34 protein-coding genes and 1 riboswitch are annotated in these 57,671 nt (G+C 38.2%); of the genes, 24 read left to right on the forward strand and 10 right to left on the reverse strand.

The genetic code is table 11. The annotated features are described in order from the left end of the window. Positions 1 to 27: 27 nt before the first annotated feature. Complete coding sequence (locus B0A80_RS03070) at positions 28 to 1,173, reverse strand: YncE family protein (protein ID WP_089076377.1); 1,146 nt, start codon at positions 1,171 to 1,173, stop codon at positions 28 to 30. After that, on the reverse strand, positions 1,170 to 3,218 hold the full coding sequence (locus B0A80_RS03075; protein ID WP_089076378.1) for a TonB-dependent receptor: 2,049 nt from the start codon (positions 3,216 to 3,218) through the stop codon (positions 1,170 to 1,172). The genes B0A80_RS03070 and B0A80_RS03075 overlap by 4 nt, the downstream gene beginning before the upstream one ends. 115 nt (positions 3,219 to 3,333) lie before the next feature. After that, positions 3,334 to 3,534: riboswitch (cobalamin riboswitch) on the reverse strand. A 442-nt stretch (positions 3,535 to 3,976) separates the two neighbouring features. On the opposite strand from B0A80_RS03075, the gene B0A80_RS03080 reads away from it, so the two are divergent. Continuing rightward, the gene (locus B0A80_RS03080; RefSeq protein ID WP_017498004.1) at positions 3,977 to 4,960 is read left to right on the forward strand and encodes a beta-ketoacyl-ACP synthase III; all 984 of its coding nucleotides are present in this window, start codon (positions 3,977 to 3,979) and stop codon (positions 4,958 to 4,960) included. A 218-nt stretch (positions 4,961 to 5,178) separates the two neighbouring features. On the opposite strand, the gene B0A80_RS03085 is transcribed toward B0A80_RS03080, so the two are convergent. Continuing rightward, positions 5,179 to 6,546: an amidohydrolase gene (locus B0A80_RS03085; protein ID WP_089076379.1), complete on the reverse strand. Its 1,368-nt coding sequence runs from the start codon at positions 6,544 to 6,546 to the stop codon at positions 5,179 to 5,181. 96 nt (positions 6,547 to 6,642) lie between these two features. Beyond that, on the reverse strand, positions 6,643 to 7,299 hold the full coding sequence (locus B0A80_RS03090; RefSeq protein WP_089076380.1) for a helix-turn-helix domain-containing protein: 657 nt from the start codon (positions 7,297 to 7,299) through the stop codon (positions 6,643 to 6,645). A 628-nt stretch (positions 7,300 to 7,927) separates the two neighbouring features. Here B0A80_RS03090 and B0A80_RS03095 point away from each other — a divergent pair. The 16 genes from B0A80_RS03095 to B0A80_RS03170 all read left to right on the forward strand — a co-directional run bounded on the left by B0A80_RS03095 (position 7,928) and on the right by B0A80_RS03170 (position 40,487). After that, the gene (locus B0A80_RS03095; protein ID WP_089076381.1) at positions 7,928 to 9,130 is read left to right on the forward strand and encodes a glycoside hydrolase family 88 protein; all 1,203 of its coding nucleotides are present in this window, start codon (positions 7,928 to 7,930) and stop codon (positions 9,128 to 9,130) included. A 264-nt stretch (positions 9,131 to 9,394) separates the two neighbouring features. Further along, the gene (locus B0A80_RS03100) at positions 9,395 to 12,175 is read left to right on the forward strand and encodes a polysaccharide lyase family 8 super-sandwich domain-containing protein (protein ID WP_089076382.1); all 2,781 of its coding nucleotides are present in this window, start codon (positions 9,395 to 9,397) and stop codon (positions 12,173 to 12,175) included. 39 nt (positions 12,176 to 12,214) lie between these two features. Continuing rightward, positions 12,215 to 14,197: a heparin-sulfate lyase HepC gene (hepC, locus tag B0A80_RS03105; RefSeq protein ID WP_089076383.1), complete on the forward strand. Its 1,983-nt coding sequence runs from the start codon at positions 12,215 to 12,217 to the stop codon at positions 14,195 to 14,197. 1,380 nt (positions 14,198 to 15,577) lie between these two features. Next, on the forward strand, positions 15,578 to 18,730 hold the full coding sequence (locus B0A80_RS03110; RefSeq protein WP_233430696.1) for a SusC/RagA family TonB-linked outer membrane protein: 3,153 nt from the start codon (positions 15,578 to 15,580) through the stop codon (positions 18,728 to 18,730). Between the two features lie 16 nt (positions 18,731 to 18,746). Further along, the gene (locus tag B0A80_RS03115; RefSeq protein ID WP_089076385.1) at positions 18,747 to 20,633 is read left to right on the forward strand and encodes a RagB/SusD family nutrient uptake outer membrane protein; all 1,887 of its coding nucleotides are present in this window, start codon (positions 18,747 to 18,749) and stop codon (positions 20,631 to 20,633) included. 188 nt (positions 20,634 to 20,821) lie between these two features. Continuing rightward, the gene (locus B0A80_RS03120; RefSeq protein WP_089076386.1) at positions 20,822 to 21,787 is read left to right on the forward strand and encodes an ROK family protein; all 966 of its coding nucleotides are present in this window, start codon (positions 20,822 to 20,824) and stop codon (positions 21,785 to 21,787) included. Positions 21,788 to 22,219: 432 nt separating this feature from the next. After that, on the forward strand, positions 22,220 to 23,599 hold the full coding sequence (locus tag B0A80_RS03125; RefSeq protein ID WP_089076387.1) for a sulfatase family protein: 1,380 nt from the start codon (positions 22,220 to 22,222) through the stop codon (positions 23,597 to 23,599). 43 nt (positions 23,600 to 23,642) lie between these two features. Continuing rightward, on the forward strand, positions 23,643 to 26,303 hold the full coding sequence (locus B0A80_RS03130) for a DUF4962 domain-containing protein (protein WP_233430697.1): 2,661 nt from the start codon (positions 23,643 to 23,645) through the stop codon (positions 26,301 to 26,303). Positions 26,304 to 26,306: 3 nt separating this feature from the next. Then, positions 26,307 to 28,994 (forward strand): DUF4962 domain-containing protein, encoded by a 2,688-nt coding sequence (locus tag B0A80_RS03135; protein ID WP_233430698.1) that lies wholly within the window; start codon positions 26,307 to 26,309, stop codon positions 28,992 to 28,994. Between the two features lie 92 nt (positions 28,995 to 29,086). Next, the gene (locus B0A80_RS03140; RefSeq protein WP_089076389.1) at positions 29,087 to 33,130 is read left to right on the forward strand and encodes a hybrid sensor histidine kinase/response regulator transcription factor; all 4,044 of its coding nucleotides are present in this window, start codon (positions 29,087 to 29,089) and stop codon (positions 33,128 to 33,130) included. A 233-nt stretch (positions 33,131 to 33,363) separates the two neighbouring features. Then, positions 33,364 to 34,494 (forward strand): DUF4861 family protein, encoded by a 1,131-nt coding sequence (locus tag B0A80_RS03145; RefSeq protein WP_233430699.1) that lies wholly within the window; start codon positions 33,364 to 33,366, stop codon positions 34,492 to 34,494. 558 nt (positions 34,495 to 35,052) lie between these two features. Then, entirely contained in the window at positions 35,053 to 35,847 is a 795-nt protein-coding gene (locus tag B0A80_RS03150) for a gluconate 5-dehydrogenase (RefSeq protein ID WP_089076391.1), read from the forward strand. Positions 35,848 to 35,893: 46 nt separating this feature from the next. Then, positions 35,894 to 37,822: a glucosamine-6-phosphate deaminase gene (nagB, locus tag B0A80_RS03155; RefSeq protein WP_089076392.1), complete on the forward strand. Its 1,929-nt coding sequence runs from the start codon at positions 35,894 to 35,896 to the stop codon at positions 37,820 to 37,822. Between the two features lie 388 nt (positions 37,823 to 38,210). Continuing rightward, the gene (locus B0A80_RS03160) at positions 38,211 to 39,089 is read left to right on the forward strand and encodes a helix-turn-helix domain-containing protein (RefSeq protein ID WP_070907362.1); all 879 of its coding nucleotides are present in this window, start codon (positions 38,211 to 38,213) and stop codon (positions 39,087 to 39,089) included. 70 nt (positions 39,090 to 39,159) lie between these two features. Beyond that, positions 39,160 to 39,987 carry an SDR family oxidoreductase gene (locus B0A80_RS03165; protein ID WP_089076393.1) on the forward strand — a complete coding sequence of 276 codons (828 nt, stop codon included), beginning with the start codon at positions 39,160 to 39,162 and terminating at the stop codon, positions 39,985 to 39,987. Positions 39,988 to 40,103: 116 nt separating this feature from the next. Continuing rightward, the gene (locus tag B0A80_RS03170) at positions 40,104 to 40,487 is read left to right on the forward strand and encodes a DUF5367 family protein (RefSeq protein WP_124020559.1); all 384 of its coding nucleotides are present in this window, start codon (positions 40,104 to 40,106) and stop codon (positions 40,485 to 40,487) included. Between the two features lie 80 nt (positions 40,488 to 40,567). Here B0A80_RS03170 and B0A80_RS03175 read toward each other — a convergent pair whose 3' ends face one another. From B0A80_RS03175 to B0A80_RS03185, 3 genes are read right to left on the reverse strand one after another with little or no spacing between them, the layout of a single operon-like run. Then, on the reverse strand, positions 40,568 to 41,839 hold the full coding sequence (locus tag B0A80_RS03175) for an MFS transporter (protein WP_089076395.1): 1,272 nt from the start codon (positions 41,837 to 41,839) through the stop codon (positions 40,568 to 40,570). Positions 41,840 to 41,859: 20 nt separating this feature from the next. Continuing rightward, positions 41,860 to 42,087 carry a hypothetical protein gene (locus tag B0A80_RS03180; RefSeq protein WP_070907366.1) on the reverse strand — a complete coding sequence of 76 codons (228 nt, stop codon included), beginning with the start codon at positions 42,085 to 42,087 and terminating at the stop codon, positions 41,860 to 41,862. Positions 42,088 to 42,093: 6 nt separating this feature from the next. Beyond that, positions 42,094 to 42,690, reverse strand: coding sequence for a TetR/AcrR family transcriptional regulator (locus B0A80_RS03185; RefSeq protein WP_017495331.1), 597 nt, complete (start codon positions 42,688 to 42,690; stop codon positions 42,094 to 42,096). A 376-nt stretch (positions 42,691 to 43,066) separates the two neighbouring features. On the opposite strand from B0A80_RS03185, the gene nagA reads away from it, so the two are divergent. The 3 genes from nagA to B0A80_RS03200 all read left to right on the forward strand — a co-directional run bounded on the left by nagA (position 43,067) and on the right by B0A80_RS03200 (position 46,755). Beyond that, positions 43,067 to 44,206, forward strand: a complete 1,140-nt coding sequence (gene nagA / locus B0A80_RS03190) for an N-acetylglucosamine-6-phosphate deacetylase (protein WP_089076396.1) — start codon at positions 43,067 to 43,069, stop codon at positions 44,204 to 44,206. A gap of 285 nt (positions 44,207 to 44,491) precedes the next feature. Then, positions 44,492 to 45,730, forward strand: coding sequence for a hypothetical protein (locus B0A80_RS03195; RefSeq protein WP_089076397.1), 1,239 nt, complete (start codon positions 44,492 to 44,494; stop codon positions 45,728 to 45,730). Between the two features lie 14 nt (positions 45,731 to 45,744). Then, positions 45,745 to 46,755 (forward strand): hypothetical protein, encoded by a 1,011-nt coding sequence (locus tag B0A80_RS03200; RefSeq protein ID WP_233430700.1) that lies wholly within the window; start codon positions 45,745 to 45,747, stop codon positions 46,753 to 46,755. A 326-nt stretch (positions 46,756 to 47,081) separates the two neighbouring features. On the opposite strand, the gene B0A80_RS03205 is transcribed toward B0A80_RS03200, so the two are convergent. After that, positions 47,082 to 48,536: a glycosyltransferase gene (locus B0A80_RS03205; RefSeq protein ID WP_070907370.1), complete on the reverse strand. Its 1,455-nt coding sequence runs from the start codon at positions 48,534 to 48,536 to the stop codon at positions 47,082 to 47,084. A gap of 705 nt (positions 48,537 to 49,241) precedes the next feature. Beyond that, positions 49,242 to 50,843 carry a Na+/H+ antiporter gene (locus B0A80_RS03210; protein WP_089076399.1) on the reverse strand — a complete coding sequence of 534 codons (1,602 nt, stop codon included), beginning with the start codon at positions 50,841 to 50,843 and terminating at the stop codon, positions 49,242 to 49,244. A gap of 339 nt (positions 50,844 to 51,182) precedes the next feature. On the opposite strand from B0A80_RS03210, the gene B0A80_RS03215 reads away from it, so the two are divergent. Continuing rightward, positions 51,183 to 53,531: a mechanosensitive ion channel family protein gene (locus B0A80_RS03215; protein WP_089076400.1), complete on the forward strand. Its 2,349-nt coding sequence runs from the start codon at positions 51,183 to 51,185 to the stop codon at positions 53,529 to 53,531. Positions 53,532 to 53,628: 97 nt separating this feature from the next. Here B0A80_RS03215 and B0A80_RS03220 read toward each other — a convergent pair whose 3' ends face one another. Continuing rightward, a complete protein-coding gene (locus B0A80_RS03220) occupies positions 53,629 to 54,660 on the reverse strand; it encodes a hypothetical protein (RefSeq protein WP_089076401.1) in 1,032 nt (343 codons plus the stop codon). Positions 54,661 to 55,034: 374 nt separating this feature from the next. On the opposite strand from B0A80_RS03220, the gene B0A80_RS03225 reads away from it, so the two are divergent. From B0A80_RS03225 to B0A80_RS03235, 3 genes are read left to right on the forward strand one after another with little or no spacing between them, the layout of a single operon-like run. Next, positions 55,035 to 55,199 carry a hypothetical protein gene (locus B0A80_RS03225; protein ID WP_233430701.1) on the forward strand — a complete coding sequence of 55 codons (165 nt, stop codon included), beginning with the start codon at positions 55,035 to 55,037 and terminating at the stop codon, positions 55,197 to 55,199. 58 nt (positions 55,200 to 55,257) lie between these two features. Beyond that, a complete protein-coding gene (locus B0A80_RS03230; protein ID WP_089076402.1) occupies positions 55,258 to 56,961 on the forward strand; it encodes a tetratricopeptide repeat-containing sensor histidine kinase in 1,704 nt (567 codons plus the stop codon). A gap of 7 nt (positions 56,962 to 56,968) precedes the next feature. Continuing rightward, positions 56,969 to 57,637: a response regulator transcription factor gene (locus B0A80_RS03235; protein ID WP_089076403.1), complete on the forward strand. Its 669-nt coding sequence runs from the start codon at positions 56,969 to 56,971 to the stop codon at positions 57,635 to 57,637. The last annotated feature ends 34 nt before the right edge of the window (positions 57,638 to 57,671 follow it).

Consider the following 57,671-nt stretch of genomic DNA (forward strand, 5'->3'; position numbering starts at 1 on the left):
TACTCTTTACTCTTTACTCTTTACATTTCACTTTTTAGTTATAAAAGCAATATGCGCCGGAATATTACCTGCCGTAGTTTTCCATTTTAGTTTTCCTTCGGGAGTAAAACAGTAGATATAGCCTGTTACTACATAATTTTGGGCATCGGTAATGTATATTTCTTTCGTTTCGGGATTTACCTGTAAACCGTAAGGAATCATGATATGCTTATCAGTACCGTCTGTAATTATTTTATCGTTAATCACTTTTTTAGTCTTTGTATCTAATATTCCGTACGTAACCTTATTACTGTTGGTCAGATAGCTCCATGAAACACTGTAATAATAGAGCAAATCATCAACCAGACAGGTTGCCGAAACGGGAATATCAAGCTGCATTTTCTTTTCATCCGTCTTCGTGTCAATCACAAAAAGATTAGACGGTGTGTTGTAATAATCACCTCTGGAACTCACATAAATATCCCCCCTGCTGTCTACCTGCATGCTATGAAGATTAATCCCCACATCTATCTTTTTTATTTCGGTAAAAGTTTCAAGATCGATAACGGATACGGTACGGTCATAATTAGGTACTTTGTAACCTCCTGAATTGGCTACATACAATTTTCCGTTATGTACCACCATTTGTTCCGGCTGATAACCAACGGTCACTTTGCGTTTTATTTCTAAGGATGTCGTATCTATTTCGGCTACAAATCCAATTTCGGCATTTGGGTCAATGGCAACAGGGCCTGAATACGAACTTACGTAGGCTTTATTTTTGTAGAAAGTGACATATCGGCAATTCGGAATGTCTATTTTTTTGATTCGTTTTGCGGACCATTTGTCGATTACCTCAACCTTATTGGAGCAGTTGATAACCGCATACACTTTATTCCCGTAAATTTTTATGTCGTTACCTACGTCACCCAGTTCTTTTACCACTGTTGGATTGCGTTCGGAATAAATATCAGTGGTATAATTCCCGGTTCTGTAATTGAACACGTCAATACTGGCGCGGTTCATTCCCATATTACCTTCGTTTAAAAGATAAAATCCTTCTATGTTGCCATCGCTTCTGGGTGCGGCTACACTTTTATCTGAAGAGGGAAAAATAGTTTCTTCTTCTCTACAGGAAACCAAAAGAAGAGCAACAAATAAACTAAGCAGGAATCGGGTACTTCTCTTTTTCATAGTGCAATACTGATTATAAATTTTAAAGTACGGCCCGGCATCGGATAGTTATAAATCACTTCGTACTGCTGATTCAGGGCATTGTTCAATTCGATCGTTCCTTTTATTTTATACTGATGAAAAGAGAACATTTTCTGAACCGCCAAATCATGGGTGTACCAAGGCTGTACTTCATTAATTTTGATATTGTTTACATTTCCGTTGTAGCGTTTTCCTACATATATAAAACTGTAGTTAAAATTCCATGACTTATAATCTGCATTTAATATTCCGGATCCGCTGTGCCAGGGTGTGTAAGGAATCTGATCTCCGTAAGAGGATAATTCCAAACCGGCAAACTTGGTGTAATCTCGACTCTCCGAATACGTATAGGTTAAATGAGTAGTCAGATTTACTTTGCCGAAATGCATTTTCATATCCACAGCCGACTCTATTCCTTTTCCTTTCACCTGCCCGATATTAGTCATCATCCAGCGGAATAAATTTCCGGTTGGAGCGGCAATTATTTTATCTTTAGTATTGGTATAATATCCATCGACCTGAAGAGAAAACTGATCCAGAAAACCTTTCTCCACGGGTATATTGTAGGTAAATCCAAGGTCATATTGATTCATGTACTCGGGCCTTAAGGTACTGGAACCGACCATCGTATAATACAAATCATTAAAAGTGGGCATTCGGAACATACGTTTCGCAAAAGCTCTTACATTAAAATCATAGGCTTTAAAAGGAGTGTAACCCAAAAATATAGCAGGAGTAAATTCTGTTTTATCAGGAGCTTTGGCATTGTAACGTACTTCTTCCTGCACGTGCGTTCCTACAACGCTGCCCAGAACTTTAAAGCCATCCAGTCTGTAGGAACTTGCCAGGGCAAACAAAGCGGTGTAGCGCTCCGGATAAGAGAACAGGGTCTTTATCCCTTTTCTGGTTGCATTAAGGCGGTTGTACTGAAAATCAGTTGACAACGAAACGTCCCAAGTGGGTAAAATCTTGTACAGATTGACTGCTGAAAAATAATATTCCTGTTGGTAATAACTATCGTCAGATTGAGCGCCTTCGGTAACCACTTCACCCAGTACACTGGTGGTGTCTCTGGCTACATAATGAGTATAATCATAAGCATATTTTGCCTTAGCCTGAAATTTATATCTTTCGCTAAGATCTTTTATAAAAGTACCCTGTGCAAAAAAATTCTTGTCGTACTGTCTAAAACCATCCGAAAACTTATTTTCTACAATAGCTCCCGGTGCTCCTCTTTCGGAACCGTAATAATACACTTTCGCATCCCAAGTGCCGTTCTTCATTTTTCCATACAGACCAGACTCAAAACGAAATGCTTCTATATCACTATTGTGTCTCGTGGCTGAGGTATCATAAGCCACAGTACCATCGAGATTGTTTCTTTTGTATCTGAATTTGTATTCGCCATTAGATTTTATGTATTCAGAACTGGCACTCCAGCTTACCTTATCACTTAACTTCTGCTCCAATCTAAAAGAAAGGTCATTGTAATTGATAGATATGGTTTTATATCGCAGTAAGAAATTGGTCTTTTTGTTATTCTCAAAAACAGGCCGTTTGGTGCGCAAATAAATAGTAGAAGCTGCCGCAAAATCTTTAGCCGACTGAAATATTTCACTCTTCTGACCATTATACATGGTGAGAGATTCCATATCATCGAGAGAGTATTTTCCTAAATCTGTAACTCCGTTCTGTGCATTTCCTAACTGAATTCCGTCGTAAAAAACACCCACGTGATGCGTTCCCATGTTGCGTACATCCACCGTTTTAAGTCCGCCCAAACCACCATAGTCCTTGATTTGTACTCCGGCAAAATAACGAAGTGCATCGGCAACATTGTGGCTGGCTAAGTTTTCTAGCAGTACTCCTGAGAGGCTTTGTACGGGAATCACTTCCTGATAAGGTTTTGCTTTTAACAGTACTTCTTTCAAAACCCTCAGACTGTCCTTAGTAGTCTGCGAGCGAAGTACGACGGGAGCTAACAATACGAAAAGAAATAAAAGTAATTTTCTGGTCTTACACATCACTGATTTAATTAAATAAACTTCGGGATATGATCGTCAAAAAAGCAATAAGGCAGGATCCCGTTACAAAATAACAGGTCCGTTTATTGTTGTTCAACTTTATTCCACGAAAGTCTTAAACTATGTGATTCCGGCAGGTCTCCTGACTTGTTCCATCTTTAAACTGCCTTCTCATCCCGCAAAGCGGGACAATGGCATGAGTAACGTTAAAGACTTTTACAGAACTTACAGTAGCGGGTCTGTTCAGGATTTACACCTGATTCCCTTTTAACTGTTTTCTCTAAAGAAAAAACAGACCTTAATCTGGCCGTAAAGATAGAATTATCTTTATAAAAACAAGAGTTAATTAGTTCATATTACACTTTTGACAATGAATGAGACCAAATCTCATTCATTCATTAAAAGAATGCTATCTTAAACATTCTTCACTTTTTTAAACCTAACCGTAACAAAAAAGCATTTTTGCGACCAATAACAAGTTCAGTTGGATTGCTTTTTTATAAACATTGAAGAACTGAAACAAAATCATTCAAAACAGGAATTGATTTTATTAATAATGAAGTGAAACAGAAATATTAAAAGTAAATTAACAAATCCCGAGATTTTTGCGTCTTTATATTTGTTAAATTGCGCCCCTGTAAATGAAGATGCCCCTCGTACTACATATTCTTCGAAAAACTCTTGTAAAATGGACTGGAGAAAGGTTTTGGGCCGAAAGTCAAAATTAAAAGAACACTAAAAGAGAAACAAAAAATTCAATGAATACAACAAAGGCTTCCATTATTGCTATTGGAGGATATGTACCGGAAACGGTTTTAAGCAATACTGATTTAGAAAAAAGAATAGATACAACAGATGAGTGGATTACCTCTCGAACAGGCATAAAAGAAAGAAGAATATTGGATGACCCTGCACTGGCAACCTCAGATATGGCTTCTTTCGCCATTAAAGATTTAATAAAAAATTATGATATAAATCCTCTGGATATTGATTGTTTAATACTCGCAACATCAACACCAGATCATATTCTTACTCCCGCTGCCAGTTTGGTATGCGAAAAAGCTGGATTGAAAAGCGCCTGGGGATTTGACCTTAACGCTGCCTGCAGTGGTTTTTTATACGCACTTTCGGTAGGTGCAAGCTTTATTGAAAGCGGCAGATACAAAAATGTTATCGTAGTTGGTGCCGATAAAATGAGTTCGATCGTTAATTACGAAGACCGAAACAGCTGTATTTTATTTGGCGACGGCGCTGGTGCTGTACTTTTACAACCTACTACAGACGGTCGTGGTATTCATCAAAATATTTTCAGAACAGACGGAACAGGAGCTGAATTCCTTTCTGTACGTGCCGGAGGTTCTCTTTTGGCAACAACAGAAGAAACCATTCAAAACAAACAGCACTTTGTACATCAGGAAGGAAGAACCGTTTTTAAACACGCTGTGAGAAACATGAGCGGTACTTCGAAAGAACTAATGGAAAAAGCTTCATTGACTCCGGAGATGGTAGACTGGGTAATCCCTCATCAGGCTAACTTAAGAATTATTCAGGCAGTAAGTGAAGAAGTTGGTATTCCTATTGAGAAGTTTAAAGTAAACATTCAAAGATACGGTAACACTACAGCGGCAACCATCCCGTTATGTCTTTGGGATTTCAAAAACGATTTCAAAAAAGGAGATAATCTTGTTATTACGGCTTTTGGAGCAGGATTCTCCTGGGGCAGTATGTACATCAAATGGTAAATAGTATATAAAAAAATTACGCTAAATTCTTATGCTGAGGTAACTCATCATAAATTCAATATCGATTTCAAATAAAAAAACAATCAGGACAAAAGGTACTGATTGTTTTTTTGTTTGTAATTCAGATTAAATATAAAATCCAAACCATTATTCTTTCGCAGGCAACTGCATCTGTTCTGGTCAGCTTATTGACGGTAAGAAATATAATTTCAAGTTTTTTACAAACCGGTCATCTGTCCTGCTATCATTTTACCCTTAAAAAACACGCCTTCTCTTTTTGGCAAACGAGCTACCGCTTCGGCAGAACAGCTTGCTTTTACCAAAATAAAATGGGCATCATCCCCCGCTGCCGGCCATACGCGTACACCTGCATCGTTAAGCGGCAACACCTCGTTTGTGGTGGCGATATGCAAAGCACGACTCAAATTGTACTCGTCTGTCCAGCCATAAAGCTGTGCACATAATTTTGCTTTTTCCAGCATATCACAGGTTCCAAAAGGCATCCAGTGGTCTACAATACTGTCAGTACCCGTCATCAGTTTCACGCCATACTTCTTTAAAGTCGGAATGGGCATGATGGTTTTTCCGATCGGCACAGTCGAAATAACTCCTATTCCAAGTGCTCCCATTTTTTCGGCTATTCCCTCTAAATCTTTCGGATCCATTCTGGCCAATGCAAAACCATGGCTGATATAGGTTTTTCCTTGTAATTGTTTGTTCTCTTCAGTTTTTTTGATAATGTATTCTATGGCTGATTTTCCTGAAGGTGGCGATTCGTGCAAATGAATATCGATTCCTTTATTGTGGTCTATTGCAATCTGAAACATGGTATCAAGCGATTTCTCCATATTTCCATCAACCGTTGTAGGGTCAAGACCGCCAATAAAATCTACCCCCATTTTTGCGGCTTCTCTCAGTAAAGGTTCTGATTGCGAATATAAAATTCCGTGCTGCGGAAAAGCCACAATCTCCCATCCAAAACTGTCTTTATTATTCTCTAAAGCCTTCAACAAATGCTCCAGACTTTTTAACCCGCTCACAGGATCAATATTACACTGGCAACGGGCAAAATAGCTCCCCTGACTTTTCATCAACTGAATAGCCTGCTCTGCTTTGTACTGAGAATCGACAAGCAAATCCGGAATAATTTTCTGTTCCAGCGTAATCATATCTTTTACCGTAAATCCTTTTCTGGGAGCGGCATTCCATTTTCCGCCGTAAAAAGTTTTATCAATATGGATGTGCATGTCACGCAATCCCGGAAGCATCAAAAGACCTTTGGCGTCAACTTTTTTTAGTTTACCATCGGGTTTGTCGGTTGTAATATTTTTAATCTTCCCATCTGCAATATGTACATTAAACAAATTGGTTTTGGTCGCAATTACTTCTTTCTTTTCATTATACTCAAAACCGTCTTCCAGTCTTACATTGATTAAAATATATTCTTTCATACTGGTCGCAATATACTCCGGTTCCTCAATAGAATGTGCCATTGCAGTATTGCTTATTCCGGAAAACAATGCGGCTCCAGTTGCTGCGGCTCCCATTCTTAAAAATTGCTTTCGGTTTATTTTGTTGTCGCTCATCGGTTAATAGTGTGATATATTCCTGAGAAATTAGCTCTCAAAAAATAATGGTGAACTGCAAAATTCACTTAATTTTTTAAAACCGGAGCAGGAAGATTAATGATAAGAATGGTACAGATTATAATTTTCCTTAAAATCTGTCGGTGTTATTCCGATATACTTTTTAAATACTTTGGCAAAATAGCCATTATCGCTAAATCCTAACTGATAAGCAATTTCTTTTACCGACAAATCAGTACTAATCAACAATCGTTTGGCTTCCAGAATGGTTCTTTCTTTTATAACATCGCCAGCCGATTTGTTCAGGAATTTTTGGGAGAGAATATTCAGATAATTAGAGGTCACATTCAACTCTCCGGCGTAAAAATTTACGGAGAATTCTGTTGTAAAGTGATCTTCAATCAGTGTCTTGAACTTTTTTATAATTTTTTCTGATTTGGCCGCAACATCATGATCCGGAAATTGCAAAACGTAATCTTTTTGCAATAATTTAAACAGCAGATGCAATCTCAACAGCACTATTTCTTTGGTCAATAGATCGTCTTTAACTAAATCTGATTCTATTTCCTCCAACTGGCTTTTAACATTCTGAAATCCATTCTTATCCAGGGAAAGGCAGAAGGGTGAACTCTGTCCGAAAAAAGGCAGCTGCGACAAATTAGAAAAAACCGTCATGATCGCAGGAGATATCATCAGCTGGAAACCATTAGTATTGACATCAAGCGACCAATTATGCACCTGTCCCGCTCCCACAAAATGAATCTGATAATCTTCTACTCTCGTTTGTTTAAAATCTACACTATGAAATCCGGAACCGTTCTCTACAAAAAAACAAGGTAGAAATCGTGTTTATGAGGCTGCTCGAATTCGTTACGCCCTTTTACACTATGCCGAAACAGGGTGATACCAAACGTTTGCTCGCCAAGTATATTTAAAACAGACAAAGTGGGTATCGCATTTTTGCTCAAAGGAATTGATCGTGTTGGTTAGCTATTTTCAAAATTATGTAATTAATCGATAGGTAAACTGTTGTGCTTATTTTTTTTCACGCAAATTCGGCAGATTCAGGCGATTGCTCTGCCCGTTTGCTATCCCTCAGGTTAGCAGATTTTCGCTAATCATTTTAATCCATTAATCTGTGGCTAATGCTTCAACACCTATAAACCTATTTTTTATGGCTTTGATAAAATTCAAAATCACCTTTTACTCAGTCGCCTAAACCGAGCAGCTCAAAACCTTCATTAATTCTGTAAAAAACAGACTCTTTACACAAATTTGAAAGTTTTATGATAAAAACTGAAAGACGATTTTGAATCTCAAATCTAACTTCGCTCTATCAAAGCATTAGAACAAACAGATCATAAATCTAAAAGAGTAAACAATGAAAAAAAACCTAGGCTTATTAGTAGCAGTCTTTGCTATTACCATAAACTCCTTTGCCAATCTCAAACCCGAAGATCCATCTTTGGTTTGGTTTAAAAAAACAACCGAAACCATTCGCTTCCAGCTAAACAAAGCGGCACAGACTTATAAACCGGGGAAAAATCCGCGTTCTGTAAATCCTGACGGAACGGTGAGATTGGCCGGTTTAACAGACTGGACTACCGGTTTTTTTCCGGGAAGTTTGTGGTATGGCTATGAACTCACCGGGGATAAAGCTCTGGCGGATGAGGCTAAAAAGTTTACGCTTGCTTTAGATTCCATCCGAAATATAAAAAACACACATGATGTAGGTTTTATGCTCTACTGTTCTTATGGAAATGCTTACAGAATTACGGGAGACAAAACTTATCTTCCGGCACTGGCTGACGGAGCAGCAAATCTTTATGCCCGATTTAATCCAGCAGTTGGAGCTATTCGTTCCTGGGATTTCGAGTGGTTGCATTATCCGGTGATTATCGATAATATGATGAACCTTGAATATTTGTATTGGAGTGCCAGCGCCTTTAACAAACCTGAATATGCCACCGCTGCCAATACGCACGCGCTGACGACTATAAAAAACCATTTTAGAAAAGATTTCAGTTCCTACCATTTGGTTGATTATGATCCGAAAACAGGCAAAGTATTACGTAAAGGAACGCATCAGGGTGTTACCGACGAATCGGCATGGGCACGAGGTCAGGCCTGGGGATTGTACGGATATACGATGTGTTATGCCAATACTAAAAACCCGAAGTTTTTACAACAGGCCGAAAATATTGCTGCCTTTATAATGAATCATCCGCGTATGCCAAAAGACAAAATACCGGTTTGGGATTTTGATGTGCACAACGCTATGGATACTGCTGAACTTGCTCCCAGAGATGCTTCGGCAGCAGCTGTAATCGCCTCAGCATTGCTTGATTTAAGTACTCAGGTTAAGGATGGAAAAAAATATGCCAACTATGCCGAAGCCATTTTAAAATCCTTATCGTCTGATGCTTACCTCGCAAAATCGGGTGAAAACAATTATTTTTTACTGAAACACAGCGTCGGTGCCTTTTTATACAATTCAGAAATTGATACACCACTTGACTATGCAGATTATTATTATCTAGAAGCTTTAAAAAGATACGCATCTCTTAAAAAAATAGAAATCTAAAAGTAAACAGTTCGTGCAATACGCTGTCTGCGAAAAAAATAAAACAGGAAGTTCTTTACTCTAGAAATTACAAAAAAATACTCGACCGAACAATTAACAGTTTGCCGAAAATTACTCGCGGAAGTATTTTCTCAGCGTAATTCCTAACCAAATAACTTCATTACAAGCCCGCAAAACCTCCGATTCTAACCGTTGGAAGTTTTGCGGGTTAGTTGCTAAGAATACAATAAATTACTAACCACTAATCTATTAATAACCACTCTTATGCACAAAAAATTACTTTTATCCGTCGGGCTAATAGCCTTCGTTTTTAACTTCTCGTACGCTCAGCTGAGTGTTGTAAACGAGATTGCCGTCAAATATCGAAACTGGCTCACAGGGGAGAATCTCGATTATTCTAAAACAGAAGTCAACGAAAGATACAGCCGTTTTCTGAGCAATGGCATAGCTGCTAAAAACCTCTCGGCATACGATTTTGCCAATCCTGGTCCGGCATGGAATTTTACTATCAGTGCCGATCAGACTGCGTATCAGGTTTTGGTCGAACAAAAACTAATCCGCTTAGTCTTTTTGTACCAATTAAAAGGGTCAGCTGCCAGTCCTAATCCCGATTATCACAGTCCTGCATTGCGAGATTCTATTTTAGCACTTTTCAACTATATGAAAGCTAAAGGCATCAGCAGTACTACTAATTTTGCTTATCTCTCCATTCCTGCCACCGAAGAAGTGATTACCAGCGGTCACGGGATATGTTTGCGCTCCTCAGGATATGCAACTTCCGTTTTTTTGATGAAAGACGAGTTAGTTGCTGCCGGAGAATTTACACATCATCTCGGAGCACTGAAAAGCTTAACGGCTTTTATTTCTCCGGATTATCCTAATTTCAATTTCACCAATCCCGGTTTCAATTCTGATATTATTCGTTCTTCCATCCAGCAACGATTTTGTTATGTATTGGCTCAGGACGATGCTTCAACTACAAAAGTTACAGATATGGATTTTCTGAAACGTTTTATTGACAATGCACTCCAAATAAGCAATGGCTGGAACGATTGTATTAAACCTGATTTTATTACCTATCATCACAGAGGTGCTTATTCGAATTCCTACGGAGTAGAAGCGCTGCAACAATCTTCGATTATGAATATGATGCTGAAAAACACCTCCTATGAATTAAATGCCGAAGCACAAAGCAACTTAAAAAATGCCATTTTAAACTACAGCAAATTCAGTAAAGGTTTTGAAATGCCTTTAGGACTCGCCGGAAGATTCTTCACCAACACTGATGCGCTAAACGACTTACGACCTGCACTGGCATTTTTATATGTAGCTGATCCTGTAGCCAATCTGGAAGCAGGAAGAGAATTTGTCCGTCTTTGGAACCTTTCAGCAACCGCTAATACTAATTTACTGAGACAAAATGCCCTATCGATCACATTGGTCTATACACCAGGCGGTGTTATGGACATACTGCAGACTTTAAATTCGGGACTTAGTCCGCTTCCGGAAATAACCCAAGGGCAATTTAATTTTCCCTTTGCCGGATTGAGCGTTCACAAATACAATGGCTTTCAGACAAGCATAAAAGGAACCAGTAAACACATTTGGCATTTCGAGGATTCGGCCACAGAAAATGTTTTTGGCAGATACACCTCTGCAGGCGCTATGGAATTGCTGACCACCGGTGCTCCTGTGACCCGAGCTTCAAACGGTTATTCTGAAAATGGCTGGGATTGGTCGCATCTTCCCGGAACAACGGTTGCCTACCTTCCGTTAAACATACTTGAAACAGGCACTATGAGGGAAATGAACGGAAAATCATTTCTGACGGTTGGTTCTTTAGACAACAACGGTGTTTTTGGTATGGATTATAAAGATTATAATTCGGCTACCGGAATGACGGCTTTGAAGTCTAATTTTTTCTTCAAAAATATGATTCTCTGTCTAGGTTCTAATATTAGAGACACTAACGGAACCTACCCTATTCATACTACTTTGTTTCAAACAGCACTAGCCAATACAGCAACAGCAACTTATGTGAACGGTACGGCCACTACAGGCAATACTTATACACTTACCCAAACAGGAACTTTTTGGGCGACAGATGCTTTAGGCAATGGCTACGTAGTTCCCGGAAATTCAAGTAATACTGATGCCATAACCATTAACCGATTGGAGCAAAACTCCCGCAACAACAGCAATAGCGCTAATACTTCGGGTAACTTTACTAGTGCCTTTATCAATCATGGTACTGCCCCTGTTTCAGCCAAATTTCAATATGCGGTCGTATTGCAGGGCGGACAGACCGTTACACAACAACTGGCTGCTAATTTTACTTCTTACTTTAAAATTTACCATCAAAACAGTCAGGCACATATTGTACAATACCTGCCGGATGCCATATTTGGTTATGTTATTTTTACTCCATCAACCGTATTTACTTATGATGCAGTGGTAAGTGTAAACAAACCGGCGGCTGTGATGACTCAAAAAACAGACAACGGAAACCGATTAAAAGTCAGTCTGACCAACCCAAACTTAGGGTTGCTGGCTTCTAATGAAACCTACACTTGGAGCCAGATTAGCAGCCAGAACTCCATTTTAAACAGAGTGGCACAAACAGATCCTGTAAAATTAACCCTTGCCGGCCACTGGGAATTGGCCGCACCAGCTTCAAATATAACCACCTCTATCAATGGCGCTAATACAGAAGTTACTTTTGCTACCATTAACGGACTTACAATTCAAACCGAACTTGTAAAATCATCCACATTGGGTATTCATGATCCGACGGGGCAAGCTTCAGATTTAGTCGTAATTGTTGCTCCCAACCCTTCCCAATCCGATTTTAAAATCAATGTTACAGGTGAAGCCGGAGAGACTATTTTTGTAAATGTGTTCGACACTTTAGGAAAACGTGTCAACATCCTAAAATCAGACTATGGGCAAACTATTGTTCTGGGCAGTGACTGGACTCCCGGAATATACTTTGCCGAAATACGTCAGGGCAAACAAAAGAAAACCGTCAAATTAATAAAACGATAAACAATCAACTAAATTTTAAAAAACAATAACTACATACTAATGAAAAACCTTAAAAAAACAATAATCTTACTCCTCCTATTTACCACCGCTTATTTTACTCATGCGCAGGAAAAACAACTGACAAAAGAAAGTTTTGATGTTGTCAACCTTCACTATCCGGGTTTAGAGAATGTAAACCAGCTTTTTACTTCCGGTAAATATGACGAAGCTGCCAGAGCGTTGCTCAATTATTACCGCGAGCGAAGAAAAATCAAAAACCCTGATTTTAATGTGGGCGATGAAACCCGATTTAGAGGAAAAGATATCGGAAAAGCCAATCAGTTAAAAGCTGACAATGCTTTGTTACATCAGTTTCAGCCTCATAAAGGCTATGGTTATTTTGATTACGGAACCGATATTAACTGGGATTATTGGCCTGTAAAAGACAATGAAGTACGTTGGCAGCTGCATCGTGTAACCTGGTGGCAACCTATGGGAATGGCCTACAGAAGCAGCGGCGATGAAAAATATGTCAAAGAATGGGTTTCCCAGTTTCGCGATTGGGAGAGAAAAAACGTTTTAGGGCGTTCGAAAGAAAATGACCAATTTGCCTGGCGTCCGTTAGAAGTATCAGAGCGTATACAGAGCCTTCCGGGAACCTTCAACCTGTTTGTAGTTTCATCGAATTTCACACCCGCTTTTTTGATGGAATTCTTAAACAGCTTCTCCAAACAAACTGCCTATATTCCTAAGAATTACAGTAAAGAAGGTAATCATTTATTGTTTGAAGCACAACGTATCCTGAGTGCAGGAGCCTTTTTCCCGGAACTCAAAGCAGCAGAAGAATGGCGTAAAAGCGGCATCGAAATACTCAATCGCGAAATAAAATTACAAGTACTCCCTGATGGTGTCCAATGGGAACTTTCACCTATTTATCATGTTGCCTGTATCGAAATCTTTTTAAAAGCCTACAACTCGGCTAAAATGGCGGGTGTAGCAAAAGAATTTCCGGAAACCTACTCCAAAACAATCGAAAAAATGATGGTCGCAACAGCCAATATTTCTTTTCCGGATTACAGTACACCGATGTTTGGCGACTCCTGGACTTTTGATAAAAATGGCAGAATAAAACAATTTCTAAATTGGTCAAAAATGTTTCCTGAAAACGGGCTCTTGAAATATTTGGGTACGGCTGGTGCTGAAGGACAATTACCTAATTATGAATCCCATGGCTTATCAGACGGAGGTTTTTATGCTTTTAGAAACGGATGGAACGATAAATCAACCGTCATGATTGTTAAAGCGGGTCCGCCGGCCGAATTCCATGCACAGCCGGACAATGGTACATTTGAACTTTGGGTAAAAGGACGCAATTTTACACCAGATACAGGCTGCTACATTTACAGTGGTGATGCTGAGGTAACCAAAATGAGAAATTGGTACCGTCAAACCAGAGTACACAGCACGTTGACACTTGACAATCAGAACATGATCATTACCAAAGCCAAAGAAAACAAATGGAGTACCTCTAAAAACTTAGACCAATTGACCTATACCAATCCTAGTTATTCTGACTTAAATCATCAGCGTACCATTCTTTTTATAGATCAGAAGTACTTTATAATTCTTGATAAAGCAATTGGGAAAGCTACCGGAAACTTAGGAGTTCACTTTCAATTAAAAGAAGACAGCAAACCGGTTTTCAATAAAACGAACAATAGCATTACAACCACTTACGAAGATGGCAACAATCTTTTGATACAATCTTTAAATACCGATAAAGTGACATTAAATGAAGAAGACGGTAAAGTTTCCTATCAGTACGCCAAAGAAATTGCACGCCCTGCTTTTGTTTTTGAAAAGCCGAAAACTACTGCTGCAGCACAAAGTTTTATTACGGTAGTTTATCCATATGATGGAACTAAAGCTCCGGAGATCAGTATTAAGATGAATAAGGCTAATGATTTCGAAAAAGGAATTATTGATTTGAGTTTACAAATTGATGGTAAAAAAAGTGAGGTAAAAACAAATCTGAATGATTAAGCTTTTCTAATTCCTTTCAAAATATTATGTATTGTAAAGGCGTCTAAATTTTAGGCGCCTTTTTTTGGGACCTACTAATTACTGGATAATTCCTTCTTCCCCACTTTTTTATCTGTTTTTTCATTCCTATTTCATCCGTCATAATCTGCCACCCCGGTGGGGTTCTAGCGTTGGGGATACTGTTTTCTACAAATATGAAGCCCCTCCGGGGCTTTATGTTTTGACACCATGATTACCGGATAATATGTGCCATTCCTACGGAATTCAAATATTCGGTGCGAAATTATTTTTAAATGGATTAAAATCCATCCCTACAAAATAGACCGAGCCAAAGGCTCTTTTTCAATAGTTCAGAAGAAACGACTCATATTGTAGCAATGGATTTTAATCCGTTGAATGTAAAAGGAACACAACATTTGAATTCCGTAGGAATGGCACATATAAAAATTACCGGCCCGCTGGAGTTCTAACCTATGAGACATTGTTTTTTTTTATAAATATGAAATCCCTCTGGGACTTTATTTTAAATGCACCTCCATTAATCTAACCTGAAAAAACAGTTCCACAGAAGTAAAATATTTATATCAATTTTATAATCGCACGACAGGTAAAGCTCCAGAGGAGCGGCATCTATTTCACAAACAAATAAAGCTTCCGATTAAATTCCCCATCAATTTCTAAATAACGATGAATCTATCGTCCAATTCCTATTCAAAAAATAAATGCTCGCAATACTTTTATCAGTTTTATCTGAAAAAGAGAAAGCAAACTACTTTACTTCCCTCCTACATTCTGTAAAAATTACATCGTTTTCGTTAACCTGCTATTCCATTTAATTTAACTTTTGCCCAACACAAATGATCACGGAACAGTGCAGTAAAAACAACACTTTTATACTGAAAACAAAATCTCAAAAACGCCATAAAACCCTGATTACACAAGGATTTTAAAGAGTTTTAAAAGCACAATTAATCAAAATCAATAGCAATTTGGACATTTTCAAAACTGTCCTCTATAGTCGATTTATATATTTGTTTTTATTAAATCAAAAAAACATGACCAATTCCAAAAAAATGAACCAGCAACTACAGAATCCATTTTTAATTGTCAGGCGGAAAATTCCTCTGCGAATTTCCTCAGTTAATAAATTGTTATAATTTTCGTCCATTAAAAATAATGAAGCGATTGGTTAAACAATAGTATCAAACGGCAGTCGATCTCAAACTTATTACAACAGTAATTCGGAATTTCGGTCAAGCAATAATAAGAAGATAAATGATTCAGAAGAGTGATTTCTAATTATCCAGCAAGACCAGATATCAACTTATACAACATCAATTTAGGAAGTAAGGTTACCCTTATTCCGGTTTAAAAAAAATTATGAAAAGGACTCTATTTTTATTTTTGCTGCTTACCACCTGCAAAGTGATGTACGGGCAGGATATTATTACCGTAAAAGGTGTGGTAACCGATGCTCAGAATATGCCTATGCCGGGAGCAACTGTTTCTGAAAAAGGAACCAAAAATACCACTGTTACTGCTATGGACGGTGATTATCAAATTAAGGTAAAACCAAATGCTATTTTGGTTTTTTCGTTCATCGGAACTAAAACTAAAGAAGAACCTGTTAAAAACAGAACGCTTATCAATACTAAATTACTCGATGACGCCAATAATCTGGATGAGGTAGTTGTAGTAGGGTACGGAACCAAAGCGAGAAAAGATCTTACGGGAGCTATCTCTTCCGTTAAGGGACAGGAACTCGCTAAAATTCCGGTTCAAAATGTGGCACAGGCATTACAGGGCCGTATTGCCGGTATGCAGGTTACCATGTCTGACGGTACACCCGGATCTGAACCTTCTCTTAGAATTAGGGGCGGAACTTCGATTACCCAAAGTAATGAACCTTTGTATGTCGTTGACGGTGTAGCTCAAACCGGAGGATTAAGCTTTTTAGATCCTATGGATATTGAATCTATCGACGTTTTAAAAGATGCCTCTTCGACTTCTATCTATGGTGCACAAGGGGCCAACGGGGTAGTTTTAGTGACAACCAAAAAAGCAAAAGGCGGAAAACTAACTTTAAGTTACGATACTTATGCCGGGATTAAGACTATCGCCAAAACAATTCCGGTGATGAATCCTTACCAATACACCCAATTACTTTATGAATCAGCAACTGATGATGCCAGAATGCAGAAGTTTGTGAGTGCTTTTGGAACTTATGATCAACTTGAAGGCCTTTACAAAGACAGACAAGGCATCAACTGGCAGGATGAGGTTTTTGGAAATGCCGTGGAAAGTCAATACCACAAGTTAAGCATAAGCGGTGGTGAAAATGATACCAAATACAATGCTTTCTACTCGGTGAATAACGATCAGGGAATTATGCTGGGAAGCGAATCGGTAAAAAATATTGCAAAACTAAACGTAACCAATTCCATCAGTAAAAAGGTTACGGTTACAGCAATTGTAAATTACTCCAATCAAAAAGTAACCGGATTATCAACAAACGATGGTGGAAATGCACGTTTGAGCATGCTGCAAAATTTATTGCAATACCGACCTACCATTGGAAAAACAGGATCTGATGAAGATCTTAAAACCTTAACCGTAGATCCGTTGGACAATCAGGATTCTCCAACCTTCCAGAGTCCGTTGATTACCATCGACAGTCAAAAAAGAGAGGCCATTACCAGAGCCATCAACATGAGTTTACAGCTGCAATACAACATAACGCCAAGCTTAATCTATCGCGGATTAATCAGTTATACCGACAACAGCATGAAGAGCAAATATTTTAACGATTCCAGAGGTATACAAGCCATCAGAAGCGGTGGTGCCAATGGCGGGGTGACGCACAATATTGGCACCCGATTAAATTACAACAACGTTCTGACGTATAGTAAGACTTTCAGCAAAAAACACAAGTTTGACGCCTCTCTCGGACAGGAATACATTTACAATTATGCAGAAGGAATTACTGCTTCGGCAACCGCTTTTCCTGACGTTAATCTGGGGTGGGATAAATTGCAACTGGGTACCATTGCCGGAATTCCGACAACCTACGCAGAAGATGACAAAATATTATCTTTTTTTGGAAGAGCCAACTACTCGTACAAAAACAAGTATTTACTGACTGCCACTTTAAGAGCAGACGGGTCTTCTAAATTTGGGACAGAAAACCAATGGGGATACTTTCCTTCTGTTTCGGCTGCCTGGAGAATTATCGAAGAACCTTTTATGGATAAATTACCTGCATTTTCAGACTTAAAACTTCGTTTGAGTTATGGGGAAGCCGGAAATAACCGAATTGCCAATTATGCCGCTTTGGGTATTTTTAATTCAGGATCTTATCCTTTGAACAATCAAATGAATATCACGGCATTTCAGAACAATCTTCCAAATCCCTTTTTAAAATGGGAGGCTACAAAATCGACGAATATTGGTTTTGACATTGGTTTTTTCAAACAAAGGATCGCGCTTACCACAGAGTTATACGAAAATCGTTCTAAGGATTTACTGTACAACACTCGTGTTCCCGCAAGTTCAGGTTTTAAAAAACAGTTTCAAAACATCGGAGCTACCTCCAATCGCGGAATCGAATTTACACTGAACACGGTAAACGTAAAAACCAATAGTTTTAACTGGAGTACAACTTTCAACATTGCTTTTAACAAAACTAAAGTACTAAGTTTGAGTGAAGGCGAAAATTCGTTGATCACCAACAGTTATACCGATCGGAACGACTACATTTTGCAGGTTGGAAAACCGGTCGGCGTCATGTACGGTTATGTAAGAGACGGATTGTATCAGGTAAACGATTTTGATTATAATACCACAACTAGTACCTACACCCTTAAACCGGGGGTAGTAAGCGACAATATCGTTGCACAGCCTGGCTTTATCAAATTTAAAGACATCAGCGGTCCTAATGGTACACCGGATGGCGTAATTAATGATTTAGACAGAACTGCCATTGGAGATGCCAATCCTAAATATACAGGAGGTCTTAACAATACCTTTAGCTACAAAGGAATTGATTTAAGTGTATTTCTTGATTTTACGGTAGGAAATGATATCTATAATGCCAACGTTCTAAACAACTCAAGGCTTAATCTCGACAATTTAAACACCGTAGCGATCTATGCTGACAGATGGACAACCATTAACACAGCAGGACAACGTGTTACCGATCCCGTCGAACTGACTGCCCTTAACGCTGGCAAAACCAATCCGGCCTTTAACGGAAACGCTACCGGACGTTTGTACAGCGATATTATTGAGGATGGCTCGTTTTTAAGAATCAACAACATCAGCCTGGGGTACACCTTACCAAAAGAATGGCTTAAAAAATCTAAAATCTCAAATTTGAGAATTTATTTTACCGCTTACAATCTGTACGTATTCACCAAATATTCAGGATATGATCCTGAGGTTAGTGTACTCAACAATGCCATAACCCGCGGAGTCGATTTTAGTGCTTACCCTAGAAGTAAATCGTTTATCACAGGATTAAATATTTCGCTATAATTTAAAGTTTACAAAGATGAAAAACAATATATTTTCCCGCAAAACACTTATAGCAGCCGGTATTGCCTGCCTCTTATTACCGCTTAATTCCTGCGACAAAGAACTGGAAGTTACCCCCTATTCTTACTTTACCACTGCTAACTTTTTCTCTGATGCAAACGAAGCCAATATGGCCACCCTTGGTGTTTACGAATCCATGTCGTCAATGGACAGTTATGGCTGGAACATTTCCTTAGTTTTTGATGCCGATACCGATATTGAACAAATGACCGGAATTGGTGCCGACGACTGGAGAACCATAGCACACTATCAGGGAATTTCTCAAACGAATATGTTCTACACCGTTTGGAGTAAATTGTATGAAGGAATAGACAGAGCCAACGTAGTGATCGAAAGAATACCACAAATGGAACTTTTTTCAAACGGCAACACAGCCCAAAAAGAACAGTTGAACCGTTACCTCGGTGAAGCAAAATTTCTGCGTGGTTTCTATTATTCAGAACTTGTACGTTTATGGGGAGACGTGCCTTTTAAAACAAAAAGTTCTCAATCCGGCGATAATCTGAAAGGAGCACTTGTAGACCGTCAGGAAATTTATACCCAGATCATCAAAGATATGACCGAAGCCTCACTTCTCCTTCCGGAACAGTTGCCTACAGACGAACGTATCAACAAATGGGGAGCCAAAGCCATGCTGGCCAGAGTAGCTCTATTTGCCGGAGGATACTCTTTAGGTGCTGACGGAACGATGAAACGTCCTTCAAACTACAAAGACTATTACAAACTGGCGCAGCAACAGATTAACGATGTTATAGCTCAAAATCCATATAAGCTAAACCCATCTTATGCTAAAGTATTTAAAAACCAGTGTCAGCATGTATTAGAACCTACTGAGAATATTTTTCAGGTTGCATTCTACAATCCGTCGGGAAACATAGGAAATGCCTCTTGGGTAGGAAACTTCAACGGTCCGGCAACAGCAGCTGGTTTCTATCCATCCAACATTTCGAGATGTTTGGTTCCAAAACCATTTTACAATAGTTTTAATGCGGCCGATCAGCGCAGAGATTTTTCCATTGCCACCTACTCCATCAACAATTTGGGGAACAAACTTCCTCTTTTAACCACCAATCAGGACGAAAGATGGACGGTTGGTAAATGGAGCAGAGAATACCAGACCAATGCAACTGCAGAAAGAGTTTACACACACATCAATTGGGTAATCATGCGTTATTCCGACTTGCTTCTGATGCGTGCTGAGGTAGAAAACGAACTAAACGAGGGCCCTAATACCATTGCTTATGATGCCATCAATCAAGTTCGTAAAAGAGCCTTTGGTGCCGACATACAGGGAAGCCGAATTGCGGTTGACATAAAAACAAAAGGAACCGGATATACCAATGCGGCCAATGTTTTAATACAAATCACTGGCGGTGGCGGTACTGATGCGGCGGCGGCAGTAATCACCCTTTCAGCCGGAGGAATCAATACCATTGGAATGCTGCGTTCCGGCGATGGTTATACCTCTGTTCCTACCGTAACCATTACCAGTACAGACGGGAAAGGTACCGGAGCAACCGCAACCGCAAGACTCTTGACCAAACCCACTACAGCCGAAATGAGTTTAGCAACAGGTCTGAACAAAGACAATTTCCTAAAAGCCGTTCAGCAGGAAAGAGCCTGGGAACTTTCGGGCGAAGGAATGCGCAGAGCCGACTTGATCCGATGGGGAATCTTAGGAGATAAATTGATCGAAACAAGTGCCGCAGTCAAACAAATCCGATCGACTTATTTCTTCCCTGCAATTACCAATTTTGTGGCCGGAAAACATGAATTATACCCTTATCCGCAAAATGAAACAGACGTAAACAAAAACATCACACGTCAGAATCCAAAGTACTAGGCAAATAGTATTTAAAAATCATGCACACCCCACTAAATAATGACACTTATTTTGAAAAACTCAAATTATTAAAAATAAATGATGCAACATTATTTAGAAATGAATAAGTTTATAACCGTTAATGCAGGACTTTGTTCTGCATTAATTGTTTGTAACAAAAAAGAAAACTACTAAAAATAAAAAACAATATGGTTACCAAAAATGATACACAACTGTCAAAATCCTACGCAATTGGGATCGACATTGGTGGTACTTCACTGAAATGTGGTGTTGTGAATGAACTCGGAGAAATTTTATTTTCGTTTATAGTTTCTTTAAAAGAAGCCCGTACCGAAAAAGAGATTATCCGCTTAATGGTCGATGCCATCACACAATGTACCGATCAGTTAAAAGAACCCATTGTGGGTATCGGAATTGGTTTTCCGGGTCTGATTGAAAATGATGTGATCATAGGCGGCGGTGTAAACTTACCCGGTTTTGAACAATTGCCCTTAGGAAAAATTCTAAAGGATCTAACCGGACATCATGTTGTAATTGATAATGATGCCAACTTAATGGGGCTTGCCGAATTAATTTATGGAGCAGCCAAAGACAGTACCGATGCCGTTTTCCTAACGATTGGTACCGGAATAGGAGGTGCCATTATGATTAATAAAGGCTTGTATAGCGGTTTCAAAAATCGCGGTGGCGAACTGGGCCATACCGTAATTCAGCAAAATGGTATTGCGTGTAATTGCGGTGGACGAGGCTGCCTGGAAACCTACGCTTCCGTAACCGCTTTAATCAAGTACTATCAATCTCAAAATCCTGTCGCAGATGAAAATATTGACGGCAAAACCATCATCGATAAATACCTTGCCGGAGAAAATCATGCGATAAAAACCATGGAGCATCATTTTGATTACCTGGCTGCCGGAATTGTTAATTTTGTCAACATCTTTAGTCCGCAAAAAGTAATCATTGGAGGTGGTATCAGCGAAGCAGGTCAGTTTTATATTGACGAATTAACCCACAGAGTCAAAACCTTTGCTATTCCCATTGCTTTTGCGCATACCAGCATCGTAGCGGCAGATTTAGGCAACAAAGCAGGATTACTGGGAGCCTGTGCCAATGCTTTTCAAAAGTTTAAAGATTTGAAATACAGCACTACCTAAAAGAATATACTCGCGAAGGCGCAAAGTCGCAAAGATCTTGGTAGATTGTGTGAATGGATTGCCTTTCTACAAACTGCAAAAAACTTTCCGCCTTTGCGTCTCTGCGAGCAAATCCACACCAACAACGCATCACTCTTATCCATTTAATCTGTGGCAAAAAACTTTGCGGCTTTACGTCTCTGCGAGCAAATCCACATCAACAACGCATCACTTTAATCCATTTAATCTGTGGCAAAAAACTCTGCAGCTTCGCCTCTCTGCTAGCAAATATTTTTAAGAATCACCTCACTAATTGCCTATTATTACAGGTTTTAACTAAAATTAATAGCATTTTGAACAAATTCAAAACCCCAATTGAAGCCCGATGATTAACTTCGTTTTTGCATTTAAGAATTTAAAAGGCAAAACATAATCTATTAAAATCAGGCCGATATGATATTTCAAAAAGTCATAGGATTTATTTGTTTGTTGGGAATACTGGCTATTCCTTTTTCCGGCAATGCCCAAACCACTGCACGCCCCAATATCCTGATCATCATGACCGATCAGCAAACTGCCGATGCGATGAGTATTGCAGGAAACAAAGACCTCCATACCCCAGCAATGGACAAACTCGCTCAAAACGGAGTCCGTTTTACCAAAGCCTATTGTGCTCAGCCTTTATGTTCCCCTTCACGTACGGCCATCATGAGCGGGAAAATGCCTTTTGAAACCGGTTTTGTGGGTAACGCTCCTGAAAAAGACGGTCAATGGCCGGACGACTTACTAATGATGGGGAAAATTTTCCAAAACGGAGGATATAAAACCGGTTACGTAGGCAAATGGCACCTTCCAGTTCCCACTACCAAAAAAAGCCAACATGGTTTTGAATACATCGAAAACACCAATTTTCAGGATTACAATGATGCTGCGACACCTTCCTTTTGTGCGCGCTTCATTAAAGAAAACAAAAATACTCCTTTTCTTTTGGTTGCCTCTTTTTTAAATCCGCATGACATTTGTGAATGGGCCCGAGATGAAGATTTAAAAATGGATGTATTAGAAAAAGCACCACCGGCCGAACAGTGTCCGCAATTGCCTACCAACTGGAAAATCCCCGACTATGAACCTAAAATTGTCCGCGAGCAGCAAAAAGTAAGTTTCAGAACCTACCCCACTGTAAACTGGACCGCAAATCAATGGCGTCAATACCGCTGGGCCTACAATCGTTTAGTTGAAAAAGTAGACGGCTACATCGAAATGGTACTTGCCTCTCTGAAAAAATACAACATCGAAAAAAACACGATTATCATTTTTACGGCCGATCATGGTGACGGTTATGCAGGACATAGTTGGAATCAAAAACAAATACTTTATGAAGAATCTGCTAAAATACCTTTCATCATTTCAAAAATAGGCGAATGGAAACCTCGCACCGACGATCTTCTGGTTTGTAATGGTACTGACATTATTCCAACAATTTGTGGCTTCACCGGAGTACCCAAACCAGCCTATTTGAAAGGAATTGACATCAGTAAAAATATAGCCAATCCAACCGAAATCCTGCGGGATACTCTGGTTATCGAAACCGATTTTGCCGATAACGAAGAACTTTTAAACATTAGCGGACGCGCTGTAATTTCTAAAGATTTTAAGTACATCGTTTACAATAAAGGCAATTTAAAAGAACAGCTTTTCAATCTGACCACAGATCCGGGAGAAATCACCAATCTGGCAGTAAACAAGACCTACAAAAAAGAACTAATCGCCCTGCGCCGCTATTTAAAAGAATGGTGCAAAAAAAACGGAGACCCTTTTCAATCCGGGTTATAAATCAATCAACAATATGATGTTGCAACGAAAAATATGTATCGTATTGCTGTGTGTACTAACACTTCAACTCTATAGCCAACGGCCGGCGGTAATTCAGATGACAGCTGAAAAACTACATGGCAGATTACGAGAATGGCCTTATCCCGCAAGTGGAGTAACCATCAATACAAATGCACCGGCTTTGTTATGGCCGGGAACAAATGGCGAAAAAAAAATTGTGCTGTCGGGAGATATTGGAGATGATTTTGCAATCGATCCAAAAATTCACGATGTAGTTTATAAAGTGATGCTCGCTTCTGATCCTGATTTTAAACAAAACCTAATCACCGGCGAAGAGCAGGAATGGGCCATATATCCACTACATCAGCCTTTGAAATCCGGAATGTGGTATTGGAAGTACGGCTATCGTCAGAAAAACACACCAAATTGGGTTTGGTCACCTGCCTATAACTTTATTGTTAATGCAACAGCCGCAAACAATCCGATTTCACCAGCAGCGAGTACGGTATTACAGCGTGTAAGTGGCCAGCATCCGAGACTTTGGAATATGAACAAAACAGGTAACGAATTTTACCTGAAAAACCTATCTAATCCTGAAGCTAAAAAATTAATAGCCTACGCCGAAAAATTAATGCTCGAGCCACTTCCTGAAGAAAAACCGAGACGTTACATTGATACTACCGGCAAATCTGAACTTCAGAAAAAAATCAACATTGAAGCCATGTACCACGGTTTTGGAGATATGGTGGGTAATCCTGTACGCAATCTCTGTATTGCTTATCAGTTGACCAAAGACAAAAGATTCATTTTGGATGCCAAACGTCGAGCCATAAACCTCGCCAACATGAATCCTGACGGTTTAGCAACTCGTGATGATTTTACAGGAGGTGCCTTATTAGAAGCCATTGGATGGTTTTACGATGCCGGATTTGAATTTCTGAGTCCGGATGAAAAAACATTCTTAAAATCTGTTATCAAATTAAGAGGCGAACGAATTTACCGTCATCTTCCCAATCGCTTTGAAATCAATATCAACGACAATCACATTTGGCAAATTACGTTACGAAATCTGGCAATAGGCGCGGTCGCAACAGTCGATGAACTGCCTGAAGCCAATAAATGGCTGACTTATATTTATGAAGTCTGGTCGGCCCGATTCCCTATTTTAAGCAATACCGATGGCGGATGGCATGAAGGCAGTGGCTATTTTAAAGTCAATTTCAGGTCCTTTCTTTATCTGTCGCAATTATTAGGAGATTTGAGTGGTATCGATTATTTTCAACAACTCTGGATGCAAAACCTTCCCTATTTTCTGCTTTACACGCATCCATCAGCAGCATCCTGCATGGCCATGGGCGATATGTGGGAAAAGGAGCCTAATATCGCTAAAATAGACGCCTGGTTTGCCGATGCGCTTACGTATCGAATAAACAATCCTTTTTTGAATACTTATGTAGCAACCATTAAAAAAGATTATCCAAACTATTTTACAGGAACAGATGACTTATTGCTTTACCGCTTATTAAATTACAAATCGGAGCAAAATCTGCCGGAATCGTCATTTCATGAACTTCCTAAATCACGTTGGTTTCAAGACGTTGGGATGACTGCCATGCACGAAAATTTATCAGATTCCTCTAAAAATTTAAGCAGTTATTTTTTTAGCTGTCCTATGGGTTCTTCCGGACATGGTCATGCTTCACAAAATGCTTTTACGATTAACTACAAAGGCAAAACCATATTTGGAGGTACTGGCTATTACAGTAATTTTAGTGATCGTCATAACCTTTTAGACTATCGCAGTTCTAGAGCCTATTCAACCATCCTGGCCGACAGTCTCGGACAGAAAATTGGCGAAGACGGCTATGGCTGGACACCACGCTTCATTACGGGAAAACATCTTCAATATGTGCTTGGTGATGCGACAAAAGCTTACGGTCCTGTCACCAATGAATTTTGGCTGGATCGTTTTCAAAAAATTAATGTCGTACCCAATGAAGCAAATGGATATGGACAGAGAAATATTACACTTTATCGTCGACATTATCTGCAATTAGAAGAAGGTTATGTGGTGATCTACGACGAACTGGAAGCTGAAAAACCTGTAAAATGGACTAGCCAATTTCAGGTACCTTATTATACCATCGAATCACAAAAAACTGTCAACAATAAACAACAGAATTTTACCGTAAAAACAGATGTAGGCTTAGTCAATACCAGTGTTTTCGCTCATAATAACCTTAAAATGCAGGTACACAATCAATTTGCCGAAACAGCCGTAAACTGGAACAAAGTAACCGGGGCAGACGGAAAAGTTTTCGAATACAAAAATCAGTGGCATGCCGGAATAACTTCTGTATCCAGTAAAAAAATGCGTTTTCTGACCCTCATACAAATCGATGGTAAAGCTAAAGACACCATAAAATCCGCCGTATTAAAAAATGGAATTCTTCAGCTTAATTTTGGCAACTGGCAGCTGTCTGCACAATTAAATAGTGATGAAGCTCCGATGCTGGACATTAAAAATGAAAAATTAAATTCGGCCTTTAATTACGGTACTTCTTCCCTTAAACTAGGAAAGAAAACCTATCAGCACCAAACCAGCGGAAGCTCAATGCTTGTTGAAATAACCAATAACCAACCAACCCGACAAGAAGTAATCGACGAGTTACCAGATGTCGCAAAATATGATTTTAAAAAATAAGTAATGATTGTTATGATAAAAAAAATAAGCTTCTCCATCTTACTGATTCTAGGCGGCAAAGTATTTGCACAACAACCTGCCGAAATTAAGCTCACCACCGAAAAATTACATTCAAGAGTACGTGAATGGCCTTATCCTATAAACGGAATTACGGTACCTACCAATGCTCCTGCCCTGCTTTGGCCGGGAACCAATGGAAAAAAAATGGTAACCCCAATGGAAAGCGGAAGTGATATTCCGGAAGATCCAAACATTGGCAATATACGCTACAAAGTGATGCTCGCAAGCGATAAAAACTTCACCAAAAACCCGTTCACCAGTGCCGAACAACGTTGGGCAGTTTACCCCTTGCATCAGGCCTTAAAAGCCGGAAAATGGTATTGGAAATACGGTTACGCCTTAAAAGGCAGCAATCAATGGACCTGGTCGCCTGTTTATGATTTTGTGATTGATGCCAAATATGCTGCGCAAAAGGTAGCTCCTCCCATTAATGAAGTCCTTAAAAGAAACGAAGGTGCACATCCTCTTTTATGGGATATGAACCGCATAGGCGAGGCCTTTTACCGCAACAATCTGGACAATCCCGAAGCTAAAAAATTTATTGCTTTCGCAGAAAAACTAATGCTGGCTCCTCTTCCAACAGAAAAACCGCAGAGAGTAATTGATACCACAGGCAAAAATCCGTTAGAGAAAAAAATTATTATAGAAAGAATGTATCACGGATTTGGAGATGCTGTTGGAAACCCTGTTCGAAATTTATGCATCGCCTATCAGCTCACCAAAGACAAACGTTTTATTTTGGATGCCAAACGCAGAGCTTTAAACCTTGCCAACATGAATCCTGACGGCCTGGCAACAGGAGATGATTTTACAAGTGGTGCCGTACTGGAAGCCCTGGGCTGGTTCTACGATAGCGGTTATGATTTTTTAACGCCGCAGGAAAAAGAAACCTTAAAAAACATCATCACGATCAGAGCCAAAAGAGTTTACGACCATTTGCCCAATCGTTTTGAGCTGCACGTAAGCGACAATCACGTTTGGCAAATCACCTTACGCAACCTTGCCATCGCAACCGTAGCCGTAATTAATGATGTTCCGGAAGCCAAAGAATGGCTCACCTATATGTACGAAGTCTGGTCGGCACGTTTTCCGGTCTTGGGCACTACTGATGGCGGCTGGCATGAAGGAAACGGCTATTTCAGAGTCAACTTTAAATCCATTATTTACCTGTCTCAAATGTTTGGTGATTTTAGCGGGGTCGATTATTTTAAATTACCGTGGATGCAAAATCTTCCGTACTACATGCTGTACACCCATCCAAACGGTGCGGCAAGTACTGCCATTGGTGACATGTGGGAAAATATTCCATACATCGTAAAAGGCGAAGCCTGGTTTGCCGATGCTTTAACCTACCGCATGAATGATCCTTATCTGAACTGGTATGTTGCTGAAATTAAAAGAGACTATCCTTCCTATTATCATGGCACCGATGATTTTTTATTCTTTAGATTATTAAACTACAAACCCAATAGAAACTTACCTGCAACCTCGCCCGAAAAACTCCCTAAAACTCGAAAATTTGCCGATGTAGGCGTTGTAGCCATGCACGAAGATCTGACCAAAGCCAATACAACCCTGAGCAGTTATTTGTTCAGCAGTCCGTTTGGTTCTTCGGGACATGGTCACGCTTCGCAAAATGCCTTTACGATTAATTATAAAGGAAAAGTCCTCTTTGGCGGAACAGGATATTACAGCAATTTCAGCGACAAACACAATCTTTTAGATTACAGATCTTCTAAAGCATACAACACCATTTTAGCCGACAGTCTGAACCAAAAAATTGGAGAAGAAGGTTACGGATGGATTCCGAGAGCGATTTCCGGACAACGCATCCAATACGCTTTAGGAGATGCCAGCAATGCTTATGGAGACATAAAAAGTGATTTCTGGCTGAACAGATTCAAACAAATTAACGTAGTACCCAATAAAACAAACGGTTACGGAGAATCGGGTGTGACCTTGTACCGCAGACATATGCTGCAGCTTGAAGGCGGGTATATTGTTTTATACGACGAACTGGAAGCTAAAACCCCGGTAAAATGGACTACTCAGTTTCATTGTCCGTACTATGTCATCGAAGGACAAAATTCGGCGAATGCCAAACAGCAAAACTTCACGGTACAAACAGATTTAGGAAATATAAACGCCAGTGTTTTTGCTAGTAGTTCGCTAAAAATGGCTGTACACCATCAATTTTACGAAGCCGCTGTCAACTGGAATAAAGTAACCAACGACGAAGGTCAGATCAAAGAATTTAAGGACCAATGGCATGCCGGAATCACTTCTGAACCCAGACAAAAATTCAGATATTTAACCATCATACAAATAAAAGACGGCAAAACGGAAGTAATCAAAACAGGATCAGACAACGGTGGTTTATCACATTTTCAGGTGGGTGACTGGGACATACAGGTACAATTAGACGGCGAAAAACCGGCTGCTTTACAAGTTACCGGAAAAAGGATAAAATCATTATTCAACTATGGAAGTTTACCCATTACATTTGAAGGTAAAACATTTTCTCCTAAAATTGCAGGAAGTTCTGTATTGCTTGAAATGAACGGTACTGAGCTAAACAAACAGGAAGCTGTTGACGAATTACCGGATGTAGCCAAGTACGACAAAAATTAAAAACAAAAGGACGTTTGCTTTTTCTTTAAATTTAGAGTTAAATTACCGATAACCTATTAAACACAAACCAAACCATTAAAATTGAAACTTTCATGAAGAAAACGATTGCCCTAGCTGTGCTTTTCTATCTTATACTATTTGCCGTTAAAAGTCAGGCTCAGGTACAGGATCGATACTTCCGTACGATTTCGGTTGATAAAGGCTTGTCGCAAAGTTCCGTTTTTGCTATTGAACAGGATACTCTGGGTTTTATCTGGATAGGAACTCAGGACGGACTAAATCGTTATGACAGTAAAGGTTTTAAAGTTTATCGCCCCGTAAGGAATGTCAAAAACAGTTTGCAATCGTACTACATCCGAAGCTTGTTTACCGACCATAAAGGGCAATTATGGGTGGGCGGTAATCAGGGAATTAGTGTTTACAATTATAGTACCGACAGCTTCACCAATTACAAGCTTCCGCGAACTATTGGCGAATGGTACATCTCGTCGATTACAGAAGACGCTGCACATAGAATTTGGGCGACCTCGATTACCGGAGAAGTTTTTGTTCTGAACCCTGAAGACCAGAATTTTTCATCCATCCGATTTAATGCTTCTTCGCACGAAATCAAAAAAATTGCCTACATCGGCGTTTGGCAAAAACAAATAATTCTGGGAACAGATGTTGGTCTGTTTAAACTAAATCCCAACTCACATCAGCTTACAAAAATTAATATAGGCCCCAAAAAGCCGTATATCAATGCGGTTTATATCGATGGTAAAAAGCTGTGGGTGGCCACCGAAGGAGCAGGTCTAATTTGCTACAATGAAGAAAATGGTCAGACCTCTTCTCTGCTCCACACCGCCGGAACCAAGAGTATTGCAGATAATAACATCAGATGTATTGGAAAAGATACCGAAGGAAATATCTGGCTCGGCACTTTTAAAGGACTCACCATTTTTAATCCTAAAACCAACTCTTTCAGTAATTATTACCATCAAATAGCACAGCCTTACACCATCAGTCAAAACTCTGTTCGCTGTTTCTTTAAAGACAAGCAAAACGGAATCTGGCTGGGAACGTATTACGGAGGCATAAATTACTATCATAAAAACGATATTAAATTCAATTTGTTAAGCCAAAACTCCGGAAAACCTTCTTTGAATGATGAGGTAATTGGCGCAATCAAACAAGATTCAAAAGGCAACTTCTGGATTGGAAGCAATGACAAAGGCTTGAATTACTGGAACAAAAATGCCAATACCATCAGCTATTTTTCGAACAGTGAGAACAACGCCAACAGCTTAAGTTCGAACAATATCAAAGCCATCGAATTTGATGCTAACGGGAATGTATTAATTGGTACCCACAATGGTGGATTAAATGTACTCAACCCGAATACAGGTTTTGCACAGCGTTTTCGCCATGACGAAAACAATCCCAACTCAATTGCAGGCGATTTGGTTTACAGCTTATTGAAAGACTCCAAAGGCCGTATCTGGGTAGGTACACGATCAGGATTGGACCAGTTTCATCCGGAAACCAAATCGTTTACGCACCTTCATTTAGACAAAGCCGGAAAACGTCTGGCATCAGATGATATTACTTTTCTTTTTGAGGACAGCAAACACCGAATCTGGATTGGAACGACTAATGGAGTCACGCTTTTTTATCCGGACACTAATCTGTTTGCCACTATCGGTCGAGGCAAATTAAGCGATGATATCATAAATTGCATAACCGAAGATCCAAAACACCGAATCTGGATTGGTACCCGTGAAGGATTACGGTTGTACGATGAAACTCAGGAGTCCTTCAAAAATAGTAAAGCCCGAAAAGATTTTGTTAAAGAAAACATTTACGGTATCCTTCCGGACGATGAAGGAAATTTATGGATTTCGACCAACGGTGGCTTAATCAAATTTAATCCCGACAAAGGTTCTGTACAGGCTTTTGACGAAAGTGATGGTCTGCAGAACAAACAATTTAACGATTATGCCTTTTGCAAAGCCAAAGATGGTATGCTGCTTTTCGGCGGAATCAAAGGACTTTCCTATTTCTATCCTACGATTGTAAAACAGCAGCCGCTTCCTTTAAAATTAAGTTTTACAGCTTTAGAAGTACTAAACAAAACGGTTGCTGCCGGAGATGATACCGACATACTCGAAGGACATATTGACCAAACCGGCGAATTAGAAATTGGACCTGAATACAAACAGTTCAGCATCTTCTTTAATACGTTTAATTATATTTCTTCCAATCGGACTTATTACTATTACAAACTGGAAGGAATCGACAAAGACTGGCAGCGAACAGATGAGCTTAAAGTAAGTTACAGCAACTTATCTGCAGGAAACTACAACTTCCAGATCAAAGCCGTTGGACCAAACGGAGAAATGAGTGCTGTTCGAAACTTAAAAGTTATTATACTTCCGCCCTGGTATAAAACCATCTGGTTTTCATTGTTATTACTTGCCATCATTGGTACCGCAGCCTATATTGGTTTTAAAATTATAAAAGAAAGAATAAAAGCCGTTCAGCAATTAAAATTGGAACGCATCGATAAAGAACGCGTAAACTATATCAATCAGGTTAAAATGGATTTCTTTACCAATGTTTCTCACGAACTAAGAACTCCTTTAACCCTGATCTTAGCACCTCTGGAAGAACTTTTAAAAATGCCGTTTACCGATAAAGTTTCCAAAAAGAAACATGAATTAATGTTTATCAATGCCAAAAGGCTCTATAATTTGGTCGATCAGCTTTTTGAGTTTCGTAAAACCGAAATGGGCACGCGACAATTAAAAGTAGGCAAAGGCGATATTGTAAGTTTCACGCAGGAGATTTTTGAGTCTTTTAAACCGCTTTCAGAGAAAAACAGCATTCACTATACCTATCATTCTGAAGAGCCACAATTGTCATTTTATTTTGACAAAGATGCTATGGAAAAAATCCTCTTCAATCTTTTATCCAATGCTTTTAAATATACTAAAACCGGGCAAAGTATTGCTGTCACACTAGTACAGAAAAAAGATACGGTACAAATAAAAGTCGCTGACACGGGAGTCGGAATTAGTACGGAAGATTTATCAAAAGTTTTCGACCGTTTCTATCAGGTAAACAATCGCGAAATGAATTTGGGTTCCGGTGTTGGTTTGGCCTTTACCAAACGTCTGGTCGAATTGCATCATGGTGACATTACTGCCGAAAGTAAAATGCAGGAAGGAAGCAGTTTTACTGTTACCATTCCAATTTCAGATGCTGTTTATAATAACGATCAGCATGTGGAAGAATCTGCTTATGACCTTGCAATCCTATCCGACAACGACCTTGAAAATGAAGATGCTTTACTGCCGGAAGAAAACGAAATCATCGAAAAAAATCAACCTGTTAAGCTTTTGATCGTCGACGACAACAAAGAGATTTTAGATTATCTACAGGATTATTTCAGTAAAATATACGAGGTCACCGTAGCTCATAACGGACAAATGGCATTGGAACTTCTGGAAATCCAGCCTTATGACCTGATCATCAGCGACGTGATGATGCCCGAACTGGATGGTTTACACTTTTGCAAACGCGTCAAACAAAACATTAATACTTCGCACATTCCGTTGATGCTTTTAACGGCAAGAACCGAAACCAGCCAGCAGATAAAAGGGCTCGAAATGGGTGCCGATGATTATATTACCAAACCATTTTCGACACCTTTACTGGCAGCGAAAATCACCAATCTGTTACGCTCCCGAAAAAGACTGAAAGAATATTATGCGGTTGGAAAAGAAATGGTTCCGGAAAATATTGCTTTTAATACACTGGATGAGGAGTTTCTAAAACAGGCCATTCGCATCGTTGAAGATCATTTGGCTAATTCTGAATTTTCAGTAGATCAGTTTAGCAGAGAAATTGGCATGAGCCGATCGAATCTGTATTTAAAACTAAAAGCCATTACCGGAGAATCGGCTATGGATTTTATCAAACGAATCCGATTTAAAAAAGCGGTCGAATTGATGCAGAGCAAACGCTATACGATTGCACAAATCACTTATATGTGCGGCTTCAACTCGCCTTCTTATTTTTCAACAGCCTTTAAACAGCATTATGGCTGTATGCCAAGTGAGTACTTAGCAAAAATTGACGATACAAAAGAATAATTTAAACGACACAAACTACTATAAATGCAAAAAGAAAAAACAATACCTTAAAAATCCTGATGCTATTGCATTAGAAATCCTTTAAGCCACCCCGAATTTCAATTTTAGAAATCAGAATCTCGTTCAGATGAAACTTTCATTTTAGAACGGGAACGCCAAAACTATGTCTTAACGGAACTGTTTTATTGAAAAAAAACAATCCCAAATCAACGTTTAAAAATTAAATCCCCTTTATGAAAATAATGAAACTCCTCTTACTACTGATTCTAGTTTCACCGATTACTACAATTGCGCAAACAAAAGCAACAGTAACCGTTCACAATAATTCGATCATAGACCGCAAAGAAACGGTTGTAGCCATACCCTGGAAATCGGTACTTTCCTCCTATCCGCAAATTGACACAGCTAACTTTGTCGTATTGAATACCCTCACCAAAAAACAAATTCCGTTTCAGTTAGAACATCGCGGAAATACTGCCGTTCAAAATCTACTGGTACAAATTGATCTAAAAGCAAAAGCAATTCTGAATCTTTCCATTCAAAAAGGAAAACCGGCACCTTTTGCTGTCAAAACCTATGCACGTTATGTGCCGGAACGTCTGGATGATTTTGCCTGGGAAAATGATAAAATTGCCTTCCGTGCCTATGGAAAGGCTCTTGAAAAAACTGAAGGTGACGCTTACGGTTATGATGTTTGGGTAAAACGAACCGATAAACTCGTCTTAAACGATCGCTACAAACGCAACGATTATCATATCGATCATGGCGACGGATTGGATTATTATCACGTAGGACACACTTTAGGTGCAGGAAATATGACTCCGTACGTAAAAGATACCATTCGATATTCCGGTAATTACCACCAATGGAAAATTTTAGACAATGGACCTCTCCGTACCACTTTTCAACTGACATATGACCTCTGGAATGCCGGTGGAATACCCGTTAAAGCCACAAAAATCATTTCTATAGATGCCGGTTCACAGCTCAACCGAATGGAGAATATTTACACGTTTGATGATAAAAATCCACTGCCAGTAGTTGTTGGAATTATTAGAAGGGAAAAAGCCGGAGTTCTTTCTTTAAACGAACAACAAGGTATTATGGGGTATTGGGAACCTACTTTTGATAAAGAAGGCACTACCGGAGTTGGTTCCATATTAACAACTCCGGCAAATGCCATGTGGGTAAACAAAGAACAATTACTCACCAAAACCACTGTCAGAAATAATGAACCTCTTGTTTATTATACTGGTGCAGCCTGGGACAAAGCCGGAAAAATTACTTCGGCCAGACAATGGTTCAATTACCTCGATCATTTTAATGAAGAGCTTAAAAACCCTTTAACAATCAGTGTAAAATAGCAGTAAAACGAAGTCATAATTCATAGCGTGCATCTTTTATAGCCACAGATTCGAATGATTTTATGGATTAACTCCTCTAATCGGCGAACCTGTTGCAGAAACTTTCAAAATATTAAATCTCTTTAATCGGTGAAATCTGTGACAGATATTTTAAAGTGATGAATGTGCTAAAAATAAAGGCCTTCAACGAAATAAAAACAAATTAAAATTACTAACAACCCAAAACAAACAAAAAATGCCAATTAACTTATTTGATTTAACGGGAATTACCTGAATCATTTTAATGAAGAGCTTAAAACCCCTTTAACGATCAGTGTAAAATAGCAGTAAAACGAAATCATAATTCATAGCGTGCATTTTTTATAGCCACAGATTCGAATGATTTTATGGATTAACTCCTCTAATCGGCGAACCTGTTGCAGAAACTTTCAAAATATTAAATCCCTTTAATCGGTGTAATCTGTGGCAGATATTTTAAAGTGATGAATGTGTTAAAAATAAATGCCGCCAATGAAATAAAAACAAATTAAAATTACTAATAACCAAAAACAAACAAAAATGTCAATTAACTTATTTGATTTAACGGGAAAAACAGCACTCATTACAGGAGGCGTTCATGGTTTAGGAATGGCAATGGCCAAAGGACTGGGACACGCAGGAGCAAAAATTGTAGTAAACGATCATTCCTCACAACAAGCAGTTGATGATGCAATTGCTGAATACAAATCAGTAGGAATTGAGGCTTTCGGATACCTGTTTGATGTAACAGACGAAGCTGCCGTAATTACAGCCATCAGCAAAATAGAGGCCGAAGTGGGACCGATCGATATTTTAATCAACAATGCCGGAATTATCAAAAGAACCCCAATCATAGAAATGGAAGTTGCAGACTTTGAAGCGGTAGTAAAAGTAGATCTGACCGGTCCTTTTATTGTTTCAAAAAATGTGGCAAAAGGTATGATCACACGCGGAGGAGGAAAAATCATCAACATGTGTTCAATGATGAGCGAACTGGGAAGAGACTCTGTAAGCGCTTACGCTTCTGCAAAAGGCGGACTTAAAATGCTGACCAAAAATATGGCCACCGAGTGGGCTAAATTTAATATTCAGACCAACGGAATTGGACCGGGCTATTTCGCCACTAGCCAAACAGCACCTATCAGAGTAAACGGACATCCATTTAATGAATTTATTATGGGAAGAACTCCCGCAGGTCGTTGGGGAGATCCGGACGATTTACAGGGAGCCGCCATCTTTTTGAGCTCAAAAGCAAGTGATTTTGTAAACGGACATATCGTGTATGTTGACGGCGGAATATTGGCAACAATAGGAAAACCTTCAAACGAAGACTAATACTTTCCTTTTGGATACTATCTTAAAAGGTCAAAACTAAACTAAAATGATAAAAAGTAACATTGATAAAGCAACGGGCTTCGAAAAGCGATTTGAAAACATCGATACAGTTGTTTTTGAAAATTCAACCGAAGCCTCTAAAGCAGTCGCTCAGCAAATTGCGGCACTTATTCAATCCAAACAAAAAAACAACAAATCTTGTGTATTAGGCTTGGCAACCGGCTCTTCACCAAAAGGGTTGTATACCGAACTGGTTCGTTTGCACAAAGAAGAAGGCTTAAGTTTCAAAAACGTAATTACTTTCAACCTCGACGAATACTATCCGATGGAACCGGATTCTGTTAACAGTTATGTTCGATTTATGAAAGAACTGTTATTGAACCAGATAGACATCTTACCCGAAAACTACCACATTCCCAACGGAAAACTATCCAAGGAAGAAATTGCTGATTACTGTCACGAGTATGAAGCTAAAATTGAAGCTTTGGGCGGAATCGATTTGCAAATTCTCGGAATCGGCGGAAACGGTCATATTGGATTTAACGAATCGGGATCGCTACAAAACTCAAAAACGCGTTTAGTGGCTTTAGATCACATTACCAGAGTAGCAGCCAGCGGGGACTTTTCCGGTCTTAGCAACACGCCAAGAACCGCCATTACACTTGGAGTAAAAAAAATAATGGAAGCCAAGCAGGTCATTCTAATGGCCTGGGGAGAAGGAAAATCCAATATCATTAAAAAATCGGTTGAAGGAGAAGTGACCAATCAAATTCCCGCTTCGTTTTTACAGGAACACAACCAGGTTGTTTTTGTACTGGACAAAGAAGCATCCTCAAAACTAACGCGTATCAACAGACCCTGGCTGGTTGAAAAAATCATCTGGACCGATAAACTGATTCGAAAAGCGGTTTTAGGACTGGCGCTCGAATTAAAGAAACCAATTTTGATGCTTACCGATGCCGACTATATTGAAAACGGGATGAGCGATTTACTGGCCGATTCAGGTCCGGCATACGACATTAACATCAGGATTTTCAACAAACTTCAGAATACTATCACGGGTTGGCCCGGAGGTAAACCAAATGCTGACGATACAAATCGCCCGGAAAGAGCAGAACCAGTGCGAAAAAAAGTATTGCTTTTTAGTCCGCATCCAGACGATGATATTATCAGTATGGGCGGAACTTTTATGCGCTTACAGGAACAGGGACACGAGGTACACGTGGCCTATCAAACCTCCGGAAATATTGCCGTTGCCGATGATGAAGCCTTGAGATTTGCCAAATTTGTCTGTGATTACAATGGCAAATTTAAAATACAAAGTATCGAAGCTGAAACCATCTGCAAAAAAGCGGAACACTTTTTAAAAAACAAAAAAGCCAGTGAAATTGATATTCCGGAAGTTCGCTATTTAAAAGGATTGATCCGAAAAGGAGAAGCACGTGCCACCAGTCAATTTGTAGGTTTACCGGAAGAACAGATTCATTTTATGGAACTTCCTTTTTACGAAACCGGAGCGATTGAAAAAAAGCCTTTGGGCAGTGAGGATATCCAACTGACTATGGATTTAATTGAAAAAATCAAACCGCATCAAATCTATGCAGCAGGAGATTTAGCCGATCCGCACGGAACGCACAAAGTATGTCTGGATGCGATCTTTGAAGCTGTAAAAACACTAAAGCCAAAACCTTTTATGAACGATTGCTGGGTGTGGCTCTACCGAGGTGCCTGGCAGGAATGGGGAATCGATGAGGTTGAAATGGCCGTACCAATGAGTCCCGATCAGGTATTGGCAAAACGCCACGGAATTTTCAAACATCAGTCGCAAAAAGACGGTGTTGTTTTTCAGGGTACCGATGCCAGAGAATTTTGGCAAAGAGCCGAAGACCGAAACAGCGAAACAGCCCAATTGTACAATCAGTTAGGTTTGTCACGTTACGCCGCAATGGAAGCCTTCGTACGCTGGGAATTTTAGCTTACTAATTCAAATCATACCTTTATTTTGTTCAAAAATGGATCGATTATAAAATCGTCCATTTAAAAAGAAGCCTTCTCAAATTATTTTTTTGGGGAGGTTTTTTTGTTTTTCAGAAATACGGATCCTTTTAATAGATTCCATTCCTACGGAATTCAATTGTTGTGCTATTGATTTATTTTTGGATGGATTAAAATCCATCCCTACAATATTGGTCGAGCCAATGGCTCTCGCCCTAAAGTTCCGGAGGAACGAACGATATTGTAACAACGGATTTTAATCCGTTGAATAAAATGATAGCACAACAATTGAATTCCGTAGGAATGGTACATATTAAAAATAATTGGTAACTTTTCAGACAATTTCGAGTCAAACCTATTAAAAACCAATGACAACAGACATTATAGAATTAAATGATTTTATTGTTTTAATCGAACAATCGAATACCTCTAAGACTTTCATACAGCAATGTGAAATCGACGGAGATGCTGTTGGCTTTGCCTTTTATGGCTCCGGAAATGTTGAACTGGAAATCAAACACAACAATCAGACTAAATATCTGACCAATACAACCGGACTCGCCATTTGTTTTTTTGGCAATCAAAAGGTCGAGTTCTCTCATAAAATAGAACCAGATAAACCGCTACAGTCCATTAGCATCTTCACCAAACCAAAACATTTACATTCTCTGCCTCAGGCCGAGAAAGAAATTTTTGAAAATTACCTTCCTGAATTATTAAATCCGCAGGAACATTTTGTGCAAGGACCTTCCTTTTATATGACTTTAGAGATGCAGGTCGCGGTTCAAAAGATTTTCAATACCACCTACACCGGCAATACGAGATTACTGTTTTTAAGAAGTCAGGTCAACGAACTTTTGGCTCACTTCTATGCGTTGCTCGCAACAGGTACCAAAATTGATCTTTCGGAAATTGATAAAAACAAACTTTTCAAAGCAAAAGAAATTGTAACCAACAGCTATTCAAAACCGCCATCAATCACACAATTATCGCAAATGGTAGGCTTGAACAGTAACAAACTAAAAAAGAATTTTAAAGAACTTTTTGGCATTCCTGTTTTCAAATTCGTTCAGGAAGAAAGACTGCACAAGGCTTATGAATTGTTGCGTGACAACGAAAAAACAGTTCAGGAATCGGCCTGGGAGGTGGGTTATGACAGTCTGAGTTCGTTTTCGAATGCCTTTCATAAAAAATTTGGTATGCGTCCAAATGAAGTTCGGCAGCAATTCTTTTCAAACAAATCATAGTTCTTTTACGACAAATGAATCCGTTTTAATCTAAACACCTTTGTATCAGTAATCATTTAAAAATACTGATATGAAAAACACAAAAATTTTAGTTCTGGGTTCCAATGGAAAAACAGGACGCAGAGTAGCCGAAAGATTAGAACAAATTGAAGGTATTGCAGTTCGTTTGGGTTCCCGAAATGAAAAACTACCTTTCGATTGGGAAAAACAGGAAACCTGGCCCACTGTTCTACAGGGAATCGATACAGTTTATATTACTTTTCAACCCGACCTGGCCATTCCTTCAGCGGTAAAAACGATTCAGAATTTTACTGGTCTTGCCACAAAATTGGGAGTACAGAAAATGGTTTTACTTTCGGGAAGAGGCGAAAAAGAAGCACAGCTTTGCGAGGAAGTTGTAAAAAGTACCGCTAAAAACTGGACCATTATTCGTGCCAGCTGGTTCAATCAGAACTTTAGCGAAAGCTTCTTTTTAGATCCGATATTAGCCGGAATAGTGGCCTTACCAAGAGCAGAAGCACTGGAACCTTTTACCGATGCCGATGATATTGCCGATGTGGTTACTGCCGCTCTTTTAGAAGACAAACACAACGGACAAACTTATGAATTAACCGGTCCAAGGTTATTGACGTTCCAACAAGCCGTAAATGAAATTGCCGAAGCCAGTGGTCGAAATATTACCTTTAAGGGACTATCGTTAGAAGAATACAATCAGCTTTTGCAGGAATATCACGTTCCGGAAGATCATATTTGGCTCATCAACTATCTTTTTGAACAAGTTCTAGACGGTCGAAATTCCAGTATCACCTCAGATATAGAAAACATTTTGGGCAGAAAAGCAAAGGATTTTTCCGCCTACGCGAAAGAGACTGCCAAGACTGCAATCTGGAACTCCTAAAACTAACACCGATTGTATATTCAATATAGTCCAATTGCATTGTACTATTTTCATATTACATCGGCATTATATCGGAAAACATTGGACTAAAATATAAGTAAAATTGATATAAGATTATGAAATATAGCAGAGGAATATTTTCAGGATTTATAGTTTGGTTGTGCGTTAGTTTTTCTTTTTATCTTTTAGGGAATACTCCCCTTCTGAAAGATTCTTTTCTAATACAAGCCGCAATCGTTATGGTGCTTATCGTTTTTTATGCTATCGTTGGCGCAAAATTCTATTATCAGAAAAAATACAACATCAGTGGTTTTGCTCTTGGCGTATTAATGTCAGGAACAGCATTGTTTTTGGACGTTTTGATAACCGTTCCTTTTGTTGAAATTCCCGAAGGAAGAAGTTATGAGAGCTTTTTCACCAGCCCAATTTTATGGACACTGGCTTTTATAAACGCTTTTTCGGTTTACTGGTATTGGCACAGAAAAATAAAAATCTCCTAATCAACAATTTTCATAAAAAGATAAAAAAAGAAAGCTTGTCGTTAACAGACAAGCTTCCTTTTGATTTGAAATCTAAAAAATTAAACTTCTACCATTTCCGGAACCGGAGTAGGAGCAACTGTATCTTTTGATTTCACCAGTTTATTGACTCTCCAAATCAAAAATATGGTCGAAAGTGTAATTACCGCAATTACATATCCTAAAATATCGTAGTTTTCGAGAGGTGATGTCTTTGTTTTCTGATGAACAATAAACCCGGCACAAACCGCGGCAATTCCACCTGCAATTTGCTGCAAAGAAGAAGAGATCGACATATAAGCACCACGATCTTCCAATCCGGGAATAGCTGTGTTTAATGTTGTGGCAGGGATCATTCGACTCATAATGCCCATAAACATAATCATAGTAAGCACTACGATTTGCCAAAGAGGTACCGGACCAAGATTGGTGTAAATGATAATCATAATAACCGAAAGTATAGATCCGGCCGCAAACAGTTTGAACTTACTGACTTTATCACTCAACTTACCCACCAAAGGCATGATGAAAAGTACCGAAAGTCCGGTAAAGAAAAAGACCATTGGCAATTCGAGCTGACTGATGTGAATATTGTTGACTAAAAAGGCACTTCCAAAGGGCTGTAACATAAAACCTCCAACCGAAAGAAAAGCAATAGACATAAAACCAACCTGATAGTGTTTGTTACTCAGGGTATGCCACAGATGTAAAAAAGGACTTTTGTCTGACTGCACTTCTAAATGTTTGGTGATCGGTTTCATCTGAGTGATAATGGCAATAAGTATCAATACCGCCAGAACTGCAATCATAATAAAAGCCGAATGCCATCCCCAGTGATTGGCAAAATACAAGCCTACCGGAATTCCTAAAATCTGACTGGAAGCAAATGCCATTTGAATAAATCCCATCACACGTCCGCGTTGATGAATCACGAACAAATCCGTTACAATCGCCAGGGAAACAGATCCTATTACCCCTCCAAAAAGTCCGGTTACAATCCTTGCCAATAGCAGCATTACATAACTGGTTGAAAGTGCGCAGAAAACGGTACCAATAATAAATCCGATATAAAAGAAAATTAAAAGTTTCTTTCGGTCAAACTTATCTGCAAAACCTGCAGCGAGTAATCCTGAAGCTCCAGCACTAAAGGCGTAGGCAGAAACGGTAAAACCAAAATTTGCCGGTGTCATGTTCAGGGTTTTCATTAAAATATCTCCTAAGGGAGAAATAACCATAAAATCGAGTATCACGGTGAACTGCAAAAGCGCTAATATCGCAATAATGATTTTTTGATGTGTCGAGAAAGCCGGGCTTTCTGTAGTGTTTTTTTTCATTCTTTATAAAATGTATTAGTTTAGTCTAACTCTTGACATTCATGGCCAAAGGATGTGACCATATCAATAATAGTTTCAGGATGTAATGTTTCTGAAACAACTCTGAGAACGCAATCAACATCTTCGCAGTCAATGCTCCATTGCTGAATATCTGAATGAGTGTCAAGTTTTTGACGGATGGGACAATTAGGGTCTTTGTCACCAATGTTTGTTTTAAAAATATGAATTGTACTTAAATTTGTTTCCATAATTTTTCATGGTTTTAGTCCTTTTACAGTGGCCTGAAAGGCTTCTTTCATAATTTCCTTAGTAAGTGTAAAGGGTTTTCCTCCCATACTCTTACCTTCAGTATGTAAGTTCAATAAAGTGTACAAAGGCCCGTAGGCAACACTCCAAAAAGCCTCAAATGTCATAGGAATCAACTCGTTATTGCGCAAGCCGTTTTCTATAAACGTTTTCATAATCCTTCTAAAATCTGCAAACTCCTGAATAGAATCCAGAATGATCTCTGAATGAGGGGAATGTTTGACAATTTCAAAAAATGCAACTTCCTTGGGATATTTCATGGTAAAGTTGGCGCGGTTTTCCCACTGTTTCCATAAACCTTCCTCAAATGACATTTCGGGCGAAAAGTTCTTCACGGTGCTGGTAAAAAACTTCAGCGCGATAATGGCACCTATTTTTTGAATCAAATCATCTTTGTCTTTGTAATAGATGTAAAGCGTGCCAACAGAAATAGAACAGGCCTTCGCCAGCTTGTTCATACTAAAACCCTGAAATCCTTCCTGAACAATCTGATCAATTGCCATTTCGATTACTAATTTTTCTTTGTCGACATCTCTTGCTCTCATACTGATTATTTTAGCACAAATATAGTATAATAAATGAATGAACATTCTTTTATTTAAAATTATTTTTGTGAACTGAAAAAATAATGACCTCACAAACAAAATTATACGGATTTCTACAGGACAAAACAATAACATTTTACCTCCCAGAAGCTTTAGTCTGTTCAAGTTTACCAGTCCTACTCTACGGTACTATTGGAATTTATTATGAAAAATGCAGAAAGTTCAATTTATCAAATGTACTTTGTTTGTTTTAGCTTAAATTGGTTGACCAATAGGGCCCAGTACATTTACATCTGCAAACACAGAGGTCATTATCTTTTAAATGCAAATAACACTTATTCTGTTATTTCCACTAAACTAATAAATACACTAAAAAATGAAACAAGCCATTATCAATACCACTGTACACACTGGTGACGAAATTATTACCAACGGAGTAATCATCATTGAAAACGGAATCATCCTTTCTGTTCAAAAAGAAACTCCAAATGATATCGAAACGATTGATTTAAAAGGAAAACATATTGCTGCCGGATTTATTGATATTCAAATCAACGGAGGCGAAAAATTGTATTTCAGTCAAACCCCTACCGAGGAAACCATTCAGGACATTTATGATACAAGCCTTCAATACGGTACGACTCATATACTTCCGTGTTTGATTTCTTCTTCAAGAGAAACTATCATAAACGGAATTGAAGCGGTGCGAAGTTACATGAAAAAGCACTCCAACGGTGTAATAGGAATGCATCTGGAGGGCCCTTTTCTGAATCCGTTAAAACGTGGCGCACATCCTATTGATCAGGTTCGTAAACCCACTAATGAGGAACTTGAAGAAATTATCCGATTAGGAAAAGATGTTATTAAAGTAATCACCATTGCCCCGGAATGCTTTACTGAGCAACAACTCAACATGTTGATTGAAAGCGGCATTGTAATTTCGATCGGACATTCAACCGTAACACACAAAGAAGCACAGGTTTATTTCTCAAAAGGCATTAAACTTGTCACTCATTTATTCAATGCAATGACACAATTCGGACATCGTGAACCTGGTTTAGTTGGTGCCACTTTAGAAAATGAAAATGTATATGCCCCAGTTATTTTAGACGGTGCACATTGTGATTATGCTGCTGCGAAATTAGCCTACAGATTAAAACAGGATAAGTTCTTTTTGATTAGTGATGCTACTTTCCTGGGGCGAAAAATTGCCAGTTTTAAATGGAATAATTTCGATGCGTACCTTGAAGACGGCTTTTACCGAAATAGCGAAGGCAGTCTGGCCGGAGCAACAATCTCGATGCTGGAAGCCGTTCAGAATGCTTACAATCATCTGGGAGTTTCAGCAGACGAAGCCATTCAAATGGCCACTTCGCGCGTAGCTGCTGCAATAGGTCTGGAAAATCAAATTGGAAAAATAAAGCCGGGGTTTCCTGCAAGTTTTGTTCAGTTCAATGATAATTTATCTGAAATAAAAACCTTAAATTTTTCGAAAACACCGTTATTTATTTCATAGAATAAGGAAAGAAAAATAGATTTTACAGTAATTTTTTGACTTTCCTTAAACTCGATTTCTTTTGGAGTATAGTAGCGTTTTTAACTTACATTAGTAGGAAACAATCCGGAAAAAATAAACCAGAATAATCAATCATTCCCTAAACAGCACCAATTGTTACCCTCCTGAAACTAAATGTGAATAAGTTTTTTAACTTTGCCCAAAATTGCCCCAAAAACAAAACTTAAAAATTTATTTAAACAACAACAATTTTTTATATAAACCCAAATTTAACCTACTAATCCTATGAGAAAACCCATTTCTTATTTTTTGTCTTTTGTCTTTTTCGCAGGCATATTATTCGGATGCAGCGATGATGATTCAAAAGGTGACAGCTACAAAGCCAATTATTTGCCCGCTATTGATGCGTCGACTTTACCCCAAGAAAACCGACCAATGACCATGTTTGAAGACACAGAAAGTTCTTCAAAAATGTATGACAACAAAGACCGCTGGTTTCGTGTTAATCAGCCCATGCAAATTATTCAAAAAGGCAAAGATTCTGTACAAATTTCTCTTTATTCTCCAGTTGGACTTAAAGACGTAAAAGTGTATGCAAAATTACCTAACTATGACAAGCGATTTTTGCTTTTTGAATTTACATCAGTGCCTGCTTTTCACCGTTCGGCACATCAAATTCCATTAGTAAACGGAACTCACGACTATCAACTTGAAAGTGGCAAGGCTGTTACTATTGATAAAATTGATGGCTTCTCTTCGGGAGCAATCGAATTTTCGGTAGAATCAACTGATCCTTTATTTGCGATGTTCAAAAGAATCAAATCAAATCGACTCGTACAATTCAGCACCCAATATCACCTTAATAATCCTGCTGATGATCCTAATAAATTTTTACCAATGAATCCTGTTTTGGCTAAAGAAGCAATCACTATGATTATTAACTATTCCTATGCTATAAGTCATCCTTTGTATTATGATACTTTTATGAATTTTGACCGTTATAAAAAAGAACAGGCAACAGCAGCCGGAGCAGGTATAAACGGTGCTTTAAACTGGCACGGAAATGCTGAAGACAAAGATGGTGTTTACGATTATCTTACCAAAGCTCAAATTGAACAAGCCTATAACACTTATATCGATAGCCGGACTCTGAATATGGCGATGGTAGGAGGTGGTTCCGCCTGGGGAGGGGGAGCTTTGGCCTCACAATGGGAATCTGGTTATGTGACCGGACATTGGGTTGGCGATATGTCTGTTTGGACCCACGAATACTCTCACCACTCCGGCTACAGTCACAGTAGTAACTTATGCAACAGTGGCGAAGGCGGTGGTCAACAGGGAATGTTTACTGATTTCTATAAATACCTCATCTCTTTGAATGATCTTCCTTTTACAGATCCTGATATATTAAAAGGATATACAAAAACAAGCTATCTAAGTCAATCTTATAAAAAGCCTGTTTTCAAAATTGATCCTAAAAACCCATTTTTAGTAAAATATAAAGGAGAAGGAAAATGGAAATAACCTACAAAACTATCATGAACAAAATATCTTTTTTATTCATCCTACTCTGTCTTTTTACAGCTTGTAGCGATGATTCTTCAAACGGCAGTGAACCAACAAAATACGATTATTACTTTCCTACGGAAGAAGCTTCCATCACAGCAGCTCAAATTGGTGCAGGAACAGGAACTTTAGATCCTAAAGGAATTACGGTTGCCAACAATAAACTATACGTTTGTAATGGCGATGTACTGGAAGTTTTTGATGCTGTTTCGATGGCTTATATCAAAACAATCTCGGCTTATACTAAAGGAGCCACTACAATTCCGTTTACCAAACTTACTTCAGTTTGTGTAGATAGCGGACGTCTTTATATCGGAAGTGTCGATTCCAGACTATTTGTACTGGATGAGATTACAAATGCCGGAATCAATACAGTTGGAAACGGTCAGTGGTGGAATACTTTTGTGCACGTTTTTGGTGTTGTGGTTAAAGATGGTTTAATCTTCGTAAAAGAAAAAGAAACCTCAATTAAAGTTTTTCAAACTACCCAAATTACCGATAGCAGTGATTGGAATTTAAAGCCAATTGCCAAATTAAATACTTTAGACGGTTGGGATGAGGTATATGCTATGGATATAGATGCAGGCAATTTAGTAGTAGCCGGAAGAGATGCTAAAAGTTATTTGTATTACAACATTGAGTCTATTAAAACTAATGCTGCTGCCTCTTTAACTGAACCCATAAAACCAGTAACAGCAGTTTTTGCTGCCGCGGAGCCTATGGCCATAAGTTTTTCTAAAGACTGGGCTATTACATCCGAAAATATAGGGAACAACAACTACTTGCGTCTGTATCCAAAAGGAGAATTCAAGGATCGAATCTATACTCCAAGAGTAAATGCTCTTGATATTATGGGACAAAATCCATTTGGAAGTATTGTTGGTGTAGCACAATTGAACGATCGTTTGTATCTATCTGATAATACCAACAAGAAAATCAGAGTTATAAAGCTTAATAAAGCAACAATTACAGAACAGCAATAATCATTCTCGCTTTTAAAATAGTGAAACCTCTAAACTTAAAAACTTTAGAGGTTTTTTATTGAAACAAAGTATAGTAGTCAGAATCGCTTCTCCCATTCTCCATAATACAGATAAGTCAATTTTATCACAACTATCCAGCGCGATCTTCGCGTAAACCTTTGCACACCTGGCGGTTAAAAAACAGCACAAGAATCATACGACTTCAGATTCTTTCCTTTATAAATCCCAATTCCTAATTCTTCCAAAAATAAAAAACTCCCACTCAGATGAGAAGGAGTCCTAAAAAAACAAATCAATTTCTATTTTTTTAATTACAATATTTTTTTCTATGCCAATCCGCGGGTCAGCCAGCCTTTTTTATTGGCTGTAACGATAGCATACGGTGTAATCCAAAACAAACTGAATGTATAAAAAACACTGTACGAATAAGCCCAAAGTGAATCGGCAAAATTATATCTTTTGGTGTAAAACAATACCGGAAAACTCGATACGATTAAAATCGCTAAAAGTGTAGAACTTAAAAACAATATCGGATGTACCGCGATGAAAAAGAACATAAAAAACATAAACGGATACGCCATAATCATCTTCATAGATTGACTCACAAATAAAAGACGTGCTCCAAATTTAGATTCACTTCTGAAATCTGTAAAAACATACTTTGCCATAGCGATGTTTTCACGCACATTACTTCTGCTCCATCTGATAAACATCTTATACAATCCGGTATATTCTTCCGGCACGTTGGTCAATACATAAGCATTTCTCTGAAACAACACATGCTGCCCTTGTCTCAAAATCATGTTGGTCATAGCACGATCTTCACCAATGTCCGATGGCTGTCCCATAAAGGTCTGATTGATCCATTCGTCCAAACAAGCAAAAACCGAAGTTTTTCTGTAAGCTGCCGCTGCTCCCGGAGTACAAAGCACAGACCCTAATTGACTTTCGGCAGAACGCATAAACTCAAAACTCATCACAAAACTCACATTCAGCATTTTTGGTAAAATTGCTTTTTTGCTGTTCAGTACATGAACATTTCCGGCTACTGCACCACATTTTTCATCTACGACAAACGGACTCACTAAGTTTCTTAAGGTATCTTTTTTTACGATCGAATCACTGTCTACCGTAACGAATATCTCTCCCGTTCCCAACTCGAATCCACGGTGTAAAGCATGACGTTTTCCTCTATTTTCAGGTTGTTGAAAAATCGTCAAACGATCGCCCAATTTTATTTTTGCTTGTTGCATCCAGTACCAGGTATCGTCTTTACTTCCGTCATCAACCGCTAATATTTGCATCTTTTGCTCCGGAAAATCACTCTCTGCTAAGCTCATTAAAGTATCCCAAACCAGCTTCCCTTCGTTATACGCAGGAACAATCACAGTACAGGTTGGCAACATTTCATCCGAAACAGATTCGATTGGTTTATAAGTAAAATACAAGTATAAATTATACAGAAAAACTCCGGCCTGAAATACAAACAATACCCCTGCCAGTATCAGGAAAGGGAATCCCCAGCTTGAATTTATTCGCTCCAACTGAAACTGATCAAAGTCAGATTGCAGCTGATAAGCAGTATAAGCTCCAATAAACATTAGGATAAATGTACTTACCAGTACAAACAACCCTGTCTTACTTTTGGTACGCTCGCTTACTTTCTTTGAAGTTACATTGGCATTACTAATACGAAAAATGGAACTGTTTAAGGCTTGTTGGTTATTAAGATCTGGATTTGAAGTATAAAACTGTTCTGATGTTAAGGTTTCACTTTTCATATGACATTACTTTTGATTGCTTTCTAATGGCTCTTATTTAATTCTTTCCCTCCGATACTACATTTTGATTAATGGAGAGAATTTTATACTAATGCCATTTTGCAAGCGTTATGCCATAATTATTCTTTTACTGATTTCTAATGAATTAGCGGTTTTGCGTCATTTTTAAGTGTGTAATTATTACACGTTTTCGTATACAGTATACAGTTTTTGTTGGGGTTTTGGGAGGTTTTAAGTTGAGGTTTTGTGGTCTTTGAACATGACGAAGTTTAGAAATAACGTTTTCTTGTGTTTATTATTGTCTCCCAAAACAAAGTCAAAAGATTTTTGGAATTTGGAATTTTAAAATTTTGGAATTTCTTTTTCTGGAGCTATTTCCTGCTATCCGCTTGTATCTTTTCCTTGCTAAAGAAGCAAGAAAAAGGATACCGCTTCTATCAGGGCTAGGGCACTTGTTTTTATAAGAAACTTTCTTTTTCGATAATCAAGCCTTTCAAAGGATTTATTGGGGAGTAAACAGACACGTATAAATTTAATTTTAAAATATAGCCTGCAACATATCCAATTACAAATATTACTTGTAAAAAATCAGTAATTTCAGACCATTAAAAAACTAAACAATTAAAAACAAATAAATTACACTTTTTTCATCAAATACTCCATTTGTATCTCTATTATAAAACTTTATGTTACAAAAAGTAAAAATCACTCCTCATACATCTCCATCCACAATCTTGTCTCCTCCAAATCCAGTTCTTTTTCAATTTTCCTGAAAATCTCTTCGTGAACAGAACCAGTTTTGTGCATCCATTCGAGTTTGTCACGCTCTATGTTTAAAAGATCGATTTGTAGTTTGGTAAAATCATTGAAAATCTCCCCTCCTAAAACCTTTCCTTTTCCGAAGAAATTAGCTGGGAGTTCCGTTTTTTGAAGACGATTGAATTTGACTTCGTATTTGCTTTTAATGTTGTGCAGTAAATCATCATTAAGCAAAGAAAAATTATCTTCGATATGGGTAATGGTTTGCGAAACAATCGTATTTCGGATCTCGTATTCTTCGGCAAGAATTGAATACGGTTCCACTTTTAATTTTTTAATCAGCCACGGCAAAGTAAGTCCCTGAATGACCAAAGTCGAAAGTATCACACAAAAAACCAGGTAGATGATGAGGTTTCGCAAAGGGAATTCGGTTATTTTGTTCATCATTAACGGTAAAGCCAGTGCCGCCGCCATAGATACTACACCTCGCATTCCGGACCAGCCGAAAATAATCATATTGCGATAATCAAATTCTTCTTTCAGACGAATTCTTTTACTAAGCATTCTCGGAAGCAAAGTTGCCGGAACCACCCATAAAAACCGAACCAAAATCACCACTACACTTATAGAAGCACCCCAAACAAACAAGGACCAACCGGAGTAATCTCCAATTCCGGCAATAATTTGTCGCAGTTGAAGTCCAATTAAAATAAAAATCAAACCGTTTAAAATATTGGTCAAAACACTCCAGATCGTTCCGGCCATAATTCGGCTTTCGTGCGTAAAAATTGTTCCGGATCGGGCTGACAAATAAAGTCCGGTAGCGACTACGGCTAAAACTCCCGAACATTCAAAATGTTCTGCGATTAGATAAGAGGCAAAAGGCGTTAGCAAAGTCAAAGTGGCTTCGATCACCTCATCACAGACAAATCTCTTGTGAATATAACACATAATAAACCCCACAGCCAAACCAATTGCGATTCCCGCTACAGACATCACAACAAAGTTTAACCCCGCCTGCCAGAGCACAAAATTACCGGCCGTAATTGCGGTTAATGCATATTTGTAAGCCACCAGACCACTGGCGTCATTCACCAGACTTTCGCCTTCAAGAATGGAGATTAATCTGGGATGCAAACCCAATCCTTTGGTAATCGAAGTTGCAGAAACCGCATCTGGAGGCGAGACTATTGCGCCTAATAGAAAAGCCAAAGGCCAGGAAATATCATCAATAAGCAGGTGCGCTGCAATCGCTACTGCTACTGTGGTAAACAACACTAAACCTACCGCTGCCAAAGTAATAGGCCGGATGGTTTGTTTAAAATCGGACCAGCTTGTGTACCAGGCGGCGTGGTATAAAAGCGGTGGCAAAAAGATAATAAAAACCACCTCAGGACTTAAAGCAATTACCGGAAGTCCGGGAACAATACTAATCACAACACCACAAAGCACTAGTACAATGGGAATTGGAAAATTGTATTTTTTACTAACGAGACTCAAAAAAGCGACTCCAAATAGTAACATGATGATTACAGTAATATTTTCCATTTTCGAATTGTTTTGGTATTTTGGTTATAACATTACGAATATACTATTTTTAGGACTTTAGTTAGAATTATGTTTCTAAGTGTTGCTTTTTTAGCCACAGATTACATGGATTAAAAAGATTTTTTTTATACATGTCCAAAAACTAGGTATCACCAATATTAAAATACTTTTTACACAAAATTTAAAATCCAAATAATCGTTTTAATCTGTGGCAAAAACAATTGCCAGCGGCAGATAAAATCACAAGTGCTAAAGCTCATTTAACCAAATTTTATTGCATCCGACATTATAAATACTTTAAAAAAAATTACATTTGAACCTTAATTCATATCCCAAATTATGATCCTGAAAAGAAATTTTATCGGTGTACTCGCCTTACTGGCTGTCTTATTTCATGCACCGATTGCCTATTCTCAAACGACTTCTCCAAAAACAGAGACTAAATCAAAACTATTTGAAGAAACCACTACGGATAGTGACTATCTGATGGCTATTGAAAAAGCGGGAGAGGTTTTGGAATCTGCGCATAACGATACTGAATTTGATGGAAACAGTCATCGTTTGTTTGGTGAAATCAAAGGAACGCAAAGTAAACTTGATCTTATTCTGGCCAGCCTAAAAGGAGCAAATCCGAATGTGCGCAACCAACAAATGTACCGCATTGTACTGAAAGAAATTGAGCTGGAACTTGATGAACAAAATACAGCAATCAATTCTCGCAACCTGGCACTTGAAAAAATCAAAAACAGAGTAATTGATTTGCGCAAGGATAAAACCCTCATGGGACTTTTGAAAGACACCCTTCGTCGCAAGCAATTCAAACAGGAATTTGCGAATCTGAAAAAAAGATACCTGAGTACCGACAGTCTGATGACCAAGAATCAAAGTATTTTAAACCATAATAAAAGATTAACGGTTGAAAGAAAAATTGCCGTATCAAATGCCCTAATTACTGTAGAAAGCAAACTGGAAAAATCCGGAATCAGTATGCTTAAAAAAGAATATCCAGTTTTATGGAGTACAAACGATTCTGTTGCAAAAAAGATCGTAGGTAAAAACATTAAAGCCAAAATAATTATTGAAGAAAACGTTGCGGAATATTACTTAAGTTATCGAGCCGGTGGTTTAATCACACTGCTTTTATTGATGGGAATATTGGGTTGGTACATTTCCCGCAATTTAAAATACCTCAACAGTAATGCACATGCCGAAAAGCTGTCACAGCTTAACTTCAAATACATCAATAGAGGTGTTGTTATTCCGGTTGCTGTCATTGGTCTTAACATTGCTGTAGTTAGCAATTTATATGCTCCTGCCCTATTTATTGAATCGATTCAGCTGGTTCTTCTCGGACTACTTACAGTACTTTTTAAAAATAAATGGTCGGGCATTGCCATGCGCAACTGGTTACTTCTTTTAGTATTGTTTTTTATGCTGTGTTTCTTAGACTTGTTCATCCCTGTTGGTTTTATGCAGCGTTGTGCCTTTATTGTAATCAACCTCTTCGGAATCCGCTATGGTTTCGTACAGATCAAAACCTTAAAAGATCAGTTGTACATCAAAGGCTTTTTTAAATGGGCCACCATCATTTTTATTGGTCTGAATGCTTTATCCATTTTCGATAATGTTCTAGGAAGAGTTTCACTTGCCAATATGTTAAGTCTTACTGCTTTTATATCGCTAACTCAGATCGTGGCACTGAGTGTACTTTTAAAAATTGTACTCGAAATTATTCTTTTACAAATTTACACGACCCGCATTAAACGTGGTATCGAGAAAATCTTCGATCATGAAAGCTTATCTGATACACTAAAAAGACCATTCATCATCGTCATCAGTTATATGTGGATTGTAGTCATTGCAGCCAATTTAAACATTTGGGAATCACTGCGCACCGGTTTGGGTTCGCTACTAAGTCATCCAAATACCATTGGAAGCATCACTTTTACGCTGGGCAATATCGTCTTATTTTTTATCATCATCTGGGTTGCGCATTTATTACAAAACTATGTGGCTTATTTCTTTGGAGAAATTGACGATGAAAACGAAGAAACCATCAATAAAAGACAGCATTCTAAACTACTCATCACAAGGCTTGTGGTTTTAATAAGTGGTTATCTTTTGGCTGTAGCTGCTTCGGGAATGCCTCTTGATAAACTAAGCATTCTACTGGGAGCCTTGGGTGTTGGTGTGGGTCTTGGACTTCAGAATGTCGTTAATAATTTCGTCTCAGGTATCATCCTGATTTTTGACAAACCCATTCAGGTTGGAGATGTTATCGACATTAGTTCTGAATCTGGCCGGGTAAAATCGATGGGATTGCGTACCACCAAAATCAACTCTTCAAACGGTGCCGAAATCATTATTCCGAATGGTAATTTACTGTCGCAAAACATTACCAACTGGACGTATACTGATAATTTTAAACTAGTAGAAATTACCGCTGAGGTTACTGGTGATGTACTCCCTGAAAAAATCAATTCTATTATTTTGGAAACTCTTGAAGAGATGGCATTGGTCAATACTACCAAAGTTCCGCAAATTTATTACAGCGCCATTTCTGATGGAAAATTCAAACTGCAAATAAAATTCTGGTGCAGCATTTACCGTACTGAAGAAACTATCAGCAATGCAAGACAGGTTCTTTTCAGTAATTTTAAAGAAAAAGGTTTAACGCTGTCTACCTAAACATACTCCTACTTTTCGAATTCAAAGGAATAAAAAACGGAAATGACTTTCTCAAAAGTTATTTCCGTCTTTTTATTTAATCTTCTAACGAACTCATTTACCTCTTTACATATTTATTCAGGATGTAATGTGTCACAGGTCGTAACGGACTATTATTTTCCGGATGTCTGCCATGTGCATCAAAAAATTCAATTCCTTTTGCCGTCTTAGCATACCATATAATCGCTACTCCGTTTTTATCAAAATAAGTTGTCGTATCACAAACCTTAATCTTTTTAAGATTGACAAGCGTTGGGTCTATTATTTCAATATTAGCAGATTTAGCAAAACCTTGTATTTTTAAATCACAATCTACCATTTCATAGTGATCCCCTGACCACTGCATACATTCCTTATCTGGAAAAGCGAAATAAATAATTAAACCTATTAAACACAAAATACCAACAATACCAATAATAGCACGTTGTAATCCTACCCCAGGTTCAGGACTAGGTTCAGGATCATGGATTTCTTCAACATCTACATTTACAAATGAATTGATTTGTGGTTTTTTGACTTCAATACCATTTATTTCCTCTGTCCCGTTTACTTTTTCTCTTTCTTTTCTAACCAAAAAATTGTCTAGAATTACGGAATGCGTATTCTCTTCCTTTTTCGGATTCAATACTTCTATTTTTTCTTCATTTTCAATCAGACCTTCAACTTCAATTTGACCTTCTTCTTCAATTGAACCTTCTTCTTCAGTTAGATCTTCTTCTTTAAATAACTCCTGCATCCTAAATTTAGTAAAAGGTCTTGCCTTGAAATCGACCAGGATTGCGGCCATATTTACTACATCCAGAATTGTTGGATCGGATTCTCCTTTAAAAAAATTATCAATAGGTCTGAATTTATCTATTTGCTTATCAAAGCTATTCTTTTTGTTCACATCAAAAGCCAGTCCTAACAAAGAACTAAAAACGGTTAAATCGTCCTGATTTCTGTTTTGCTGCTGAAATAATTCCCAACATAAATTGCGGAGTTTGGCTCTGGTAGGGTTTTCCAAATAAACAGAATGTCCGCTCTTTTTTTCTATCTCATATTTCTTCTTAACCGCTTTTTTGTAATCTTCAAAAGTATTGTTTGGCATGATATCTTAGGATTTTTAAGGATTTGTCAATTGGATTTTCAAGGACTTTTACGGAATTATAAGGACTTCAAAAAATACATCGGAATTCCCGGAATTCCTTATTAATACAGGCTTACAAGCGTCGTTACTTTGCCTTCAGAATCAGTTAACGTTTTGATCTGCAGGTCAAAAACAAATGTACAAAACTAGTTCAATTAAAAAGTGCGGAAAACCGTAAAACGGAGTTTATCCGGGAAGTATAAATGAAAATTTTACGGCCTACGCACTTCACTTCCCAGCAAAATTGGCATCGCCATAACAAGATTCAGAAAAGTTCTGAACGGGCATGCCGCATATAATTTTTAAATCCAAAAACCATGAAAAATTTATATTTGATGGGAGCAATTGTGCTTCTTAGTGCCTCTTTATATTCTTGCACCGCTGACGAATACGATACTGCAAAAACAAATGACAAACCTGCAATACCTGCATATGCTGACGGTCCTGGAGATCAACCCATAACGGTTCCACCGCCACCGCCACCACCACCAGTAAAATAATGAAGAAGTAAGATATTTCATTAATAATAAATTAGTATTTTCGGGGAAAGTAACTTTTATGGTACGATCCCCGTTTTTTTATTTTTTATTTTTTCTGCTGCTTCTTTCCTGTCAAGAGCAAACCATCCCTACTTCTAATGCTTCATCTATCAGAAAAGATGCTATAGACTATGTTAATAAAGGAAGAATTAGTTTTCAAAACAAAAACTTTAATACGGCATTCTTTCAATTTAACAAATCGAAAATAGCCTCTGAAGCTATAAAAGACAGTGCCAATGTCGTTTACAATCTTATTCAGATGGCTAATATACAGCAGATCAACGGAGATTATTACGGCAGCAAAGAAACCCTAACCGAAGCACTGCCCTATCTCAAAAAGAAAGATGTTTATAGCGCTGCCATCAATAATTTATTTGGTATTGCTGACAAAGAACTCTCTATCTATAATGACGCTATTTTCTTCTATAAAGAAGCTTTAAAAGATTGTACCGATGATTCGTCCAGGCAATCTCCTTTGAATAATATTGCTGTTGTTTACATTCAGCAGAAAAAATATAATGAAGCGATCAATATCTTAAACACGATATTGGATAAAAAACTCTTAGATAAGGAGCCACCAAAAAAAGCAAGGGTTTTAGACAATCTGGGCTATGCCTATTTTAAAATGGGTGAGACAGAAAAGGGATACTCCCTGATGAACGAAGGGCATAAAATGAGAACTCAGAGTGAAGATTTCTATGGAAGTATCGAAAGTAATTTACATTTAGCCGAATTTTATTCCAAATCAAATTCCCAAAAATCAAACCAATATGCTCAGGCAGCCTATCAGCTTGCGACACATTTCAATAGTGTTGATGAACGCTTAAGAGCTTTGTCCTTTTTAATGTCTAATGATTCCGGAACTAAAAACGTACAGTATGCCCAAAAATTCATTTTCCTGAACGACAGTATTATTAAAATCCGAAACAATTTTAAAAATAAATTTGCTAAAATTAAGTACGATTCTAAAAAAGAGAAAGATGAGAATCAGAAACTTCGTTTAGAAAGAGCCGAGAACTTACTTTCAATTCAGGAAGCCAAATACCAAAGGGCGTTTTTTATAATCGGAATAGCTGCTTTGTGTCTTTTACTATTGTATTTGAGAAAATTTTATCAAAACCGAAACCGAATCGAAAAATTAACAGCGGCATATGATACTGAAACCCGGATTGCCAAAGACATTCATGACGAATTGGCAAATGATGTTTTTAATACCATCACCTTTACACAAACACAGTCCCTGGAAAGTCCCAATGTAAAAGAAAATTTAGTTCATAAACTGGATCAGATCTACAATCGGGTTCGTGGAATTTCAAGAGAAAATAATGAAATTGATACGAAAGCCAATTATGCGGTTAACTTAAAAGAAATGCTTTCGACATATAACAGCCCCAGTACCAATGTCATTATTAATAATATTGAAAAAGTAAACTGGGATTTAGTTGACGATATCAAAAAAGTTGCTGTACATAGGGTTCTACAGGAATTAATGGTCAATATGAAAAAGCACAGCGAGGCATTAGTAGTTGTTTTGAAATTTGAAAATACTGCCAACAAAATACTTATTGAATACTCTGACAATGGCAAAGGCTGTGAAAAAGATAAAATAATCAAAAATGGCCTTCAAAATATGGAAAACCGTATTCTGGCCACAAAAGGAACTATTACTTTTGACACTGAACCCCACAAAGGTTTTAAAGTAAAAATAACACTGCCTAAATAAATAACTTATGTTTAAAAAAGTACTAGTTGCCGAAGATCTTGATACTATGAATTTAGGAATTGAACAAGTCCTGAAGGATTTAAATATCAGCCATTTTCAACAATCAAAATATTGTGATGAAGCCTTTCTCAAAATACGGAGAGCAATTCAGGATGATGAGCCTTATGACTTATTAATTAGCGATCTTTCCTTCAAGACTGATCATCGCGAAGTAAAAATTGCTAACGGAGATGAACTGGTTCAAAAAGTACGTGAATTACAGCCCAATATTAAAATCATTGCTTATTCGGTCGAAGATAAAAATTATCGTATCAAATCACTTTTTGAAGACGCAAAAGTGGATGCTTTTGTATTAAAAGGTCTCAATAGCATCCAAGAACTGAAAAAAGCGATTCACCTTATTTTTACTTCAGATCAAAAATTTATTTCGCCTGAGGTTGCTTCTGCACTTCAGGAAAAAAATAATTTTGAAATCGATGATTTAGACATACTCATCCTAAAACATTTATCGCTCGGAACTCTTCAGGATGATATTATAGAAACGTTCAAAGAGATGGGGATAAAACCCAATAGTAAAAGCGCCATCGAGAAAAGAATTTCGAAACTGAAAGATTTTTTCAAAGCCAATAACACCATTCATTTGGTTACCATTACCAAAGACATGGGAATTATCTAGAAGTTCCTTGTATTTCATTATAAATTTTAAAAGC

The organism is Flavobacterium tructae, assembly GCF_002217475.1.
In the GTDB taxonomy this organism is placed as follows: Bacteria; Bacteroidota; Bacteroidia; order Flavobacteriales; family Flavobacteriaceae; genus Flavobacterium; species Flavobacterium tructae.

Excerpts from the sequence above, each read along its gene's own strand:
- B0A80_RS03070 (WP_089076377.1), bottom strand. The coding sequence starts at position 1,173 with ATGAAAAAGAGAAGTACCCGATTCCTGCTTAGTTTATTTGTTGCTCTT.
- B0A80_RS03075 (WP_089076378.1), bottom strand. The coding sequence starts at position 3,218 with ATGTGTAAGACCAGAAAATTACTTTTATTTCTTTTCGTATTGTTAGCT.
- B0A80_RS03080 (WP_017498004.1), top strand. The coding sequence starts at position 3,977 with ATGAATACAACAAAGGCTTCCATTATTGCTATTGGAGGATATGTACCG.
- B0A80_RS03085 (WP_089076379.1), bottom strand. The coding sequence starts at position 6,546 with ATGAGCGACAACAAAATAAACCGAAAGCAATTTTTAAGAATGGGAGCC.
- B0A80_RS03095 (WP_089076381.1), top strand. The coding sequence starts at position 7,928 with ATGAAAAAAAACCTAGGCTTATTAGTAGCAGTCTTTGCTATTACCATA.
- B0A80_RS03100 (WP_089076382.1), top strand. The coding sequence starts at position 9,395 with ATGCACAAAAAATTACTTTTATCCGTCGGGCTAATAGCCTTCGTTTTT.
- hepC (WP_089076383.1), top strand. The coding sequence starts at position 12,215 with ATGAAAAACCTTAAAAAAACAATAATCTTACTCCTCCTATTTACCACC.
- B0A80_RS03110 (WP_233430696.1), top strand. The coding sequence starts at position 15,578 with ATGAAAAGGACTCTATTTTTATTTTTGCTGCTTACCACCTGCAAAGTG.
- B0A80_RS03115 (WP_089076385.1), top strand. The coding sequence starts at position 18,747 with ATGAAAAACAATATATTTTCCCGCAAAACACTTATAGCAGCCGGTATT.
- B0A80_RS03120 (WP_089076386.1), top strand. The coding sequence starts at position 20,822 with ATGGTTACCAAAAATGATACACAACTGTCAAAATCCTACGCAATTGGG.
- B0A80_RS03125 (WP_089076387.1), top strand. The coding sequence starts at position 22,220 with ATGATATTTCAAAAAGTCATAGGATTTATTTGTTTGTTGGGAATACTG.
- B0A80_RS03135 (WP_233430698.1), top strand. The coding sequence starts at position 26,307 with ATGATTGTTATGATAAAAAAAATAAGCTTCTCCATCTTACTGATTCTA.
- B0A80_RS03140 (WP_089076389.1), top strand. The coding sequence starts at position 29,087 with ATGAAGAAAACGATTGCCCTAGCTGTGCTTTTCTATCTTATACTATTT.
- B0A80_RS03145 (WP_233430699.1), top strand. The coding sequence starts at position 33,364 with ATGAAAATAATGAAACTCCTCTTACTACTGATTCTAGTTTCACCGATT.
- B0A80_RS03150 (WP_089076391.1), top strand. The coding sequence starts at position 35,053 with ATGTCAATTAACTTATTTGATTTAACGGGAAAAACAGCACTCATTACA.
- nagB (WP_089076392.1), top strand. The coding sequence starts at position 35,894 with ATGATAAAAAGTAACATTGATAAAGCAACGGGCTTCGAAAAGCGATTT.
- B0A80_RS03160 (WP_070907362.1), top strand. The coding sequence starts at position 38,211 with ATGACAACAGACATTATAGAATTAAATGATTTTATTGTTTTAATCGAA.
- B0A80_RS03165 (WP_089076393.1), top strand. The coding sequence starts at position 39,160 with ATGAAAAACACAAAAATTTTAGTTCTGGGTTCCAATGGAAAAACAGGA.
- B0A80_RS03170 (WP_124020559.1), top strand. The coding sequence starts at position 40,104 with ATGAAATATAGCAGAGGAATATTTTCAGGATTTATAGTTTGGTTGTGC.
- B0A80_RS03175 (WP_089076395.1), bottom strand. The coding sequence starts at position 41,839 with ATGAAAAAAAACACTACAGAAAGCCCGGCTTTCTCGACACATCAAAAA.
- B0A80_RS03180 (WP_070907366.1), bottom strand. The coding sequence starts at position 42,087 with ATGGAAACAAATTTAAGTACAATTCATATTTTTAAAACAAACATTGGT.
- B0A80_RS03185 (WP_017495331.1), bottom strand. The coding sequence starts at position 42,690 with ATGAGAGCAAGAGATGTCGACAAAGAAAAATTAGTAATCGAAATGGCA.
- nagA (WP_089076396.1), top strand. The coding sequence starts at position 43,067 with ATGAAACAAGCCATTATCAATACCACTGTACACACTGGTGACGAAATT.
- B0A80_RS03195 (WP_089076397.1), top strand. The coding sequence starts at position 44,492 with ATGAGAAAACCCATTTCTTATTTTTTGTCTTTTGTCTTTTTCGCAGGC.
- B0A80_RS03200 (WP_233430700.1), top strand. The coding sequence starts at position 45,745 with ATGAACAAAATATCTTTTTTATTCATCCTACTCTGTCTTTTTACAGCT.
- B0A80_RS03205 (WP_070907370.1), bottom strand. The coding sequence starts at position 48,536 with ATGAAAAGTGAAACCTTAACATCAGAACAGTTTTATACTTCAAATCCA.
- B0A80_RS03210 (WP_089076399.1), bottom strand. The coding sequence starts at position 50,843 with ATGGAAAATATTACTGTAATCATCATGTTACTATTTGGAGTCGCTTTT.
- B0A80_RS03215 (WP_089076400.1), top strand. The coding sequence starts at position 51,183 with ATGATCCTGAAAAGAAATTTTATCGGTGTACTCGCCTTACTGGCTGTC.
- B0A80_RS03220 (WP_089076401.1), bottom strand. The coding sequence starts at position 54,660 with ATGCCAAACAATACTTTTGAAGATTACAAAAAAGCGGTTAAGAAGAAA.
- B0A80_RS03225 (WP_233430701.1), top strand. The coding sequence starts at position 55,035 with ATGGGAGCAATTGTGCTTCTTAGTGCCTCTTTATATTCTTGCACCGCT.
- B0A80_RS03230 (WP_089076402.1), top strand. The coding sequence starts at position 55,258 with ATGGTACGATCCCCGTTTTTTTATTTTTTATTTTTTCTGCTGCTTCTT.
- B0A80_RS03235 (WP_089076403.1), top strand. The coding sequence starts at position 56,969 with ATGTTTAAAAAAGTACTAGTTGCCGAAGATCTTGATACTATGAATTTA.